Source organism: Pallidibacillus pasinlerensis, assembly GCF_009996845.1.
GTDB classification, from domain to species: domain Bacteria; phylum Bacillota; class Bacilli; order Bacillales; family Caldibacillaceae; genus Pallidibacillus; species Pallidibacillus pasinlerensis.
Genome location: NZ_JAACYS010000014.1, coordinates 1 through 51408, shown reverse-complemented (window position 1 = coordinate 51408; position 51408 = coordinate 1). Strand labels below are relative to the sequence as shown.

The window sequence follows — 51408 nt, the reverse complement described above, 5'->3', positions numbered from 1 at the left end:
TTTATTACTTTATAAAAATTTAAAAGTCGCTTTTCCGGATGTTTTATATATAGAAGTTGAGCACTTTATTAATTCTATGAGAAAAAGAAAATATAGTGCTGGTTGATTATATAGAAATGGCGTGCAAATAATTACATGCTTTTTCTATTTTAAGTATTAATCACTCAATAAAAGAATTAAGATATTGAAAAAGAATTTTATGCTCAAGAAAAGTAAAATCAATTCTCGTATTATTCTAATAAATTTATGTTTGGTAATATATAAGAGTGTAAAAAAATTATACACACAAATTCAAAAAATAAGGAACTATGTTTAAATTTTTTGACATTTTTTAAAACAATAGGCAACCAAATATTGATATGCTCCCCTTAAAGTAGACAGATAAAAAAATAAAAATCTGCTTACCTTAGGGGGAGTTTTTTGTGTCCAATAAATTTTATTCAACTGAATTTAAATATGAAGTAATTATGGCTTATAAAAGAGGAGAATAGTGCCATTCTGGATTTATATGATGGTTCCATTATTAGCTTTGTTTTAGGACGATCCAATAATAATAAACTTGTATTTGAGACACTTGATCAAGCTATCAATTTATTAAATAGTGATCAACCACTTATTCAAAGTGACCGTGGGTATCAATATACCTCACATGGTTTTAAACGAAGAATAGATGAAGCAGGCATGACGCACAGTATGTCAAGAGTTGGAAAGTGTATTGATAACAGACCGATGGAATCGTTTTGGGGAGCACTCAAATGTGAGAAGTATTATTTACATAAATATGAAACATTTGAAGAACTCTTAAAAGCGATTGAAGAATACATTTACTTCTACAACAATGAAAGATATCAAGAAAGATTAAACGGCCTTAGCCCTCTTGAATACAAGACTAAAGCCGCTTAAATCATTTTTTATTATTTCCAATGTCTACTTGACAGGGGGCAGTTCATATCTAGGTTGCCTATTGTTTATTATTAAACTACATATCTAAGTTGTCATTTTTTGTTTGTTCTTGTGTTTTAAGATATGTGTGTTTGTCTGAACTTATATCATTTTTAGCTTTTTCCACCCAGAAATCTGCGTTTTTAATTCCAGCACGAATAGGATCAAATACGGGATTTTTTCCAGCCTTCATCTGTAAATCAAAATCTTTTAAGGCTTTTAATGCAGGTTTAGTTAAAAGTAATATAGCAAACATGTTTAACCAAGCCATACTACCAAAACCGATATCTCCAAGTGCCCACATCAGTGAAGCGGACCTGACTGTTCCAAAGAATACCATACCTAAGAAAACAAACTTGAATGCAGTTAACAACCATGGATACTTTTGATTTCTATTTAGGAACACGATTGTTGTTTCAGCAATATAGTAATATGCCATTAACGTAGTGAATGCGAAAAAGAAAATAGCAATTGCAAGGAATAATGAACCAAATCCAGGGAACACTGTGTCAATGGCCGCTTGTGTATAGATAGGGCCTGGTTCCACTCCTTCCATAGTGTTTACTATAGGATTTTGCCCTTCTGGAGTTACACTATACATACCAGAGATTAGTATCATAAATGCTGTTGCTGTACATACAAAGATAGTATCAATGTAAATAGAGAAAGCTTGAACTAACCCCTGTTTCGCAGGATGAGTAACTTCAGCGGCTGCAGATGAATAAGTTGCTTCCCCAACTCCAGGAACAGCAGAGAAGATTGCTCTTCTAACTCCCCATGCAACTGCTGCACCAACTATACCACCGAAGGCTTCATTAAATCCAAATGCACTAGAGATAATAAGTTTAAACATAGCAGGGATTTGATCAATATATGCGATTAATATGATTAACATTAAAACAATATAGCCTAAAGCCATAAAAGGAACCACTTTATCTGCAACACTAGCAATTCTTTTAACGCCACCAAAAATAATTAAACCGAGTATTGCAACGATTATTACACCGGTTATAGCCGGATTTAATCCCATCGCATTTTCAAAACTTGCTGCTATCGTGTTGGACTGAATCCCAGGTACAAAAATACCATAGGAGATGGTCACAACTATCGCCATAAAAATAGCGAACTTTTTCCATCCTAGTCCTTTTTCTATAAAATATGGTGTACCACCGCGATATTCGTTACCAATTTTAGTTTTGTAAACTTGTGCAAGAGTTGATTCAATGAAAGCGCTTGCTCCACCAAGTAAAGCTGTCACCCACATCCAGAAAACAGCCCCTGGACCACCAAACGCAATGGCTGTGGCTACCCCAGCAATATTACCAATGCCTATCCGTCCTGCAAGTGCTAAACAGAAGGCTTGGAAAGAAGATATTCCTGAATCTGATTTTTGCCTTTCAAACATTAATTTTATAGATTGTATAAAATAACGAAACTGTACAAACCGAGTTGCTACTGTAAAGAATAAGCCCCCAGCAAGAACAAAAATAACTAAGGCCATACTCCATACTTGATCAACTAACCAAAATACTATTTCTTCCATTTTTCTCCTCCCCTTTGCAATCTATTTTGATAAGGTTAATGTGGATAAAAGTAACAGTTTTATTAGAAACGTTACTTTAGATCATATATCCATCTTTTCCATTTACCTTCTATGACTTATCCCCCTTTCAAATTGTTTCTACTATTTTACATGCAAGATTAATGCCAAAATTAATTTTGAAAAAGTAACGAAAAACTAAAAGACTCAGCTCAATGTAATAAAAAATTTAATCAAGAACTATCGGATTTAGTTTTTTAACTATCTGTAGTGGAAATCATTAATAATTTATAAATTGATGATACGGAGGGACGGGTCCACTGTACCATTTAGGATCGTTCGAGAAGTTGCCAATTGTATCAATCCCAAATTTTAGCGGTTAGGTTCATAGTATGTGCGTGAATGAAACACCGAACCCGTCCCCCTGTTTCACACAAGTCTGTTCGAAAAATCATTGCAATCTTGCGCGTAGCAAGGTAAAATTTTTTTGTATGCTTAAAAATAGAGGAACGGAACTGATGTGATATTAATAAGATGATTGAATCGAGTTGTATTCGTTCATGTATTTCCACAGTTAGAAAGGAAAATTAGGATGAGTAATTTTATAGATGAAGTGAAATCTCGTCGTACTTTTGGGATTATTTCCCACCCGGACGCAGGGAAAACGACGTTAACAGAAAAGCTACTATTTTTTGGTGGTGCCATTCGATCAGCTGGTACAGTTAAAGGGAAAAAGACTGGTAAGTTTGCAAAAAGTGACTGGATGGAAATTGAAAAACAACGGGGAATTTCCGTTACTTCCAGTGTTATGCAATTTGATTATGATGGTTTTCGTGTAAATATTTTGGATACCCCTGGACACGAAGACTTCAGTGAAGATACGTACCGGACGTTAACAGCCGTTGATAGTGCTGTCATGGTTATTGACTCAGGTAAAGGGATTGAGCCACAAACAATTAAATTGTTTAAAGTTTGTCGTATGCGCGGAATTCCGATTTTTACTTTTATCAATAAATTAGACCGTGTTGGTAAGGCGCCTCTAGAATTGATAGCTGAATTAGAAGAAGTGCTTGGTATTGAAGCGTATCCAATGAACTGGCCAATTGGTATGGGGAAAGAATTCCTAGGAATTTATGACCGTTACTATAACCGAATTGAACAATTCCGTGTGGAAGAAGACGATCGTTTTATTCCGTTAAATGAAGATGGCGAAATTGACGGCGACCATCCAATTAAACAGTCAAGTTTATATGACCAAGTTTTAGAAGAAGTTGAGTTGTTAAATGAAGCGGGGAATGAGTTTTCTCGTGAACGTATTGCTGAAGGTACGTTAACACCTGTATTTTTCGGTAGTGCCTTAACAACTTTTGGTGTGCAAACATTTTTAGAAACTTATTTAAAATTTGCTCCAGAACCACAACCACGTCATTCAGACCAAGGTTATATTGATCCATTAAATGAACAATTTACTGGATTTGTTTTTAAAATTCAAGCAAACATGAACCCAGCTCACCGCGATCGTATCGCCTTTGTCCGCGTATGTTCGGGCAAATTTGAACGAGGCATGAACGTGATTCTTTCTCGTACTGGGAAACAGATGAAGTTGTCACAGTCGACACAGTTTTTAGCGGAATCCCGAGAAACGGTAAACGAAGCGGTTAGTGGTGATATTATCGGGCTATATGATACTGGTACGTATCAAATCGGTGATACGATTGTAGGTGGAAAACCGATTATTCATTATGATCCACTACCACAATTTACGCCTGAATTGTTCGTTCGTGTTCGTGCGAAAAACGTGATGAAGCAAAAACAATTCCATAAAGGGATTAACCAACTTGTTCAAGAAGGAGCTATCCAATTATATAAAACAAAATTTGAAGAATATATTATTGGTGCCGTTGGGCAGCTTCAGTTCGAAGTTTTTGAGCATCGAATGAAAAATGAATATAATTCAGATGTCGTCATGGAACATTTAGGTTCAAAAATTGTTCGTTGGGTTGAAGGCGATAAAGTAGATGAGAACTTGAATACTCAACGGAGTATGCTTGTAAAAGATCGTTTTGATAAAAATGTATTTTTATTTGAAAACGACTTTGCTTTACGCTGGTTCCAAGATAAACATCCAGATGTAAAACTATATAATCCGATGGATGAGTATACAAATAGATAAGAGTGTATGAAGAAGTGCGATTTGCTTTTAGGCATGCACTTCTTTTTATATAGGAAGAAAAGGTGTTAAAATCGTGATAATGTAAACAGAAATTGTGGTAAAAAATGAAAAGAAGTGCTTATAGGCGGCTTCAATGAACAGAAACTGTGATAAAAATCGCGAAGAAGTATAAATACAAAGCTTCTATAAACAGAAATTACGGTAAAAAATGAAAAGAAGTGTTTATACCGGGCTTCAATGAACAGAAACTGTGAAAAAAATCGCGAAGAAGTATAAATATAAAGCTTCTATAAACAGAAATTATGGTAAAAAATGAAAAGAAGTGTTTATACCGGGCTTCAATGAACAGAATCTATGATAGAATTTGTAAAGAAGTGTTTATATCCGTCTTTTATAAGCATAAACTCAGGTAGAAAACGTGAAGAAGTGTTAATATCAGGCTTCTGTAAACAGAACCTATGGTAGAAAGCGCAAAGAAGTGTTTACATGACGCTTATGAACACAGAAACTCCGGTAGAAAGCGCAAAGAAGTGTTTATATCCGTCTTTTATAAGCATAAACTCAGGTAGAAAATGTGAAGAAGTGTTAATATCAGGCTTCTGTAAACAGAACCTATGGTAGAAAACGTGAAGAAGTGTTAATATCAGGCTTCTGTAAACAGAACCTGTGGTAGAAAGCGCAAAGAAGTGTTTATATCCGTCTTTTATAAGCATAAACTCAGGTAGAAAACGTGAAGAAGTGTTAATATCAGGCTTCTGTAAACAGAACCTATGGTAGAAAGCGCAAAGAAGTGTTTACATGACGCTTATGAACACAGAAAAAACGCATAGAAGTGTTTACATGAAGCTTATGAACACAGAAACTCCGGTAAAAAAATGCAAAGAAGTGTTTACATTACACTTATGAAAAAAGAAAATCCAGAAGCAATTGCGCAGAAATGTTTACATCAAATATTTGAAAACAGAAAACTCCCTCACAAACATAAAAAACTGTTATCACCAATCCAAAATAATCCGGATTCACGCCACCTCATCCAAATCCCACCCCCCCATTCAAAAAAAATATTGCCACAATCCTAAAAAGTATGTATAATAATAACATAAATCAAATCTGCACATTAATTCACAATTAAATAGATCTATTTTCCTGTAAAGGGGAGTAGCATGAAGAAGAGGACTTCTCTTTTTTAAACAAAGTCGTCATTTCGTAAGGCTTTTGTCTTTCCGGCTTTGTTGGCATGTTTATGTGCTATGCAAGACCTTTGCTTAACGTCACTGTTAGCAAAGGTCTATTTTATTGCTCGAAATTAATTGCAGAACATTATGAATAAACAAACTTTAGGAGGACATTTATGGATTTATCGATTTTATTAGAATACGGTTGGGTTTTACTCGTATTAATAGGTTTAGAAGGAATTTTAGCTGCAGATAATGCGGTTGTAATTGCCGTTATGGCAAAACATTTACCTGAGGAGCAACAAAAACGTGCATTATTCTACGGTTTAGTCGGGGCGTTTGTTTTCCGATTTGCTACTTTATTTTTAATTTCGCTTTTAGCAAATGTATGGCAAGTTCAAGCAATCGGGGCGATATATTTACTATATATTATGATTAATCATTTCGTTAAACTTCGGAAAGCATCAGCAGAAAACAGCGAAAGTCAAGAGAAGCCAAAGAAACAAAGTGGGTTCTGGATGACAGTGTTGAAAATTGAGATTGCTGATATTGCTTTTGCGATTGATTCAATGCTTGCTGCGGTAGCGTTAGCGATAACATTACCGCCGATTGGAGAAATGATGATCGGTGGCATTAACGCAGCCCAATTTTCTGTAATGTTTATCGGTGGATTAATCGGTTTAATTATTATTCGTTTTACAGCCACTTGGTTCGTGAAACTTTTAGCTCAATACCCGGTATTAGAACATGGTGCCTTTTTAATCGTAGGTTGGGTTGGTGTTAAACTTGTTGTAAGTACGTTATCCCATGCAGGTGTCGGCTTATTACCAGTTGATTTCCCACATTCAACAATATGGAAACTGATTTTCTGGGGCGTACTTCTTTTAATTGTGGTTGTTTCAGTTTTCGTAGCGAAAAAACACGGTAAAGTAGAGGAAGAAACTCAAACAGAACAATTTGGGGCATAATAAAAAGAGGCGAGTCGATTGACTTGCCTCTTCCATTTGTCCAGATATATTTAATTTAATGATTATGATTTTGATTCGCAAATTGTGCTTGAGCTTGTCTTACTAAACGTTTCGTAATTTCACCGCCAACTGAACCATTGGCCCGTGATGCAGTATTCCCACTCAAAGTTACACCAAATTCTTCGGCAATTTCATATTTTACTTGATCTAAAAACTGTTGTACACCAGGTACTAATAATTTATTTGAAGAACGTGCCATGTTCTCACCACCTTTTCCTAGGTTATTTTTATTATGGAAAAAATCGAAGGAAATCATAAGTGGGAAGTTTTAACTTTATTACATTGCGAACTTATGCGACTTTGTATTAAGATAAGTTGGACGAACATGTAAAAATATGTAAGTATTGAGTTAGAGAGGAACAAACTACATGTGGGAAAAAACGAAAAAATACTTTTACAATTTAAGCCCCGCAAGAATTATCGTTTGGTATTATTTACTAGCCGTAAGTTTTGCAACAATATTATTAAGTTTACCTGTTGCAAGACATGAAGGTGCTCCGTGGTCATTTATTGATGCGGTTTTTACAGCCGTTAGTGCGGTTAGTGTGACCGGTTTATCCACCGTAAGTATTGCCGATACTTTTACCACAACCGGGATTTTTATTCTCATCTTCGTTTTACAAATCGGTGGTATTGGAATTATGGCTTTAGGTACATTTTTTTGGTTATTATTTCGGAAAAAAATCGGTCTAAAAGAACGCCAACTTATTATGACAGATCAAAACCAAATGAAGTTTGCTGGTGTTGTTAATTTAGTAAAAAACATATTAGTGATTTTTTTCCTGATTGAAATTATTGGGACGATAATTTTAGGGTTGTGTTATTTACGATATTTTCCAAATTGGCAAGAGGCCTTTTATCATGGGCTTTTCTCATCGGTCAGTGCGACAACGAATGCTGGTTTCGATATTACAGGTACATCGGCACAACCGTATGCTCATGATTATTTTGTACAATTTGTACATATGATATTAATAATTTTAGGTGCCATCGGATTTCCGGTTTTAATAGAAGTGAAAAATTACTTTCAAAGAAAAAAGGCAATATTTCATTTTAGTTTAACTGCGAAAATTACAACGGTTACTTATTTTTCCTTAGTAATTTTTGGGACAATTGTATTTTTCGTCTTTGAATTCGGTGGGTTTTTAGTAGGTAAATCATGGCTTGAAGGACTATTTTATTCATTATTCCAATCTGTTTCAACTCGAAGTGCAGGTTTAGTAACCCTGGATCTATCTGAATTATCAACGGCAACGTTATTATTATTTTCAATTTTAATGTTTATTGGTGCATCTCCTAGTTCCGTTGGTGGGGGAATTCGGACGACAACGTTTGCGTTAAACCTGTTATTTTTTATACATTTTGCAAAAGGGCATCGTGTTGTTAAAGTGTTTAAAAGAGAAATCCACAATGAAGATTTATTGAAATCCTTTGGCGTAACGGCTTTTGCAGTGTTACTCGTTGTTACATCCGTTGTACTATTATCTTTTACTGAGGACTTTTCATTAATTGCGATTATTTTTGAAGTTTGTTCCGCCTTTGGAACTTGTGGTATGTCTTTAGGTATTACCGAAGATTTGTCTATTTTTGGAAAAATCCTGATTATATTACTAATGTTTATTGGACGTGTCGGGATGATCTCCTTCATGTTCATGCTCGGTGGAAAAGAGAAAAAAGAACACTATCATTACCCGAAAGAAAGAGTAACAATCGGCTAGAAATAGAAAGGTCTGATCCTCATATGTTGAGTGATCAGACCTTTTTTCTTATGAAAACATTCTACGATTAAATGACTTTAAAACGATTCGCCAGTTGACTGCTTTTAATTCGATAATAGGTTGCATCAACGTGCGGACAATTTTACTAGATAATATATACGTTAGTAATAGCGATATAATTAAAAACAGGATAATCGATTGATGGTTGTCCACAAACCATTTAGGTATATCCAATTGCCGGACAAATTGAATGATAAACCCATGTAATAAATATATATAAAGGGTATAGCGACCAATATTTGTATAAAGATGATTTTTTGTCGGAACAAGCGCCCAAAAACTAAAGACAGTAAGTAGACTAATTCCATAAATATAAAGTCGTTTCAACCAAGCTAAGGCCATCGCCGTATCTAATTCGCTATATGGTTTTGAACCAAATAACCATTCATAATCCCATGTTGGAAATTTAAAAAATAGGATAAACGTAACTAGTAACACGAAACTTGAAGATATCATTATGCTCTTTCTTTTTAATTGAAAGAAATGTTCCCGTTGTAAAAAGTATCCGATCAAAAAGAATGGGAAAAATACAATTGTTCGAGATAAACTTAAGGTTCCGTCAATAAAGTCGAAATATCCAACCAATATACCTATCGTAATCGTAAAAAGGATTGCCAACCACGGTTTCCGGTTTTTAAATAATGGAAGTAGCATATGCCAACAAATAAACTAATTAAAAACCAGAGTGACCATTGTGGATTGATAATATCAAAGGTAAATGTGCTGTAATCAAATAAATAGTAATAATACACCGTATAAATAAACTGGAAAATGATATACGGGACGAGTAATTTTTTTACTAAATTTAAAATATAGCCTTTTTCAAAATAACCTTTCGCAAAATGACCAGAAATGAGTATGAAGGCTGGCATATGGAAAGCGTAAATTGTTTTATAGATTGCAAGGATTAGTTCGTTTTCCGAAATAAATTGTCGGATAAAATGTCCGAACACGACAAAGAAGATTAGAAAGAACTTTCCGTTATCAAAATAGCAATCTCGTTGTTGTGTCATTGAAAGTCCTCCAATTCAAATATTGTAGTATAAAGTGTAAGGGACAAAGCACCAGTAAGCAAATTAATATTATATTACTTTTTTTACAAATTTAAAAGAGTATGATATTCACCTTACTAAGATGACAGCTGTCAAGACAACCGTCATTATTGAGAAATAAATGAATTATGGCGAAAAGTTAACAAAGTAATTTTAAAGTTAACTTAAGGTTGGTTGTAAAAAAACAGGAAAATAGATTAATTTAAATATTAATAGAATTTGGTAAAATAAAGATTGAGAATATTATGCATTTTAATAGAGGAAAATTGTCTATTTGTAGCGTATTTCCTAAATAGGAGGGAAGATTTGTGAATGAATGGAATCAAAAATCCTATTATTTTGATTTAAAAGATCGTATTGCGGCGTTAGAAGGAGAGAAGAAAATTTTAGAAGAATCGTTGGAAACGATACAAAATGTGTATGAAAAAGTGGAAAGACCGATGATTTTACTAGATAAAAAGAAAAGATTAATTGACGCCAATCCAGCAGCATGTCAATTTTTCCAAATGTCCCGCAGACAATTGTTAGGGAAAACGTTACATGAGTTTTTATATTTAGCTCCAAAAGAAATGATTGATATCCAAGATCAAATCCTTCGCAAAAAAGGTACATTACGTGATGAATTTATTATCGAGTTGCAAGACGGAACGATTAAAACGGTCGTATTTCATGCTTTTGCCAACATTAAAGATGATGCAGATCTTTACATATTAACTGAAATCGATACTCCGCAAAGGAAGCTTGAATGGGAAAAATCGATGTATTTACAAATGTTTAGTAATATTTTTTCCCAAGTCATTGATGGTCTCGTTATGTTTAATAACGAAGGGGAAATTATTCATGTGAATCCAGCCTTCTGCCGAGTTGTTGGTCGAGATAAGGAAAAATTACTCGGTAAAGATATTCAAGATTATTTTATCGAAACAGGTAAGAAGTCGTATAAAAGATGGTTTGAAAAGCTTCAGGAAGAAGGTTCATTTTTTGGAGAAATAAAGATTTGTGTAGAAGAAGAGGATATTAAACACTTTGAAGTATCTGTAAGTTCGAATGTATTTGCTGGATTATACATGGCCATTATTCGCGATATTACTGAAAAGCTTGAAATGGAAAGAAAAGTAGTTGAAAGTGAAAATAAGTTTCGGAAAATATTTGACAACGCTTTAAATGGCATGATGATATGGAAAGATGGTGTTGAAGAAAATTCACCAATAATAATCCATAAAATAAATAAAACCGCAAAAAATATTTTCCATATTCAAAATAAAAGGGACCTTCAAAAGGAAATTGAAAGAATTAAGTTAAGTGAACACAATAATATAACGTTGTTACAAGCAATTAAGTTAATTGCCCATCAAAAGGAAAAACATTTTGAAGTTGAATTAGGTAATGGTGAGCGGAAAGCGATTGAAATGTATTCAAAACGTGACATATTACCAGGATTCCATTTGACCGTTTTTAATGATATAACTCAGCGTATTCAAATGGAAGAACAATTAAGAAAGTCCGATACTCTTAATGTTGTCGGTGAACTTGCAGCAGGAATTGCCCATGAGATTCGTAATCCGTTAACATCATTAAAAGGCTTTATTCAACTATTGAAAGGGAATATCGATGGGTATGATACGTATTTTAATATTATTATGTCGGAGCTTGAACGGATTGAGTCGATTGTCCATGAGTTTCTTGTTTTAGCAAAACCGCAAGTTGTAAACTATAAAGTTTTCAACGTCATTAAAATTATGCAAGAGACTTTGGAGTTATTGTCACCGCAAGCATTAATGGATAATGTAGAATTCCGTACCTTTTATGAGAAGGATGAACTGAATACGTATTGTGAACCGAATCATATTAAACAAGTGTTCATCAATATTATTAAAAACGCAATTGAGGCAACGGTAGAAAATAATACTGCTGAAAAAATTGTTTCGGTCTCCATTTCAAGACCGAATAATCGGTGGGTAAAAATCGTAATTGAAGATCGCGGAAAAGGGATTTCAGAAGAAAAACTAAAATGTATTGGTGAACCATTTTATACAACGAAGGAAAAGGGAACAGGGCTCGGTTTAATGATTAGTTACAAAATTATAAAAGAACATGACGGGAAGATTGAAGTAGCAAGTGAAATGAATAAAGGGACAACCTTTTCAATCTTTCTCCCATTGAAAAAAAAGAAGAAAAATGCTGACTAATAACCGTTTTTTTTGTCGAAAGTTTTTTGTTAGCGAACTTTGTCTACTTTTGCCGATTCTATTTACTTTCGATTTTAAATTTGATTAAATGTGTAAAGAGTTCTATTGAGGTAGAAGTAGGAGGATTAAAAGTGAATACACAAAAAAACAAACAAGATCTTGAGGAACAGATTAAGGAAAAGAGAGAGAAAATGATCGCCGCTGCCGAAAAATATGGGTTTACAGATGAAGAAACTTTAAAATCTAGTCAGGAGTTGGACAGGCTGTTAAACAAATACATGCGTTTTTTTCGTAAACCTAGAATGAACGACTATCCTCAAATTGAAAGAAATTCGGTTTTAATTTAATTTAATTTAATTAATCGGTTAGTTTTAATATATATTTTTTAACGGTTTTTAGAACGACGGCTACTTGAAAAATTTGATAGGAATTTAGTAGAGGATTTTCCAATTCTTTTTTACATGAAGAAGGAAATTTGCAGGTGTGAAAAAATGAAAGAATTGGAAAATCTTTTTGTTTTTAAAGTAGGGACTGGTAGAGAGCGTCATTTTAGCAAAAGCTCAATCTATCAGTCCCTTATTTTTTCAAGTCTTAGTTTCCAGATACGACTATTTCTGAATCAACTACATCTGCTTTTAATTGTGTGACATTTGGTTCGTCAATAATGTAATCGGCAATTTTATCTTCTAAATATTCTTGAATAGTACGACGTAATGGTCTTGCGCCAAATTGTGGGTTATAACCTAATTCGACAAGTTTTTCTTTTACTTCATCCGTAATCGTAAGTTGCTTTTCTTCTTCTTGAAGTTGCTCACTTACTTCTTCAAGCATTAAATCGACAATTTGTAATAGATGCTCTTTTTCTAGTGGCTTAAATTCAACAATCGCATCGAAGCGGTTTAGGAATTCTGGTTTAAAGTAATCGCGTAATTTTTCAATAACTTCCCCTTTATCATCTGAATCAGAACCACCGAAACCTACTTGCACGCTTTTTATCATTTGACCGGCATTACTTGTCATAATGATGACTGTGTCTTTAAAACTTACAGTCCTACCTTGGCTATCGGTTAATCTACCGTCTTCTAAAATTTGTAAAAACATGTGCATGACATCTGGATGGGCTTTTTCAACTTCGTCTAGTAATACTAAGCTATAAGGATTACGACGGACTTTTTCAGTCAATTGTCCTGCTTCTTCATGACCAACATAGCCTGGAGGTGAACCGATTAATTTTGACACACTATGTTTTTCCATATATTCACTCATATCAAGACGAATCATCGCATCTTTCGTACCGAATAATTCTTCCGCTAACGTTTTTGCTAATTCTGTTTTACCAACACCCGTTGGTCCGACAAAGAGGAAGGAGCCAATTGGTCTGTTTTTCGCTTTCAAGCCAGCACGACTTCTACGGATTGCTTTTGCCACTTTTTCAACTGCTTCCTTTTGTCCAATTACTTTTGCAGCAAGTTGTTGTTCTAGATTTTTCAGTTTTTCTTGTTCATCTTCTTGCAGTTTTCCGAGTGGAATGCCTGTTTTTTCAGCAATAATTTGTTGGATGATGGAAATATCAACAATTGGTTCACCAGCTTCTTTTGCATTTACACGTTGATGTTCTAACTCTTTTTCTTCATCCCGTAGTTTAGCTGCAAGTTCATAATTTTCCGAGCTTAGTGCTTGTTCTTTTTCAAGCTTTATCTGTTGTAAACGTGCATCAATTTGTTCTGGTGTTAATGTAGATGATGTTAAATTCACTTTAGAGCCGGCAATATCCATTAAGTCAATTGCTTTATCTGGTAAAAAGCGGTCTTGAATATAGCGACTTGATAATTGGACACAAGCATTGATCGCATCTTCTGTGTATTTCACATTATGATAAGTTTCGTATCGGCCTTGTAACCCTTTTAAAATTTGAATTGTATTTTCAATTGTTGGTTCGTGTACTTGAACCGGTTGGAAACGACGTTCTAAAGCGGCATCTTTTTCAATTTGTCGATATTCTTTTAATGTCGTTGCCCCAATTAACTGCATTTCACCACGGGCAAGGGCTGGTTTTAAAATATTTCCGGCATCCATCGAACCTTCTGCAGAACCTGCTCCGACAATTAAATGAATCTCATCGATGAATAAGATGATATCATTGCGTTCTTGCAATTCCGTAATTAGTTGTTGCATACGTGCTTCAAATTGTCCTCGAATCCCCGTATTTGCAACAAGGGAAGAGACGTCTAATAAGTATACTTCTTTGTTACGTAATTTAAATGGAACATCGCCATTTACTATTCTTAGGGCTAGTCCTTCCACAACAGCTGTTTTACCAACACCTGGTTCTCCGATCAGAACAGGGTTATTTTTGTTTCTCCGGTTTAAAATTTCAATAACTTGCTCGATTTCTTTGTCACGGCCGATAACCGGATCTAACTTACCTTCTCGTGCTTCGTCCGTTAAGTTTTTACCGAATTGATCAAGAAATCCTCCGCCACCTCGAGAATGTTGCATTGTTTTTGTTTTAACTCCCTTTTGACCATTTGTTTCTTGACCACCGAAGGCGTCGGCAAAACCACCGAACATATTACTAAAAGGCTCATTAAACATGTTTTTAACTGATGAATCAAAATTCGCTCTTTCTTGTTTATAGCAATCATTGCATAAAGTATATTCAACTTGTTGACCATTTAGATTTAATGTTAGATGGATATTCGCATTGTTTTTATGACATTTTTGACAAAGCATTTAATCTAACCTCCTCTTTTTATCTTGTTTTGACCTTGACTATCTTTGACTTTCTTTCACCTATATTATAATTTGACCTAATTTGACTTTCAAGTGTTATGCAAAAAAATCTTTAAAAGCGTGAGAAGTTCTTTATTATTTAGGTCTTGCATATGATGGAAGCAGAAGCCATTTTGGACAAGTTTGTAGATTGGGAGAAAATATATGTTCCGTCACGTAAAAGTAGGCAAAGGAGGCGAAGGGATTGAAATGGAAAAAATCTTTCCAATTAGCCTCAGTTTATGTCGGAACGATCGTAGGTGCTGGGTTTGCTACAGGGAGGGAAATAGTTGAGTTTTTCTCGCAATATGGTTTATATGGGTTAATCGGAATTATTATTGCTGGATTATGTTTTATTTGGTTTGGTGTCAAAATTATGCTGCTTGCGATTCGATTAGAGGCGAAAAGTTTCCATCAATTAAATTTGTATATGTTTGGTCCTTACATTACACCAATCATTAATGTCATCATGTTTATTATGTTGCTGGGTGTTTCCGCCGTCATGTTATCTGGTTCCGGGAGTGTATTTGAAGAACAATTACTTTTACCAAAACAACTTGGTGTATTCGTGACGATTTTTCTAACTTTAATCGTTTTAACAATTGGGACGAGCGGTCTCGTTCTCGTTAATTCATTTGTCGTTCCTGTTTTAATTACTTTTTGTTTAATGTTAGCCTATCTTTCTTTTCAACTACCAGAATTTTGGCCAAACGTTATGTTTGCAGAGCGGTTTACCTTTGGAGTCATAAGTAGTGGTTTTGCCTATGCAGCATTTAATATTAGCCTTGCCACGGCTGTACTCGTACCAGCTGCAAATGAAATTGGTGATGAAAAAGTTGTGAAATGGGGAGGTATCCTCGGCGGTGCTGCCTTAACAATTATATTAATCGCAAGTCACGTAACCCTTGTTCAACTGCCAGGAGTAACTAACTATCATATTCCTATGGCCGTTATGATGGAAACATTGGCACCTATAGTTTATTTAATCTATATTTTTATTATTTATGGGGAAATTTTTACTTCGGTTATTGGGAATGTGTATGGATTGGAGCGGTTTATCCGAAAGGGGACAAGTGGCGGTTCGCTTGTTATTGCTACATGTATTCTGGCAGTAGCTTATTGCATAAGTATTGTTGATTATAGTACTTTACTTAGTACGCTGTATCCATTGTTCGGATATATTAGTTTAGCATTTTTACTTATTCTTGTTATTAAATAAAAAAGGCTGCTAAAAGGTTCAGTTCACATTTTTTCGTGAGTAGATCTTTTGGCAGCCTTTGTTTTATACAATTGGGAAAAAGACGAGCAGTAACAAGTTGAACGTTAAATGGGATATAATCACAAGGGGCAAACTTCTTTTCCAAGCGTAAAGCGTTCCCCAAACAAATCCACAAATTAAAGCAGCAATGCCTAGTAATATGTATCCAGAATATAAGCTAACGATACTATAAAAAACAGTAGATACGATGACACTTGTCCAAACACCGGTTGAAGCTAATAAACGTTTTTGAATAAATCCGCGCCAGAAAAATTCTTCACCTGGTACAATAATTAAAATTAAGGCGATATAATGCCAAATCGCGTCCGGTGAAAATTTATTGTATAGTTTTGTTACTTGATTTGACAATGATGTGAAATTTAACAAGTTAAGTAACAGGTCACCGAGCCAAAAGACACCGTATAGTGCAGCACCGGATAATAGTCCATAAAACAAATATTGACCTAGGGAAATGCGGTCATCTACATCTTCATTTAATATCGCATATGAGATTAAAAATAACATTGAACCAGTTTGTATATACCAAAATACTTTACCTTGATTATAAGCAAAGTATATAAGTGCATTTGCTAAAACTAGTCCTAAAAGAAATTTCCAATCGGTGAAGGCTTTTTTCATAAATTAACTTTCTCCTTTCAAACTCAGATAACATTTTAACATAAACGGTCTGATTGAAAAAGATAGGAAAGTAAAACGCTTTATATTTTAGTTTTATTCGAAAATTATGATTCATTCGTAAAAAATAAAGGAACGTAAACGGTAAAACGGTTACATTCCTTCGGATAAATTTATTATATTTCAAGTGAAAAGAGGTACTAATTACGATGCAAAGGTAACGCTTACATTGAATCAGCAATAACTTTATAATTTTTATGATTAACGACAGTGCGTTCATTTAAATCAAGTTCATGGAAATTTTCCATATATGTTAAATTAACGATTACAGAATTCTCGTTAACTTTTTCAACAACTCCGCGCAAACCATTTTTGAATTCGATTACATTTCCAACAGTAGCTTTCTTTTTCAATTTACTTCTCTCCTTACTTTATTTATAATTAAATACTAGTTTGCTATATTATTAGAAAAATGTAAAGGGAATATTTCAGTGAATTTCAAATGTTTTTTGATAATTCATTTAAATACAGGAGGGACAGAGCATGGATGAGCAAAAGGCACAGGAAATATTGGATCAATTAGCAGCGAAACAGTTGCCTGAATACACCGTTGCAAAAGAGGATTTTGAAGTTTTCCGGAATGTATTAGTTAGACGCCCTGACTTTAAACATTTTCGTGGAGTTGCGAAACGCGGTGGAAATGTCCTTTATAGGTATTTAGATGAACCGAGAAGTTAAAATGTAATTTTCATTGGAAAAATAATGGTTGCATTTCCAAGTTTCAACTATTGCATTGTTGCTAGATTCGTTGTTAGGCTAATTATGTGCTTTAAAAAACTTGGAGGTGCAATATGTTTAAAAAACTTAAAAAAGGTGTTATTGCAACATTAGCGTTAGGTACGATGATTTCTATTTTACCTATTAATCATACAGAAGCAGCAACGAATTATACAGTTAAAACGGGCGATTCATTATATAAAATTGCCCAAACTTATGGCGTTCCTGTACTTCAACTTCAATCTAGGAATCAATTAAACTCTTCATTAATTTATCCAGGTCAACAATTAACGATTCCTGAACAAATTTCTCAACAAGAATTAGATTTATTAGCTCGATTAGTTAATGCGGAAGCAAAAGGTGAACCGTATGAAGGAAAAGTGGCGGTGGCGACGGTCGTATTAAACCGTGTCGATCACCCTGATTTTCCGAATACAATTTCTGAAGTAATTTACGCAATAGATCATGGCTATTACGCATTTACACCGGTAGCTAATGGTCAAATTAACTTACCAGCAGATTTAGAATCGGTTAAAGCGGTGAAGGAAGCTTTAGCATTTCGCGGTCAAGGAAATGGTTCCATCTTTTTCTACAATCCGAAAACATCAACTAGTGATTACGTGGCGACAAGAGAAGTAACAATTACAATTGGTAATCACGTATTTGCAAAATAGTTTTAAAAACTGACTCAATTTGAGTCAGTTTTTATTTTTAAGAAAATGTGAACGCAATAAATATGGACGATAAAGGGAAAAATAACGTATCGAATAGGAAAGTGAGGGTAAACTTGAAATAAAATTTCAAATTTGTTACATATTGAATTTTTTTACAAAAAGATAACTTAATTAAGGTGAAAGCGGATAAGATATGTTATAATACTAAATTAGAGTTATGTATTAATTCAAAAAATTTACTTTAAGATTGATTTCATTTTAGGAGGAGTGAGAAAAAATGATTGAAAAAACATATACAGTAATTTCACAAACAGGGATTCATGCTCGTCCAGCAACTTTATTAGTTCAAGCAGCGGGTAAATTTGAATCAGAAATTTCTTTAACGTATAAAGATAGAACCGTTAATTTAAAATCAATCATGGGTGTAATGTCTTTAGGTATCCCAGGTGGTTCTGAAATTAAAATTTCAATTGACGGTACTGACGAAGAATTAGCAATGGCATCTTTAGAAAAATTATTAAAAGATGAGGAACTTGCTGAATAATGTCAACTTGGATTAAAGGTATTCCAACTTCCGAAAAAATTGTAATAGGCAAGGCTTATTGTGTTAAAAAGAGAAGGGTTGACTATACTAAGCGAATCGTCACTGATACGGATGAACAAGTGAAGCGATTGTTCGTAAGTATAAATGAGGCTATACAGTTCGTGAAAAATGTTCAGGAATATATCCAGACGTTTTTCGACGAAGAAAAGCCGATTTATGAAGACTTGCTTTTACTTTTTCAAAATCGTGAATTGATAGATTCTATAAAACAGGTGATTGAAGTAGATCATGTAAATGCGGAATTTGCGATACAGGAAGTTATGGAAACCTTTAGTCATTTAAAAGACGAAGTTGATGTTACATTTTTACAAGAAGCCGAAAATATTTTGCTTGCTTGTTTAGAAAATAAACCCATTCTAAATCATAGTTTAATTATGGAAGAAGTCATTCTTGTTACAGAAGACTTTTCTCCGATTGTTGCTAGCCAGTTTAACCGAAAATATTGTATCGGTATTGTTACTGACTATGACTTTCAATTTTCGAATGTAAGTTTGTTTTCACAGTCTTTACATATACCGGCCATTATCGGAACAAATTGTGCGACTACCGAAATTTTAAACGGGGATTTACTTATTTTAGATGGGGAAACGGGACAAGTACATATTAATCCAACTGAAGAATTGTTAAATCAGTATAAAAGCAAATAAGTAGAGGGGTCCTTGAAATGGATGCCTCTTTTTCGTAATGGAAAAAGTGATATGGTAAAATATAAATAAATTGAGAATTGGGGGAGGATGGAAAATGACAGTTGCAGACAAACCATCAATCGGGTTTATCGGCCTTGGTGTAATGGGAAAAAGTATGGCAGGGCATATTCTAAAAGCAGGTTATCCGTTATATGTATACAATCGAACAAAAGCAAAAGCAGATGAATTAGTAGAAAAAGGCGCAATTTGGGCAGATTCACCGAAAGAGGTGGCGGAACAAGCTAAAATTGTTTTTACGATTGTCGGCTTTCCGCAAGATGTGGAGGAGACATATTTAGGAGAAAACGGATTAATTACGCATGGTAAAGAGGGTACATATTTTGTCGATATGACAACTTCCTCTCCATCATTAGCGAAGAAGTTGTATGAAGAAGGAAAGAAAAAGGGCATTTTTGTTTTAGATGCGCCAGTTTCAGGTGGTGACATCGGAGCTCGGGAAGCACGTCTGGCAATTATGGTCGGCGGTGATAAAGATGCCTTTGATTATGTTTTACCGTTATTTGAAGTGATGGGGAAAAACATTACATATTTAGGTGAAGCTGGTGCAGGACAACATACGAAAATGGCAAACCAAGTCGCAATTGCTTCTGGAATGATCGGGGTTTGTGAAGCGTTAGTTTATGCGAAAAAGGCAGGACTTGATGTACAAAAGGTCGTTGATACAATTTCAACCGGTGCAGCTGCAAGTTTTTCACTGTCGAGCTATGCACCAAGAATATTGAAAGAAGATTACACACCCGGCTTTTTCATTAAACATTTTATTAAAGATATGACCATTGCACTAAATGAAGCTGAAAAAATGGGTATAGATTTACCGGGTCTTGCCCTTGCAAAAGAAATGTATGAAAAACTCGCTGCCCAAGGTGAAGAAAACAGCGGAACACAAGCTTTATATAAATATTGGGATGTTTAATTTGTTTATATTGTATGGTTTTGACCAACCGCAGGAGGATGTGGTTGGTTTTTTTTTGAGAAGATGAAAAAATGAGTATATTTATTCGTTAAATATTAATGCTGGGGCGAAAATACAGAGATATTTAATATGTTCTTTAAAAAAGCTTTTCTGTTTTTTGTAATTTTAACCATTTAAAGGGTCTTTCTCACTTTCTATGAGCGAAAACTTAAGTTTTAAGAGCGACTTGGTCAATTTAAAGAGCGATTTGCACATTTCAATGAGCGACTTTTTCAATCTAAGAGCGAATCGGATTTTTATGAGCGAATGTGTACCTTCTATGAGCGACTTTTTTTAATCAATGAGCGAATACGACTAATAAAATGTAAAAATCTGTTTCTATGAGCGAATGTGTACCTTCTATGAGCGACTTTTTTTAATCAATGAGCGAATACGACTAATAAAATGTAAAAATCTGTTTCTATGAGCGAAAATCTACTTTCAATGAGCAATTATTATTGACGGTTTCATTTGCTTTTATAACAACAAAATAGAAAACACCGAGGATAATGGTTTTATCAAGATCAAACGGTCCCAAAATTAAAGTTATAAGAAGGTATGCTCCGAATGTTGATGCTATTAACATCTTAAAAAGATTGCTTTTTAATTTAAACATTGCCTCTATGGCAAAATAGAAAAATAACAAGAAGTTAGCTAATGAACTACTAGTTGCAGTGTGGAAATAAAATAGAAGTGTCAAGCTGTGAAGTAAACAATAATGAATGGAAGGGAATTTTGTAACTGGTAAGAAAAAGTACAAAATAATGATAAAACACGTTATAAGTAATTTAGTGGTCGTAACATTGGATTCTTCAAAAAAGTAAAACAGAACCCAAATACTAATAAAGAACGAGAACCTTATAAGAAATTGTTTCATTTTACTACTCCGTTAAACCTTAATTTTAAAATAATCCTACCACAAATTCATCACGGAAATTGGAAAATTTTGCAACTAATAAATAGTAAATTAAAAATGGGTCACAGGATGTGAGCCCATTTTCTTATGAAAATAATTATGTATGACAAAGAAGGGATGGATTATTCACCTAACCGTTTAAAGACTGGCTTTTGATAGCGCGGTTTCCTATGCGAATGACGCGTTTGTTTTGGCGGTTTTAATCCAGTATAAATTTGCAAAACACGCTTCGCTTCCTTTAAAGGAAACACTGTCTTCGGGTTACGAACATTATCATCTAACTTACCGAGATTCGTTAAATTTTGGATATCTTCTTTTGTTGGAGGGATGTGAAAATAGTAGTTGCCACAAGAGACAAGGACAACCAATTGCTGCTGGCTAAAACGTGGATTTCTTGAAAAATGGAGGCCAACTTTCTTTGCTTTACCTTCTTCTAACATTATCTTTATTGCGGCATGCTTCAATGAATATAAAAATTTTGAATCAAGAGCCGTTTTTGCATGGCGGTTTACGATAAAGAGTGCTTTTGCTAACGTATCAACAGGGAAATCAGTAGAAGTTTTCTGGGCAGATCCCATTTGCCTACCTCCTTTAATTTTTATTATGAAGGGTAAAAAGTGTTATTTCAGGACGGGACAAAAAGCGATAGGGTAGCCTCGTTGTACCAAGTCCACGATTGACATATAATGAAAAATTGTCCGTTATTTCATAAAATCCATCTGTATATTTTTGCCCCTTTGGCGGTGTGATAATCGGTCCAACAAAGGGCATTTGGACTTGTCCACCGTGGGTATGCCCACTTATTTGCAAATGAACGGGATAATTTTTCACTTCATCTGCTAAATCAGGCGCATGGGAAATTAAAATTGTAAATTGTTCGGTAGGATTATTTTTTACAGCTTTTTCAATGTCGGGTTTACCTAAAATTGGTTCATCAATTCCCGTTAAAGTAATCTGCTCATCACTACCATTCACAATAGAAACAGATTCATTTCGTAATAAGGTAAAACCTGATGTTCTCATTATGTCTGCATATTTTTCCGTACCCCAACCGCCGTGATCATGATTACCATATACTGCAAATTTTCCGAAGGGAGCTTGTAATTGACTTAATAAAAGAATGACATGCTCAAATTCGAAAAAGGATAATAAATTATCTACTAGGTCACCAGAAAAAATAATACAGTCTGCAAATTGATTAGAAATTGTTTGAATGATTTTTTCAAATTGGTCAAAGTCCAAATGAAAACCTAGATGAGTATCACTAAATTGAATGATTCTAAAATTATTAAAGCTCGGTGGAATTAGTGGGTGATGAATCGGATGATGTGTAATTTCAATCCATTTTGGTTCGATATGTTTTATGTAACAATGTCCTATGATTCCTGTTACGATCGAAGCGATAGATACTTTGCCCACTTGTTTCAAAAAGCTTCTTCTTGAAATTTTTCTACCCATCGTATCAACTCTTAACTTTATATTATCAAAATATTTTTCTGTTTGCATTAGTTCGTTTTCTATAAAATAGATTAATAAAAAATAAATTACTTTACGTATTTGTATTGAAGTATTTATAATGTAATAGGTAGTTGATTTAAAAATAATAATGCAGGAGTATAAAATGAAAAAATTTGAAATCATGCTTGTTCCAACACCAATTGGTTTGTGCAAAATATATATATATGGTTTTTACCATGCAGGCTCTCGAGGAAAAGTGTTTGCGACTTTGAATGATTATACCGTATCAAGTACGGGTTATCAACGAGATCGAACAATTAGAAAAGCAGTGGAGGATCTGTATCAAACAATAAAAAGCAAATAGTTGTCTTGTGATCCTCCTTTATTTTGAACAAGAAAAGAATTTTAATTTGATTTAATTGTATAGACTTCTTTTTGTGTGGAAAATTATGATTGGAAAAGATTTTCTTAAGAGTTTTTTCCGAAAAGTTCTTGCTCTATTTCATTTAATTTGAACCCGGAAAACACTTTTTCACCGATAACGACTGTCGGTGTTGAGTATGATTTGTATTTTTTAACTAATTCGTTGTATGCTTGTTTATCTTGTCTTACATTTTTTTCAATGTATTCAATTCTTTGATCTTGGAAATATCTTTTCGTAATTTCACATGGTGGACAATCTGGTTGTGTATATATAACTATTCGTTCCATTTTATCACTCCTTAGCTGTTTATATGACTGATTGTACTAAAATTGCTACAGTTTGAAAAGAATGTAAATTTGTTGATTTTTAATTTGGGAGGAAATGACATGTCATTATTAGAAGGAATTTTATCTCGTTTAAAAAATATGCAAGAAGCGGAAGAAGATACAGAACGTTATTTTGAACAAAACGGTGTTAGAAAATGTAAAGTGAATTATTATACAAAAACAAACTCCTTTGAGCTAAAGGTTTATAATAAAGATGGAAAAACCGATACCTTCCAATTCGATGATATCGATATGACGGCGATTGAGATTTATGAGTTGCTACAACCGGAAGCTTAATTGTGGATAAATGGCGAAATTTGTAATAAATTGTAGACAGTATTAACTCCCTTCTTAAAGGCAAGAAATACCAATCTATGTTAAAATATATTTGCTAAGGAAAAATCAAGATGGGAGACTTGCCTATGATTGATTTACAAACTGGCGATTTTCTTGATCGAAGTATAGACAATTTGTTGATTCCTTCTGAAAGAGTTGCCCATGTACAAATCGGAAATAACTTAGAACATACATTGCTCGTATTAACTAAAACTGGCTATACAGGTATTCCTGTATTAGATCCTCAATATAAACTCCATGGCTTAATTTCTACCCCGTTAATACTCGATGCAATTATGGGGATGGAACGGATTGAATTTGAAAAGTTAGATAAGATTGCAGTAGAAGATGTCATGAACAAAGATATTCCGATTTTAAATACAAATGATTCGGTTAGAAAAGGATTAAGACTTCTAATAAATTTACCATTTGTATGTGCGGTTAATGATGAAGGCTATTTTGAAGGTTTATTAACAAGAAGCGCGGTATTGAAACAGTTAAACAGTTTTATTTATAAGAAAAATTAGTACTTGTTTCGTGGTCTCTAGATTAGAGACTATTTTTATTTATGAGTGGAATGTTCATATTTTACCCATGATGGAAAAATGATGATAAAATAAGCTTGTTGTATTAAAAAAATAAATTAGGTGTTGAAAATGAACTTAAATGAATTAGAGTTGTTATCTGTTTTAGCAAAAGAAATGAATATGAGAAAAGCGGCAGAACGACTGTTTGTCACTCAACCCGCCTTATCGCAACGTTTGCAGTCGATTGAAAAGGATTGGGGAACAAAAATTTTTATACGTTCTCATAAAGGGTTAACGTTAACTCCTGAAGGGGAGAAGATTGTTTACTTTGCCAACGAAGTATTGGCGAAGGAAGAGTTAGTTAGAGAAGAAATTCAAGCGTTGGAATCGGAAGTACACGGAACGTTAAAAATTGCTTGTGCTTCCATTGTTGGTCAAAATTGGTTACCAAAGGTTTTGAAGCGGTTTGTGGAAAAATATCCTCATGCGAAAATTTCCTTAATTACTGGATGGAGTAGTGAAATTTTAAAGGCCGTTTATGATGATCAAGTGCATATCGGTATTATTCGGGGAACAGCGGATTGGAAAGGTGAAAAACGGTTTTTATTCCGTGACCATTTATTTTTAGTTGATAAAGAAATTAAAAATATTGATGATGTCATTAAAACGGATCGTCCGTTTATTCAATTTAAAAGTGATTCCAATTATTATCAAGAAATTCAAGATTGGTGGCATCGTCGTTTTCAAACGAATCCGAAGCGTGTCATCGTCGTTGATCAAATTGAAACATGTAAACAGATGGCGTTAAACGGGATAGGTTATGCGATTTTACCGGAAATTACGCTGCACGGTATTGAAGGAAATTTACACAAAATCCCGTTAAAAAACGAAAACGATGAACCAATTGGTCGTGATACATGGTTATTAGGTTATAATAAAGCGTTTCAATTAAGACATGTAAGTGCCTTTATTGATGTAATTCGTGATTATTTAAAGGAACAAGTTTAATATGTCTTTCGTATTTTTGATTAAGATAGGCTGTCTTGCAGGTGCGAGGCAGTCTCTTTTTTTGTGATAACTCCTATTTTTTATTTTTAAGAAAAATAAAAAAAACAAACAAATAGGTAGAAAATTATTTCGAAAACCGTTATATTTTTAATTATATGTTAATTATAGGGTTCAACAGGGGAGGAATTTACATTTGGACACATTTAAAAAGTTAAAAGAGTTTTATTGGACGCATAAGAGGTATTTTTTCATCTCGATTGTATTCTTAATAATCACAACATCAATAACTCTTATTTATCCAATCGTATTACAAAAAACAATTGATGAAGTGATTATTGCTGGTAGCTATAATTTAATTCCATATTTAGTTATATTTTATTTTTTATTAATGGTAATTAAAGGAGTTACGACTTATATTCAGCAATATAATGGGGATATGTTTGGCATTATTGCGATGTATAAACTACGTAAACGGCTTTATGAAAAATTGCAATATCTGCCATTTCGCTATTATGACAATGCAAAAACAGGGGATATAATGTCACGACTTACAGCTGATGTTCAAGGTTTTCGTCACTTTCTATCCTTCGGTTTTACAGAGGCGATTCGATTTGTTTTATTTGTCGGCATTAGCATGATCGTCATGTTTTCTTACTCTGTAAAGCTCACGATTGTCACATTATTAGCTTTACCGTTTTTAATTGTCGTCGTAAAAAAATTTGATAAGCTAGTTCATCCAGCCTTCCGAGAAGTACGAAGATCTTTTGGTCGATTAAACACGAAGGTACAAGAGAATGTGAGCGGAATTAAAACTGTAAAATCGTTGTCTAAAGAAGAATTCGAGATTAATCGCTTCCACGATTTTAACTTAGATTTTCGTGATAAAAATATTTTCAACTCAAATATTTGGGCAAAGTATTTTCCGTTAATGGAGTTTATCGGCAATGTTTGTATCGTTCTTTTGCTTTCCTATGGTGGCTATTTAGTAATAAATAACGAACTTAATCCTGGAGAGCTTGTTGCTTTTTACAGCTTAACTGGGTACATTATCATGCCAATTATGAACTTAGGTTTTATTATTAATATGTTTTCCCAAGCGAAAGCTTCAGGCGAACGTTTAGTCGAAATATTAGAAGAGCCGAATGAAATTAAAGAGCACAATAACCCGATAAAGGATGTTGAAATTCAAGGTGAAGTTACTTTTAACAACGTAACATTGAAATATCGGGGAGATGACAAAGCGGCACTGGAAAATATCTCATTCCATGTTCCGAAGGGAAGCGTCGTCGGTCTAATTGGTGCAACAGGTTCCGGAAAAACAAGTGTTACCCAATTAATCACTCGATTTTACGACGTAACAGAAGGGGAAGTAATAATCGATGGTCGTAATGTAAAAGAATATGATTTATATACGTTACGTTCGCAAATTGGTTTTGTATTACAAGAACCATTTTTATTTTCATCAACAATAAAGGCAAATATTGCCTACGGAAATCCGGATGCTTCGATGGAAGAAATTATTGATGCGGCAAAACGAGCGGATGCACACGATTTTATAATGGAATTACCAGACGGTTATGACACGCTACTTGGTGAGCGAGGGATGGGGCTATCTGGAGGACAAAGACAGAGAATTTCCATTGCCCGGGCTATTTGTATGAATCCGAAAATTTTAATTCTTGATGATGCGACAAGCGCGGTCGATATGGAAACGGAATTTTCTATTCAAAAGGCGATGCAAGAAGTAATGAAAGACCGAACAACATTTATTATCGCTCATAGAATTTCTTCCATAAAACATGCGGATCAAATTTTTGTGTTTGATGAAGGAGAAATTGTTGAGCGTGGTATACACGAAGAGCTAATTCATAATGGTGGACCGTATGAGCGGATTTACAATATTCAATATAAAGATCAAATTAAGATACTACAACAGGCGGTGAATAAATAATGAGTAAACAGGGGAATCACCGTAATAACATAAATCCAAATGTGATGAACCGTTTTCGTTATTCCCAAGAGACGGCAATTGAAAAGCCGTTTAACTGGAAACAGTTAGTACGACTTTTACAATATTTAAAACCGTATTCAAAAAACTTACTACCAAAATCAATCATAGTCGTATTAATCAATACTGTTATTCGACTTGCTATACCACTTATAATTGGTTACTTAATTTTAGAAAAGGCGATTTACAATAAAGATGCGGATTTACTTGTGCAATTAATTGTTCTAGTTGGTGCCCTTTACTTAATTGCATATATCGCCAATTATTATCGCATTCGCTGGACCCATCAACTTGGGCAAAATGTAATTTACGATATACGTAAACATTTATTTACCCATGTTCAAGGTCTTTCGAACAACTTTTTCGATAATCGTTCAGCAGGATCGATTCTAGTACGAATTATGAATGATACAGGTTCACTACAAGATTTATTTACGAGCGGGATCATAAATTTATTAATGGATATGATTATGCTTGTAGGAATTATTGTCATACTGTTTTCACTTAGTCCAATGTTGACGATTGCAGTCATGATTATTTTACCGCTCATGTTTTTCATTACAACGAAACTGAGAAGAAATATTCGTCGTTCATGGCAGGATGTTCTTATCGTTCAATCTAAGCTCAATTCACATTTAAATGAGTCTTTACAAGGAATTCGTGTTACACAGTCATTTACACAAGAACGAGAAAACATGGCCTTTTTTGACGGAATCAACACAGATACGTTGGAGAGATTCCGTTATGCGATTAAGAAAAATTCGATGTTTCGTCCTTTAGTTGAACTGACAAATGCTATTGGGACGATTGTACTTATTTGGTTTGGAGTGAAATTAATTCAATCTGGAGATATAGGTATTGGGATTTTTGTCTCCTTTGCCTTTTATTTAGGCATGTTTTGGGAGCCAATTTCCCGACTCGGCCAATTATATAATCAGCTTTTAATGGCGATGGCTTCTTCTGAACGGATTTTTGAGTATTTAGATGAAAGACCAATTGTGGCAGAAATAAAAAATCCAGTCGAATTAAAAAATGTCGAGGGACATATCCAATTCAAAGATGTTAATTTTTCATATGATAATAAGCGAACTGCTTTAAAAGGAATAAATTTGGAAATTAAACCTGGGCAAACTATAGCGTTAGTTGGTCATACAGGATCTGGTAAAACAACGATAGCGAATTTAATTAGTCGCTTTTATGATGTTACAAGTGGGACTGTATTGATTGATGGCCACGACGTTCGTGATGTTTCATTAAAAAGCTTGCGAAGTTCAATCTCAATTGTGTTACAAGAAACGTTTATTTTTTCCGGTACAATTATGGAAAATATTCGCTTTGGTAGACCGGATGCAACGGATGATGAAGTAATTGCGGCGGCAAAAGCAATTGGTGCAGATTCCTTTATTGAAAAATTACCCCATGGTTATGAAACAGAAGTAGAGGAGCGGGGAAATATTTTATCCGTAGGTGAAAGACAGTTGATTTCCTTTGCGAGGGCCCTTTTAGCAGATCCGAAAATATTAATACTTGATGAAGCAACGGCAAGTATTGATACGGAGTCTGAAGTGAAAATTCAAAATGCCTTAAGGAAATTATTGAAGGGGAGAACATCAATTATTATTGCCCACCGCTTATCGACGATTCGTGATTCAGATTGCATTTATGTTTTAGATCACGGGAAAATCATTGAGCAAGGAAACCATGATGAGTTAATGGAGCAAAGAGGGGAGTATTATAAACTAACAACAGCCCAGTTTAAAATGTTGGATGTTGTTTAAGTATGTTAGGGGGATGTTCAAAATACATCCTTTTAAGCTGTTTATTAATTTTTGAAGGACGTTTTCCACAAACTAATTTATAGATAATTGTTATTAGGTAAATTATGGAACATGCTATATAATAAAGGTATTTCATCAATTGTTGGAGGCAATATTATGAGACGCAAAGAGTTTGTTGTAATTGGTTTAGGAAGATTTGGCGGCAGTATTTGTCGTGAACTTTCCAATTTAGGAATGAGTGTGCTAGCCATTGATAAAAATGAAGAACTTGTCGATAATTATGCAGATTTTGTAACGGAGGCAGTTGTTGCAGATACGACAGATGAATCCGTTTTAAAAAACTTAGGTATCCGAAACTTTGACCATGTTATCGTGGCAATCGGTGATGATATTCAATCTAGCATTTTAACGACATTAATTTTAAAAGAAATGGGCGTTAAAAAAGTAACAGCAAAAGCGTTGAATGAATACCATGAAAAAGTGTTGAAAAAAATCGGTGCTGATCAAATTGTCCATCCGGAACGGGACATGGGAAGACGCCTTGCCCATAATCTTGTTTCTTCGAATGTCCTTGACTATTTAGAGTTGTCCGATAAACATAGTCTTGTTGAAATTGTAGCAAATCCAGCGATTGCCGGAAGAACGATTATTGATTTAAATGTTCGTGCACGGTACGGCTTAAATATTGTCGCAATTAAAAGAAATGATGATATGATCGTATCACCACCAGCGTCGGAGATGATTTTAGAAGAGGATATTTTAATTGTAATAGGTTCAAATACTGATATTACTAAATTTGAAAAGCAAATGTTGCAAAATGTAAATTAAATGAAAAGGTGCTCAACAGCTGAACTACCTGCAGCGTTGTTGAGCACCTTTTTGAATATGGATCTGTAAAGAATTAATTTTAAACTTCCATAATAATTGGTAAAATCATTGGTTTCCGTTTCGTTTTTTCATATAAGAATGGTCCTAATGTATCAGAGATTTCGTTTTTAATTTCTGACCATTGGCTAGTTTTTCGTTCCATAATTTTTTCTAAATGTTTGGCGATTAAACTTTGTGCTTCGTTAATTAAATCTCCAGATTCTCGCATATAAACGAATCCTCTAGAAATAATGTCAGGTCCGGCTGCAATTTTGAAATCTGTCATATTAATACTTACAACGACGATTACAAGTCCTTCTTCCGATAAAATTCTTCGGTCGCGAAGAACTATATTACCAATATCACCGATACCGCTACCGTCAATGTAAATCGAACCAGAAGGAACCTTTCCTGTTACTTCAGCCGTTTCGCTTGTTAGGGCTAGTACATCACCATTATCCATAATAAAACAGTTTTCTTCAGGAACACCACAGTCCATCGCTAATTTCGCATGGGTGATTTGCATTCGGTATTCACCATGGATTGGTACAAAGAATTTAGGATTAATTAATCGAATCATTAATTTTTGTTCTTCTTGACCACCGTGTCCTGAAGTATGAACATCATTTAATTGGCTTGTAATTACATTTGCACCAGCACGATACAATTGGTTAATTGTTCGGTTAATGCTAGTTGTATTCCCTGGAATAGGGGAAGATGACATTACCACAGTATCCCCAGGAATAATGGAAATTTGTCTATGTGTTCCGTTGGCAATTCGTGATAAAGCAGCCATTGGTTCACCTTGAGTACCTGTACATAAAATGACTACTTGATTTGCTGGTAGACGATTAATTTGTTGACTATCTACAAACAAATCTTTCGGAGCATTAATATAACCTAACTCTTGTCCGATTTCGATGGCTGCTTCCATACTACGACCGAAAACAGCAATCTTTTTACCGTGTTCGATAGCTGCTTGAGCAACTTGTTCTAAACGATAAATATTTGAAGCGAATGTAGCAAAAATAATGCGACCGTCAGCTTTTCTAAAAATATCGTTTATTGTTTCGCCAACTTTTCTTTCTGACATTGTGAATTCAGGCATTTCACTATTCGTACTATCAGATAGTAAACATAGAACTCCTTCTTTACCAATTTCAGCCATTTTTATTAAGTTTGCTGGTTCACCGACTGGAGTAAAGTCAAACTTAAAGTCACCAGTATGGACGATATTTCCTGGTGGTGTTTTTACAACGATCCCATATGAATCTGGGATACTATGTGTCGTTCTAAAGAAACTAACGGAAGTTTTTCTAAACTTAATTACATCGTCTTCGTTAATTTCGAAAAATTTTGTTGTACGTAATAAACCATGTTCCTCTAATTTGTTTTTAATTAAGCCAATCGCTAATTTACCAGCATAAATCGGAACATTGATTTCTTTTAATAAGTATGGAATTCCACCGATATGGTCTTCATGACCGTGGGTAATAAATAATCCTTTAATTTTTTCTTGATTTTTCACTAAATATGAATAATCAGGAATGACATAATCAATACCTAATAATTCATCTTCTGGGAACTTCACACCAGCATCGATAATAATAATTTCATCTTGATATTGAACAGCGTACGTGTTTTTGCCGATTTCGCCTAAACCCCCAAGGGCAAAAACGGCGGTTTGATCGTTTTTTACAATTGTTTTCATGTTTTAAATCTCCGTTATTTTAAAATTTCCGCTTTGTTTTTCAAATTCTAAATCAACCCCATTAAGCGGTTGAATATGTTCAATTAAATATGGGGTTTCAAATAATTTTTCATAAATTTCATTTTCAGATTCAGCTTCGATATACATCGCTTTTGTACGTTCTCGAACTGGCACTTGTTCCTTGTCTTCTTGGTAGTATACTTTAAAAATCATTTCCTTTCACTCTCTCCTTACACAATTTCAACATAACTTTTTATATTTACGAATCTTTACCGAATGCACTTCACCAAATATATATTTAGAAAGTGTTTTTCTTTACCGGACCCATATACTTATATACAGATTATCATAAAATCGGAAAGAGAAGAAACCTTTTTATAAACATTTTCAAAAATCATCGGATTTCTTGTGGTAAAAAAATAAAAAATCAAAAAAATACGAACATAAAAGATAAGAAACTTGCCTCTATAAAAAGGAGGCAAGTACTATTATAAAATAAGAAAATTAAGCAATCATTTTTTTACGAAGTAGTTCTTTCCAACGATCAACAAGCTTTTTTCTAAGCTTTTTTAACATCGTGGTTCACTCCTTCCGAAATCTTTCCAGAAACGTCTATTGTAACGTTTTGTTAAAAATCGAGATACTATTCTATCTACTTATATTATATGTGAAATTTGAGTTATATTTCATGGGCTATTTTGGAACGGTTCGTGGAATTAGCGAAGTGTGAATTTTGAGTATGGGAAAAAGAGAATGCACATTTAGCATTCCCTCTAAATTTAGAAAATATTTATTTAATCGGTATCGCATTTTCGATTGGTTTAAATGGTTGTTCTTGATCAATATGATCGTAAAACAAAATTCCATTTAAATGATCGATTTCATGTTGAAAACAAATAGAAGGTAAACCTTTGGCACGAATTTTTACTTCCTTACCGTCAATGTCAAATCCTTTTACGGTAACTCGGGCATACCGGGGTACGAATCCTGGATGAGGTTCGTCAATGGATAGACAACCTTCACCCTTTACTAAATATGCCTTTTCGACAGAATGACTAACAATTTTTGGGTTGAAGAGGGCATAGCTGTATAATTTTCCGTTTTCATCAGTAACATGAACGGCAATCATTCTTTTTGATACATTGATTTGTGGTGCGGCTAGCCCAATCCCTGGTCGAAGCCCGTATTTTTTTACCATTTCTTCATCTTGGCTATTTTTTACATATTCCATTAACAATTGTAAAGTTTTCTTATCTTCATCGGATGGTGGCATTGGTACTTCTTTGGCAACTTTTCTTAAAGTAGGATGTCCATCACGAATAATATCTTTCATTGTAAGCACATGACTCACTCCAAGAAGCTTCTTTTTAAAATCAGTTTAACAAAAATTCCGTAAAATGTGAATTGGTTAAAAATGTGTTTATTAATGGCAACAAGTTATTATCAAAAAGAATAAAATTCTAGTGATAGTCATTTTCTACCACGAATATAATATAACAAAATGGTAGTTTAGAGATTTTTCATAGCATATTTCATTGCAAGAATTGTAATAGATACATTATATTTAGTTTATGAGGAAATGGAGGTTTGATGGGTGAATAAAAAGAAATTATTAGGGATCGCAATTTTATTATTTATTTCTATTGTATTATTAGTGGGATGTAGCCAGTCAAAAGAAGAAGAGATTTTTAAAATATTAGAATCGGTTGTTGAATTAGAAAAAGGCTTTGAAGAACAACAAGAACCGCTTGTTCAATTAGAAGAAGAAGAAAAGGCTTTATATGAAGAGATTTTGAACTTAGGACTTAAAGAAACAGAACAAATTAACAAACTAAGTGATGAAGCAATCGCTTTATCTGAACAAAGAAAAGAACTTTTAAATCTTGAAAGAGAAAGTATTGAAAAAGCTGAAAAGGAATTTACAAAAATTAAAGAACAAATCGAGCAAGTTGAAGATGAAGCGTTAAAAAAGCTTGCCAATGATTTATATACTATCATGAATCACCGTTACGAATCCCATAGTAAATTATATGAACAATATCAGTTAGGGATTCAATATGATCAAGAGTTATATAATATGTTAAAAGATGAAAGTGTTTCATTAGAACAATTACGAGATAAAGTAGATGAAATTAATAGCGTATATGAAGAAGTTTATAGTTTGAATGAGACTTTCAACCAGCTTACACAACAATATAATGAAGCAAAAATTGAGTTTTATAATAAAGCAGAGTTAAATTATAAACTGAATGAATAAATTTTTAGGCTGTCCTCGAGGGAGGTCTTTTTTTGTGTAGTCGAAATTTATAAGTAAAAAACGTGAGAAATGTAACGCTTTTCTGAAATAATTTTTTCATAAAAAGGTAAAATTGAATAAAAAGTATATCGCGATTAATACAGTTGTGCAAAATGGTATAGAACAGTTGTAAATATTAACTTTGAACTTTTTATAAAATAATATTTAATAAGCTTTTCAATCTTATAATAAAAAGTGTTTGACGAATTGGATATATATGGTGTACACTGTATTTTGGATGTTGAAGGTTGTATTAATCCAATCTTAATTTTTTATTAATACAGGGTTTTTATACAATAACGATAACTTCCATTTATTTTGTCGATATTTTAGTGAATAAATGGGAAACATTTTATAGAGGAACACACTTCTATATGTTACCCGGTATTATAAAAATTGTTATAGAAAGGAAGAGACAAATGGCATCAAAAGCAAAAAATGCACAGCTTGATGTTAACAAACAATTAGAAACAATTGATCAACAGTTTCAAACACTTCAAATTTTAAATGAAGAGGGCGAAGTCGTTAACGCTGATGCAATGCCTGATTTAACAGATGAGCAACTACAAGAAATAATGCGTCGTATGGTATACACTCGTATCTTAGACCAACGAAGCACAGCACTTAACCGTCAAGGACGTTTAGGTTTCTACGCACCAACTGCAGGTCAAGAAGCTTCACAAATTGCTTCTCACTTTGCATTAGAAAAAGAAGACTGGATTTTACCGGGATATCGTGATATTCCACAAATCGTTTGGCACGGATTACCACTATATCAAGCGTTCTTATGGTCTCGTGGCCACTATCAAGGTATGAATATACCAGACGGACTAAATATTTATCCACCACAAATTATTATCGGTGCTCAATATGTCCAAACTGCTGGTGTGGCTTTGGGAATTAAGAAAAATGGTGGTAACACGGTTGCTATTACATACACAGGTGATGGTGGTACTTCTCAAGGTGACTTCTACGAAGGTATTAACTTTGCTGGAGCTTACAAAGTACCAGCAATCTTTATCGTTCAAAACAACCGTTACGCAATTTCAACTCCAGTTGACGTTCAAACAGCAGCTCGCACACTTGCTCAAAAAGCAGTTGCAGCAGGAATTCCTGGAATCCAAGTTGATGGTATGGATCCACTAGCAGTTTATGCAGCAGTTAAACAAGCTCGTGAACGTGCAGTAGCAGGCGAAGGTCCAACATTAATTGAAGCTTTAACATACCGTTACGGACCACATACATTAAGTGGTGATGATCCAACTCGTTACCGCACAAAAGAAGAAGACACTGAATGGGAAAGAAAAGACCCATTAGTTCGTTTCCGTAAATATCTAGAAGGCAAAGGCCTATGGAACCAAGAAATGGAAGAACAAGTAATCGAACAAGCTAAAGAAGAAATTAAAGAAGCAATCAAACAAGCAGACGCTGCTCCAAAACAAAAAGTATCTGATCTCATCTCCATTATGAGTAAAAATCTAGATGCGAATTTACAAGAACAGCTAGAAATCTATAAAGAAAAGGAGTCGAAGTAAGCTATGGCTCAAATGACCATGATTCAAGCAATAACTGATGCAATGCGCGTTGAACTTAAACGCGATGAGAAAGTTTTAATCTTCGGGGAAGACGTTGGTAAAAACGGCGGTGTATTCCGTGCGACAGAAGGTCTTCAAGCAGAATTCGGTGAAGACCGTGTGTTTGACACTCCACTTGCAGAATCTGGTATCGGTGGTCTTGCAATAGGTTTAGCGACTCAAGGATTCCGTCCAATTCCAGAAATTCAATTCTTTGGTTTCGTATATGAAGTAATGGATTCCATTGCTGGTCAAATGGCTCGTTATCATTTCCGTACTGGTGGAAAATTTGATATGCCAATTGTTGTCCGCTCACCATTCGGTGGTGGTGTTGCTACACCAGAAATGCACGCGGACAGTTTAGAAGGATTGATGGCTCAAACACCAGGTCTTAAAGTTGTTATTCCATCTACACCATATGATGCAAAAGGATTATTAATTTCCGCGATCCGTGATAATGATCCAGTCATTTTCTTAGAGCACATGAAACTTTACCGTTCATTCCGTCAAGAAGTACCAGAAGGTGAATACACAATTGAACTTGGAAAAGCTGACGTGAAACGTGAAGGTAAAGATATATCGATCATTACTTATGGTGCTATGGTACATGAATCATTAAAAGCTGCAGAAGAATTAGAAAAAGAAGGTTACTCTGCAGAAGTTATCGACTTAAGAACTGTGCATCCATTAGATATTGAAACAATTGTTAAATCTGTTGAGAAAACAAACCGTGCAATTGTTGTTCAAGAAGCACAACGTCAAGCAGGTATTGCAGCGAACGTTATAGCAGAAATTAACGAACGCGCAATTCTAAGTTTGGAAGCTCCTGTTTTACGTGTAACAGCACCTGATACAGTTTATCCATTTGCACAAGCAGAACCAGTATGGCTTCCAAATTACAAAGACGTTATTGATACTGCGAAAAAAGTTTTAACTTTCTAATTTAAAATATAATGATGGACGAAATTGATCGAATCTATTTCGTCCCATCTTTTTTTGCATAAAAATAAGTTCAACATGAAAACTACCACTAGGAGGGATATTCGTGGCATTCGAATTTAAATTACACGATATCGGTGAAGGAATCACTGAAGGCGAAATCGTAAAATGGTTCGTAAAACCAGGCGACGAAGTAAAAGAAGACGATGTTCTTGTAGAAATCCAAAATGATAAATCAGTAGTTGAATTACCTTCTCCAGTAGCAGGAAAAGTATTAGAAATTAAAGTACAAGAAGGACAAGTGGCAGTTGTAGGTGACACTTTAATTACTATTGATACACCTGGATATGAAAAAGCAACAGCAGACGCTCCTTCTGAAGCACCAGCTGAAGAAGGAGCACCACAAGCAGCTCCAGCAACTGGCGGTGTTTCCTTATTCGAATTCAAACTTCATGATATCGGCGAAGGAATCAATGAAGGTGAAGTCGTAAAATGGTTCGTAAAACCAGGCGACGAAGTAAAAGAAGACGATGTTCTTGTAGAAATTCAAAATGATAAATCAGTAGTAGAATTATCTTCTCCAGTAGCAGGAAAAGTATTAGAAATTAAAGTACAAGAAGGACAAGTAGCAGTTGTAGGTGATACTTTAATCACATTTGATGCTCCAGGATACGGAACAGCAACTGCGGCACCAGCTGAAGCAGCAACTCCTGCAGCACCTGCTCAAGCAGAGGCTCCAAAAGCAGCAGCACCTGCACCGCAAGCTGGTAACGTTGATCCGAACCGTAAAGTTATTGCAATGCCAAGTGTTCGTAAATATGCACGTGAAAAAGGTGTAGATATTCGTTTAGTAGCAGGTTCTGGTAAAAACGGTCGTGTTGTTAAAGCGGATATTGATGCATACTTAACTGGTGGACAAGCTCCAGTTGCAGCTGAAACTCAAGCAGCAGCACCAGTTCAAGCAGCGCAAGAAGCAAAAGCTGAAACTGCAGCTCCTAAAGCTCCAGTTGTACCAGCGGCTGAATACCCAGAAACACGCGAGAAAATGTCTGGTATTCGTCGTGCGATTGCTAAGAAAATGGTTCAATCTAAAACTACTGCTCCACACGTAACGTTAATGGATGAAGTTGATGTTACAAAACTTTGGGAGCACCGTAAGAAATACAAACAAGCTGCCCTTGATAAAGGTGTTAAACTTTCATTCTTACCATATGTTGTTAAAGCGTTAGTAAGTGCTCTACGTGAGTACCCTGCTTTAAACCAATCATTAGATGAAGAAACACAAGAAATTATTCAAAAACATTATTACAATATCGGTATTGCAGCAGATACTGATAAAGGTTTAATGGTTCCTGTTATTAAAAATGCAGACAGTAAATCTATGTTCACAATTGCTGGTGAAATTAACGAATTAGCTGATAAAGCACGTAACGGTAAACTTTCTGCTGATGAAATGAGAGGCGGTTCTGCTACAATCTCTAACATCGGTTCTGTTGGTGGACAATGGTTCACACCAGTATTAAACTACCCTGAAGTTGCAATTTTAGGTGTAGGACGTATTGCTGAAAAACCAATTGTTAGAGATGGCGAAATTGTTGCTGCACCAATGTTAGCATTATCATTAAGCTTCGATCACCGTTTAATCGATGGTGCTACAGGACAAAGTGCATTAAATCATATTAAACGTTTATTAAGCGATCCTGAACTTCTATTATTAGAAGTTTAATCTGATACGTTTATATATATGACAGAAGTTGCGCAATTTCGAACATTTAATTTGTTTGTTTATTCAATCATAAACTCGTGCGTAAATTTCCATATATTGTTATACTATTTATGGGGCGTATGAGTTTGAAACAAAATACGAATGGAGAAATTTTTGCAACTTCTGTCTTACTTTTAAATGTAAAGTAAAAGACAGAGTTACAACTCTACATACATTGTGGAGGAAGTGCGACCCAGAATTTAACTTTATGGAGGCGTTACAAAAATGGTAGTAGGAGATTTCCCAATCGAAACAGATACAATCGTTATTGGGGCTGGTCCAGGGGGATATGTAGCCGCTATACGTGCAGCACAATTAGGTCAAAAAGTAACGATTGTAGAAAAAAATGAAGTTGGTGGAGTTTGCTTAAACGTTGGTTGTATTCCATCAAAAGCTCTTATTAACGTAGGTCATAAATATTTAGATGCTAAAGAATCCGAAGCAATCGGTGTTACAGCTGAACAAGTGAAAGTTGACTGGTCAAAAGTTCAAGCTTTCAAAGAGAGTGTTGTTAAAAAATTAACTGGCGGAGTTGCTGGTTTATTAAAAGGTAATAAAGTTGAAGTCGTTAAAGGTGAAGCTTTCTTCATAGATAGCAATTCACTACGTGTAATTGGCGAAAACTCTGCACAAACATATAAATTTAAAAATGCGATTGTTGCAACTGGTTCTCGTCCAATTGAAATCCCAACATTCAAATTCTCAAAACGTGTACTTGACTCAACAGGTGCTTTAAACTTACAAGAGCTTCCAAAAGAAATTGTTATTATCGGTGGAGGCGTTATCGGTTTAGAACTAGGCGGCGTTTATGCTAACTTTGGTACAAAAGTTACAATTTTAGAAGGTACATCTGACATTCTAGGTGGAAACTATCCAAAACAAATGACACAACTTGTGAAGAAAAACTTCAAAGCTAAAGGTGCTGAAATTATTACGAACGCCATGGCTAAAGGCGTTGAAGAAAGCGACACAGGCGTTGAAGTAACATACGAAGTTGGTGGAAAAGAAGAAAAAGTTTCTGCAGAATACGTATTCGTTATGGTTGGTCGTCGTCCAAACACTGATGAGCTTGGTCTTGAGCAAGCAGGTGTTAAACTAACTGATCGTGGATTAGTTGAAATTGACAAACAATGCCGTACAAATGTACCAAACATTTATGCAATCGGTGATATTGTTGCAGGTCCACAACTTGCTCATAAAGCTTCTTATGAAGGTAAAATTGCAGCTGAAGCAATCGCTGGACAACCATCTGAAATTGATTACTTAGGAATTCCAGCAGTTGTATTCACTGACCCTGAACTTGCTACAGTTGGTTACACTCCTGAGCAAGCAAAAGAAGAAGGAATTGAAGTTACAGTTGCTAAATTCCCATTTGCAGCTTCAGGTCGTTCACTAGCATTAAACAACACAGATGGTTTCTACCAATTAGTTGTTCGTAAAGAAGACGGTGTTGTTATCGGTGGACAAATTGCAGGTCCAAATGCGTCTGATTTAATTGCTGAAGTAGGTCTAGCTGTTGAAGCTGGTATGACTGCAGAAGATATCGCATTAACAATCCATGCTCACCCAACTTTCGGTGAAAATGCAATGGAAGCTGCTGAAGTAGCTTTAGGTACACCAATTCATATTATTAAATAATATTCAACTATGAAAGCTATCTCTAAGTATTTAGGGATAGCTTTTTTTAATATATAAAATATGTAATTCTATTTTTTGCCTGTTATCCATATATACATTTGTAGGTGATCATATTGAAAAAACGAGACAGTAAGTTTAGATGGGTTGTATTTGCAACGGTATTATTTACTTATTTAATTATGTCGAATTAGTTTAGTTACAGAAAAAGAAATGGTGAGGGAAAGGAATACATAATTTAAGTAAAATAAAATACATTGAAATTACGAATCTATTATTCAGTCAATCATTCAACTTTACAATAGTTCTTTATTTTTGTATCATTTTGGTGATAATATTATGAATATTAAATCTATTTATCAAGGTGAGATAAGAGATGGAAGAAAAACTTCTAAATTATATTTATCGTAAAAGGAAAAGGTTGTTTATTATTTTGATTTTCGCTTTATTATTTTATTTTTTCCTACCTTTATCTCTTATTTTTATCCCTGAAATCATGAACAAACCGAGTTTTTTATTCAATCTCCCTTGGGCTTGGGTATATGCAATTTTACAATTTCCGATGACTTGGTTATTTTGTAGCATCTATCATCGAAAGGCTAAAAAAGATGAACAAGAGTTGGATGCGATAAAAGGGGAAGATGTAAATTGAATCCTACCTATTTTTTATTGTTAATTTATATTATCGTTTGTACATTAATTATTACATATTGGGCGGCAAAGCATAGTGGGACAACGAAACAATATTATATTGCTAGCGGCACTTTGACCGGTTATCAAAATGGTATGGCAATCTCCGGCGATTTTATTAGTGCTGCATCGTTTCTCGGAGTTGTCGGAATGATTGCTCTCCGTGGTTATGACGGTTTTTTATATTCGATTGGCTTTTTAGTTTCTTACAACGTTGTGTTATTTCTCGTAAGTGAGCCAGTTCATCGATTAGGAAAATTTTCTTTAGGCGATGTAGTGTGTTCAAGGTTTCCAGGACAAAAGATGCGTCTAATTATGGCGATATGTACATTTATCATTTCCTTACTTTATATGATTCCTCAACTTGTTGCTTCCGGCTTTTTACTTCGATTGTTATTAGATCTTAATTATTCAGTTTCGGTTTTGCTTATAGGGACGATAATGACGATTTATGTTGTTGTCGGTGGGATGATTGCGACTTCATGGGTGCAAATTATTAAAACGGTTCTCCTTATGTCAGGTACTTTTTTATTGACGCTAATAGTTTTATCTAACTTTAATTGGGATTTGACGCTTTTTTTAAATAAAGTAGAAGAAGGTACCCCTTTAGGAGAGCAATTTTTCTTACCAGGACATTTATTTAATATACCGATTGAATTTCTTTCTTTACAACTGTCTTTAGTTTTAGGAACGGCAGGACTCCCGCACATATTAATGCGTTTATTTACAGTTCGTAATACATATGAAGTTCGTAAATCTCTTATTAGTGCAACATGGATTATCGGACTCTTTTATTTTATGACATTAATACTTGGCTTTGGAACTGTAGCACTGTTAGGTTATGAGGCATTAATTGCAAAAGATCCAACAGGTAATTTAGCAGCACCATTACTTGCAAAAGTGGTAGGGGGAGATTTTTTACTAGCTTTTGTCTCAGCAGTGGCGTTTACCACGATTGTTGCGGTCGTATCAGGTCTTGCGATTTCGGCGACAATTGCATTTTCTCATGATATTTTTTTCCATATATTAAAAAAGGGAAAAACAACAGAAAGAGAGCAAGTGCGATCAGCTCGTATTACGGCATTCATTATTGGTTTACTTTCTACTTTATTTGCACTGCGTTTAGAATCAATAAATGTTACATCCCTCGTTTCCATGACATTTACAGTTGCAGCATCAAGTGTGTTTCCAGTATTAGTTTTAACAATCTATTGGAAACGTTTTACTAGTGTTGGCGCAATTACAGCGATTGTGAGCGGAATACTTGCTTCCTTTATTTTTGTCGTTCTTGGACCATATGTAATGAATCCGAGTGATGGATTGTTTAAAACAGAAGCCATTTTCTCCTTATATAATCCTGGGATTGTGACGATCCCAATTGGTTTTCTAGGTGGGATATTAGGGAGCCTACTTTCAAAACGAATAAAACAAAAAGAAACAGATTTTAACTCATTTTATATTAAAGCCCAATCCGGTTATTCATCAAGGGGAGAGAGCTAATGTTGAATTTAACGATTACACTATTCGAGCGTCTCGGTATTCTCCTCATCATTGCCTTTGTTATGACGAGAACACCTGGCTTTAAATCGTTATTATATCGTAAATATAGTTTAAGCATGTCGCTCGTACATACTTTAGTGTTCGGTATATTTGGTATCGCTAGTACTATGGTCGGGATCGTCATTCAAGAAAATGTGAAAATTAGCCACTCTCTTATTTTATTTCCTGTGGGAGATGACTATTTAGTTGTTAGTATGAGCCTTGTTGCCATTGTTATTGCAGGGTTATTGGGAGGACCGTTACTCGGTTTCGGTGCTGGCGTTATAGCAGGTGTTCATTTGTTGTTTTTAGGTGGGATAGGGGCGGAAGCAAATGCACTCATTAATCCGTTAACTGGTCTACTTGCCGGACTTACAGCACGATTTTTTTCCAATGAACGGGTAATATCCCCTTTTAAAGCGTTATTTATCGGTGTTTTTCCGCCTATTTTACATATGCAATTTTTGCTCATTTTTTATTTAGATCATATTAGTATGATTGAAATTGTAAATACTATTGGTTTACCGTTAATTTTAACGAACAGTACAGCGATTGCTATTTTTACAGCGATGATTGGTATCGTATTACGTGAACAGGAAAATGAGGCAGCGTTAGCATCTAGACAAGCTTTAACAATTGCAAAAGAGGCCATACCGTTTTTAAAAAATGATTCAGAACTTGATGTGGCAAAAGGGCTAGCAAACTTATTATTTGATCGATTAAAGCTAGCAGCTGTTTCTGTTGCTAACCAACGAACGGTTTTAGTGCATAAAGGTATCGGTGAAGACCATCATCAAAATGGGGATAAAATTAATTCAATTGGTGCAATAAGAGCGTTTGAAACAAAAAATTTACAAATTTCCTATGAAAAATCAGAATTAAAATGTATAGAAAAGAACTGTCTGTTAGAAGCGGCCATTTTCATTCCAATTATCGAGGATAACCAAGTAACATATCTTATTACATTTTATTTTCGTAAAGCTGAACATATTTCCCAAGTTGAGTTGACAATGGCACAAGGAATCGGTCAATTTTTGTCGGATCAATTAAATATGGTAAGTACGGAAAAATTGAAGGCGAATATACGCGATGCTGAATTACGTAATTTACAAGCACAAATTAATCCCCATTTTTTATTTAATACGCTACAATTAATAGCTGGATTGTTCCGAGAAAACCCGACGAATGCTCGACATATTACATTACAATTAGCGAGTTTTATGCGATTTAACTTACGTTTAGTTTCAAAGTCAGTTGTTGAACTAGAAAAGGAGTGTGAACATGTCGAGGCTTATAGGGATATTATTCGAGAGCGATTTAAAGGAAGATTACAAATATATTTTAGTAAGCCAGAAGATTTATCTAATATTTATATACCTCCAGCTACAATCCAACCTTTAGTCGAAAATTCAATTAATCACGGCTTAAAACAGAAAATTAAAGATGCTAAAATTGAAATAGTAATAAAGAGGGAGAAAGATAGATTAATAATTTCAGTACGTGATAATGGTATAGGATTTCCGGAAGAACTATTGGCGATAGTTGGTAATAAGCCCCTTGGTTCAGATCAAAATGGCGGTACAGGCCTTTACAATGTCAATCAACGTTTAATTCGTTTGTTAGGTGAATCGTCGAATCTTCACTTTCGGAATTTAAATAAAGGCGGCAGTGAAGTGTGTTTTTCCATTCCAATTTCCAATCAAACAGAAGGGGTGATGGGATGAAAATTCGTGTGATGATTGCAGAAGATGAATCAATGGCACGAAAAGAATTGCTTTATTTATTAGAAGAGGAAAAAGATATTATTGTAACTCCCCATGCAGAAACTGGTGAACAATTGATTGAATTATATTTTGAACATAAGCCGGACGGGATCTTTCTCGATGTTGAAATGCCAGGATTAACCGGATTGGAAGCGGCAAGATATATTAAAAACCACGCGAAAGAAAATCCACCTTTATTTGTGTTTACGACTGCCTATGATGAATATGCGATGGATGCCTTTGATATTGAAGCTGTTGACTATTTGTTGAAACCCTTTGAAGAAAAAAGGTTCAGACGGATGATGGAACGAGTGCGGAAAAGTATAGTGAATGTAAGAAACTCGAAAAAAATAGAGGAGGAAACGGTAAAACTAAAGGTGGCAAAATTATTAATTGATGATGGGGAGCGGATGGTTTTAGTTTCACCGGATTCGATTTATTATGCTGTTCCGAATAACCGTTTACTTGAAATTCATACAGAGGATAAAGTGATTTTCAGCCGTATGACATTACAAGAACTTGAAAAAAAACTAGAAGGGCAATCGTTTTTTCGTCCACATCGTAGCTATTTAGTAAATCTTAATCATGTTTTAGAAATTACACCATGGTTTAATGGTACAAGTAACTTAACTTTAAAAGATAAAAATCGTACGAAAATCCCGGTCAGCCGAACAGCAAGTAAAATGATTTTGCAAATATTCAAGAAATAAAGGATAATGTTTTAAAAATGTTGACCTCCATTGTACTACCATTCATCTGCAGTAAGTAACCATTCAACCTAAATTTTCAACGGTTTGCCATTTTTTTACCCCTTAAATATTCAGAATAAATATAATTATCTGCAAACAAATGAAGGGGGGATTAGTTCAAATGGCACAAGAACAATTACAAAAAGAAAAGAGAGTTATTGATTATGAAAAGGTGCAAAGTAGTCCACAGTTTAAGCAGTTTTTACAAAGGAAAAGGAAATTTATTATTCCAATGGTTATTTTCTTTATGATATTTTACTTTTTATTACCAATTTTCACATCGTATACGACCTTTTTAAACACATCAGCGATTGGTGATATTTCGTGGACATGGATTTTCGCCTTTGCACAATTTATTATGGTTTGGACTTTAAGTAGTATTTACGTAAGAAAGGCAGCATCTTTTGATAAGGAAGCGGACGAAATTATTCGCGACCAGTTGAAATAAAGGAGGTCATAGGCAATGGATCCAATAGTTGTCTCGCTATTTTTAGCAATCGTTGTACTAACGTTATATGTCACATATGTGGCGGCAAAACGAACAAAATCAACCGGTGACTTTTACACAGCCGGTGGAAGTTTAACCGGATTTCAAAACGGATTAGCGATTGCAGGAGATTATTTGTCAGCAGCATCTTTTTTAGGAATTGCTGGGATGATTGCATTACAAGGTTTTGACGGTTTTTTTTTACAGTATCGGATTTTTAATCGCCTATTTAGTCGTATTATTCCTTGTAGCTGAACCATTACGGAATCTTGGTAAATATACGTTAGCAGATATGATTAATGCCCGTTTTGATGCAAGAAAAGTTCGCGGAGCAGCTGCCCTTAGTACGATTACGATTGTCTTGTTTTATATGATTGCTCAGCTCGTCGGCGCGGGAGCTTTAATCCAACTGTTATTTGATATCCCGTATTGGGTTGCGGTTTTAATCGTCGGTGTGATGATGACGATTTATGTACTCTTTGGCGGGATGTTTGCTACAAGTTGGGTTCAAATTATAAAAGCAGTTCTATTGATGGCCGGGATGATTATTATGGCGTTCATGGTGTTGTGGCAATTCAATTTCAATATCGGTGCGATGTTCACTGAGGTAAAAACAGCAACTAGCCACGGTGCTAATTATTTAAATCCTGGACTTAAATATACAGAGCCATTAGGTACACTTTCACTCATGTTAGCTTTAGTACTAGGTACATCAGGACTACCACATATTTTAATGCGATTCTTTACGGTTAAAGATGCACAAACAGCGAGAAAATCAGTCATTACTGCGACATGGACAATTGGGATATTCTATATTTTAACCCTATTTCTCGGATTTGGAGCTGCGATTTATGTAGGTGAGAGTGAAATTTTAGCAGCGAACCCAGGTGGAAATATGGCAGCGCCACTACTTGCTGAAGCCATTGGTGGAAATATTCTATTTGCCTTAATTTGCGCTGTTGCCTTTGCAACAATTTTAGCTGTTGTTGCTGGACTCGTTCTATCTGGTGCATCAGCCTTCGCTCATGATTTATATGGTCAAATTATTAAAAAGGGGAGAATCTCAGAAAGACAACAAATGTTGGCAGCTCGATTTGCTGCATTAGGCGTATCTGTAGTATCCATTATTTTATCATTAGGTGCTCAATACTTAAATGTAGCATTCTTAGTATCTTTAGCATTTTGTATTGCAGCGAGTGCAAATCTACCGGTTATTCTATACACCGTTTATTGGAAGCGCTTTAACACAACGGGTGCTGTCAGTGCGCTTTTAGCTGGATTATTCTCAGCGTTAATTTTAGTTTCGATTAGTCCGAGTGTCTTTTCACCTGTAGAAGGAGCAGCTTTGTTTGTTGGAGAACCAATCTTTCCGTTAGATAACCCGGCTATTGTGAGTGTACCAGTCGGATTTCTAGCTGGTTATTTAGGTACGATTTTATCAAAAGAATACGATCCAAAACGCTTTGCCGAAGTATCAGTTCGTGCCCATACAGGTTTTAGAGAACATAAATAATACGAAATGTTCAAAAAATAAAAGCAAATTATTTTGAATCTTAAAATAAGTTTGATAAAATTCAATTAAAATAATATTCCCAAAAAGCATGCACTTAAAATTGTTTTAAAGGGGTCAAAACGAAGGGGTGTGTCATATTTTTTGGGAATATCTCTTTTTCATTTTTAATTCATACAGATACAAATAGTTTTAGGGGATGAGGTGAAGATGATGAAAAATCAAGCAGTAAAAGTTGAGGAAACAAAAACTAAATATCCTCAACAACCGCATGGGGGAAAATTAGTAGATCGAGTATTAACAGGAAAGGAAAGAGAAGAAGCGTTAGAGCGCGCAAAACAATTGCCGAAAATAATGGTCGACTTAGAAGCAGTCATTACGTTAGAAATGATTGCTACGGGTGTTTTATCTCCAAATGAAGGGTTTATGAACGAAGCTGATTATAAATCGGTGTTAGAAACAGGGAGATTATCAAATGGACTAGTTTGGCCAGTCCCATTAAGTTTTGCGCCGATTGGTGATAGGAATAAAGAAGTTATTCAAACGTTATCTATTGGGGATGAAGTAGCATTAATTGATGAGTCTATGACACCAATTGCACTATTAAAATTAGAAGATATTTTTGAATATGATCGGGATTATCGTGCGCAACATTTGTTTGGTACAACTGACCGCAACCACCCAGGTGTTGATGCTATTTATCGTAGAATGGGAGACACAGCTTTAGCTGGACCAGTTAAACTATTAAATCGTGTAAACTGGGGACCTTTTGAATCGTTACGCTTGGAACCAAAGGAAACTTGGAAATTGTTTTACGAGGAGAAAAAATTTAAAACAGTTGCTGGTTTCATTACCGGGGCAAACCCATTACACCGTGGCCATGAGTATATCCACCGCAACGCTTTAGAAGAAATGGATGGATTATTCGTTCAGCCACTCGTAGAAATGGCAAAACGGGAATATACGAGACATGAGTTCCGGATGTTATCATATCGAGCTGTACTTAATACTTACTATCCTAAAGAGAGAACGGTTTTAGCGCCTTTACGTGTTACTTATATTTTCGCTGGACCTCGTGAAGCAGTTCTTCATGCATTAATTATGAAAAACTATGGTTGTACCCATGCTTTAATTGGACGTGACCACGCAGGTGTAGGCGAGTATTACGATAAATATGCAAGCCATACTGTATTTGATACGTTTACAAGTGAAGAATTAGGTATTGATATTCGCTTATTCCATGAAGTGTTTTATTGTACCCGTTGCGATAGCCCTGCAACAGAACAGACTTGTCCACACGATAATCGTTATCGTATCAATATTTCGGGTACAGGTATTCGTGAATTATTACGTTATGGTGTGTTACCACCAAAAGAAATCGTTCGTCCGGAGTCAGCACGAATTGCAATGCAAGGAATTCAACCTAAAGGTGTGGACGAAAACGGTGAAGCGATTAATCCAGTTGGCAAAACGATTAAATCGATTTTCCCATATTATTTACATTCGAAAGGAATTGGTGGACCTAAACGTGAACGTCCGCTTGAAGTTAGTGAGTTAACAATTGAAGATTTAGAACAAGCTATAAAAGATGTCCGTGAAAATGCGGATCGTATTTATAAAGATATTTTTGAAGAATTTAGTTATGTAACTGATACACGGAGATCAGTACAACCAGAGTGGATAGCCGAAGCTCGTGAAGCGATAAAACAACAACAAGAAATGGTAGTTGAAAACTTAACAGAAAAGGTAGAAAATGCACCAGAAAAAGCATCCGATGAATTTTTATATCAAGATAAATCGGAAGCCCAACGTGAACTTGATGTTGCGAAGAAAATCTTAGAAGATATTCCATCAGCATTACGAAAAGAAGACCTTGTATATCGTACTTGGAACCCATTACCATATAAACGTTATCGAGGTGCAGACGAAGAATAAACGTTATTCCTCCCCTAATCAATAGTAATAAATATTTGCTAAACTCCCAAAAAGTCACCTGTATCTCTATAGTGGAGTATACAGGTGTTTTTTTGTTCGAAGTATAGAAAAAAACTAGGCTAATATCTAAAATGAGTACCGTTGAACATCAATAGTATGACACATTTATTGTTTTTTTTAAAAAATGATGTAAAATATGTTGACAAAGCCTTTAAAGTGATATATTATTAAGACACAAATTAAATAGTATGTCACATTAAATCGTTGTGACCTTATAAAAATTTAGGGGGAATTGGTAATGGGTCAAATCGTATGCTCTACTTGCAATTCAACTGTAGAATTTTTCGAGGATGAAAAAGTAACAATTCTTTATAGTGTTTGCCCACATTGTGGAAAAGATCATAATCACGAAGATAACGAAAATTAATTAAACATAGGGGTTTCGTATAAGACAGATAGCATTTCGCTATCTGTTTTTTGTAGTGAAAAATATGAACTTTTTAGGTACTTTATTTATAAAAAGTATATTAATCCAGCAATTATTCCTATTTTTGTTCAAAAGTCTCGATGCTCCTCTGTTTCTGAATGAAAATTCGCTCTTTGCTGTTGTCCATCCGTCCAAACCCCAATAAAAATACCAGGAATAATAATGCTTATGATTCCAACGATAATAAACAAGTTAAACATCTGAATACCCCCTTCCTATCAATTATTCCACCTGAAATTTGGATATAGATATGTTTTGCGAAACCTTTTTTAGAACATTTAACTAATTATCAATAATAATGCTAATGAATGATGTATTAGTGGCAACACGATTAAAGAATGTTGTATTTTGTTTAAATAATATATTATGATTTTGGAGCCAGATATGTGTCACGCTCAACTTACTTTGATATACTAAACTGTATACAAAGGTGTAATTTTGGGGGGATTATATGAAAAACTGGGAAACGAGAGTTACGACATTACTTAATATTAAATATCCAATCATCCAGGGTGGATTAGCTCATTTAGCCTATAGTGAATTAGCAGCAGCGGTAAGTAATGCGGGTGGTCTTGGACAAATTACTGCAATGAGTTTGCCAAATCCAGACCGTTTACGTGAGGAAATACGTAAAGTGAGATCGTTAACAGATAAGCCTTTTGGCGTTAACTTTGCCATTGGCCAACATGGTCGTTTCTTTACAGACTTTTTACAGGTTGCAGTGGAAGAAGAAGTTCCTGTCGTTTCTGTCACTGGTGGTAACCCGGCTCCGTTTTTTGATGAATTAAAAGGAGTAAATGTGAAAAAACTTGTATTAGTATCAGCTAGAAGACAAGCGGTAAAAGCGGAACAACTTGGTGCCGATGCTGTGATGGTTGTTGGTCAAGAAGGTGGTGGCCATTTAGGTAGGGATGACGTTTCAACTCTTGTTTTAGTTCCACAAGTTGTTGATAGTGTATCAATTCCAGTCATTGCATCAGGTGGAATCGGTGACGGTCGAGGTCTCATGGCTGCTTTAAGTTTAGGTGCTGAAGGTATTGAGATGGGAACTCGTTTCATTGCGACTCAAGAATGTGTTCATGCCCATGAAAGCTACAAACAAGCTTTAATTGAAGGGGATGAAAGAAGTACCGTTGTAATTAAACGATCCCTAGGTGCACCAGCAAGAGCCATTCGTAATGAATGGACAGAAAAGATTTTGGAACTGGAAGAAAAAGGGGCAACCTATGAAGATTTAAAAGATTACATATCAGGTAATGCAAATAAGAAATGGATTCATGATGGAAAAGAAAAGGAAGGATTCGGTTGGGCAGGTCAAGTAATGGGTCTTATTAAAGATGTCCCTACTGTAGAAGAATTGTTTAATCGAATGATTAAAGAGGCAGAAGAAATTCGCCAAAGATGGCAATGATAGGAGTGTAATTAGTGAATTATTCATATCCAATTTCGATAGATTGGTCAACGGAAGAAATCGTAAAGGTTGTCCAATTTTTCGAAGCAATAGAAAAAGTTTATCATCAAGGTGTAAAGCGTAATGAATTAATGGATAAATATCGAAAATTTAAGGATGTTGTTCCTAGTATTGGTGAAGAGAAAAGAATCTTTCGCGAATTTGAAGATGTAAGCGGCTTTTCATCGTATAAAGTAGTGAAAATGATGAAAGAAAATAGTGGGGATATCTTGATTAAACTATAAAAAGGGGGATTGCACCCCTTTTTAATTTAATTCACCTGAATAAGACATTTTATAAAGAGGAATTAATGTTTTAAATGTTTCAATTGTATAGTCAAGGAATTTTTCTCCATCTAAAAGAAGTGGATCTCCCTTTGCAATATTTTTTCCAATTAACAATTCCGCTTTTTTCACATTTTTAAAACGAGTTAAAGCATCTTCCAAATTTAGCTCAGAAATAGGTGTGGCATTTTTTTGCATATGATCCATAGAAATGACGAAATCTTCAGGTACAATGTTTTTTACTTCCTCTAAATTGTTTAGGAAATTTTGAGCAATTTGCACTTTATTAGGCAGTTCATAAATGTATGCAAGCCAAATGAACACGTGATCATCAAATAATCCGACTTGAAAATGCGGATATTTTTTATACCCTCGTTTGTTTGGACCGATTGCTAACCACGTATCCTTCGGTGGATTGACCGTCCGTCTTGCATGTTTTGCGATATGTAAATGCATTTCACTTCCAATTTGCGCCGATAATTCCATCGTTAACAGTTCCCCAATTTGACGAAACTTAGGTTGAATTTGTTCCCGTATTGCACTCATTCTTTCATCTAAACCATCTATTGTAAAAACATTAAAGTCTTTATCTGTAAAACGAGTAAAACACATATTTTAACCTCTCCACAAATTTTTTATAAATATTTTAACATAATCTGGATTAAGATACCAAAATAGTATCTTTTCAT

45 protein-coding genes and 3 pseudogenes are annotated in these 51408 nt (G+C 34.7%); 34 read left to right on the top strand and 14 right to left on the bottom strand.

Annotated elements, in window-relative coordinates; genetic code table 11:
* Positions 1 to 489 precede the first annotated feature (489 nt).
* Positions 490 to 903 (top strand): annotated as a pseudogene (locus GW534_RS04950) (transposase); the annotation flags it as partial.
* Between the two features lie 76 nt (positions 904 to 979).
* Here GW534_RS04950 and GW534_RS04945 read toward each other — a convergent pair.
* A complete protein-coding gene (locus GW534_RS04945; RefSeq protein ID WP_161919949.1) occupies positions 980 to 2485 on the bottom strand; it encodes an alanine/glycine:cation symporter family protein in 1506 nt (501 codons plus the stop codon).
* Between the two features lie 589 nt (positions 2486 to 3074).
* Here GW534_RS04945 and GW534_RS04940 point away from each other — a divergent pair.
* Together GW534_RS04940 and GW534_RS04935 are read left to right on the top strand one after the other, a co-directional pair.
* The gene (locus GW534_RS04940; protein ID WP_161919948.1) at positions 3075 to 4655 is read left to right on the top strand and encodes a peptide chain release factor 3; all 1581 of its coding nucleotides are present in this window, start codon (positions 3075 to 3077) and stop codon (positions 4653 to 4655) included.
* A gap of 1351 nt (positions 4656 to 6006) precedes the next feature.
* On the top strand, positions 6007 to 6798 hold the full coding sequence (locus GW534_RS04935) for a TerC family protein (protein ID WP_161919947.1): 792 nt from the start codon (positions 6007 to 6009) through the stop codon (positions 6796 to 6798).
* A gap of 55 nt (positions 6799 to 6853) precedes the next feature.
* Here the strand turns inward: GW534_RS04935 and GW534_RS04930 are convergent, their stop codons facing one another.
* Positions 6854 to 7057 carry an alpha/beta-type small acid-soluble spore protein gene (locus tag GW534_RS04930; RefSeq protein WP_161919946.1) on the bottom strand — a complete coding sequence of 68 codons (204 nt, stop codon included), beginning with the start codon at positions 7055 to 7057 and terminating at the stop codon, positions 6854 to 6856.
* A 169-nt stretch (positions 7058 to 7226) separates the two neighbouring features.
* Between GW534_RS04930 and GW534_RS04925 the strand changes: the two genes are divergently transcribed.
* Positions 7227 to 8576, top strand: coding sequence for a TrkH family potassium uptake protein (locus GW534_RS04925; protein WP_161919945.1), 1350 nt, complete (start codon positions 7227 to 7229; stop codon positions 8574 to 8576).
* 48 nt (positions 8577 to 8624) lie between these two features.
* On the opposite strand, the pseudogene GW534_RS04920 reads toward GW534_RS04925, so the two are convergent.
* A pseudogene (locus tag GW534_RS04920) lies at positions 8625 to 9649 on the bottom strand (acyltransferase family protein).
* A 347-nt stretch (positions 9650 to 9996) separates the two neighbouring features.
* On the opposite strand from GW534_RS04920, the gene GW534_RS04915 reads away from it, so the two are divergent.
* Both GW534_RS04915 and GW534_RS16645 read left to right on the top strand, forming a co-directional pair.
* Positions 9997 to 11877 carry a PAS domain-containing protein gene (locus GW534_RS04915; protein WP_161919944.1) on the top strand — a complete coding sequence of 627 codons (1881 nt, stop codon included), beginning with the start codon at positions 9997 to 9999 and terminating at the stop codon, positions 11875 to 11877.
* Positions 11878 to 12008: 131 nt separating this feature from the next.
* Positions 12009 to 12224: an aspartyl-phosphate phosphatase Spo0E family protein gene (locus GW534_RS16645; protein WP_312854629.1), complete on the top strand. Its 216-nt coding sequence runs from the start codon at positions 12009 to 12011 to the stop codon at positions 12222 to 12224.
* Between the two features lie 244 nt (positions 12225 to 12468).
* On the opposite strand, the gene GW534_RS04905 is transcribed toward GW534_RS16645, so the two are convergent.
* Positions 12469 to 14610: an ATP-dependent Clp protease ATP-binding subunit gene (locus tag GW534_RS04905; RefSeq protein WP_161919943.1), complete on the bottom strand. Its 2142-nt coding sequence runs from the start codon at positions 14608 to 14610 to the stop codon at positions 12469 to 12471.
* A gap of 244 nt (positions 14611 to 14854) precedes the next feature.
* On the opposite strand from GW534_RS04905, the gene GW534_RS04900 reads away from it, so the two are divergent.
* Positions 14855 to 15868 (top strand): YkvI family membrane protein, encoded by a 1014-nt coding sequence (locus tag GW534_RS04900; protein ID WP_161919942.1) that lies wholly within the window; start codon positions 14855 to 14857, stop codon positions 15866 to 15868.
* A gap of 63 nt (positions 15869 to 15931) precedes the next feature.
* On the opposite strand, the gene GW534_RS04895 is transcribed toward GW534_RS04900, so the two are convergent.
* Positions 15932 to 16546 carry a CPBP family intramembrane glutamic endopeptidase gene (locus tag GW534_RS04895; protein ID WP_161919941.1) on the bottom strand — a complete coding sequence of 205 codons (615 nt, stop codon included), beginning with the start codon at positions 16544 to 16546 and terminating at the stop codon, positions 15932 to 15934.
* Positions 16547 to 16767: 221 nt separating this feature from the next.
* On the bottom strand, positions 16768 to 16956 hold the full coding sequence (locus GW534_RS04890) for a YkvS family protein (protein ID WP_161919940.1): 189 nt from the start codon (positions 16954 to 16956) through the stop codon (positions 16768 to 16770).
* A gap of 130 nt (positions 16957 to 17086) precedes the next feature.
* Between GW534_RS04890 and GW534_RS04885 the strand changes: the two genes are divergently transcribed.
* The 5 genes from GW534_RS04885 (at position 17087) to GW534_RS04865 (ending at position 20218) form a co-directional block, all read left to right on the top strand.
* Positions 17087 to 17281 (top strand): hypothetical protein, encoded by a 195-nt coding sequence (locus GW534_RS04885; RefSeq protein ID WP_161919939.1) that lies wholly within the window; start codon positions 17087 to 17089, stop codon positions 17279 to 17281.
* 164 nt (positions 17282 to 17445) lie between these two features.
* A complete protein-coding gene (locus GW534_RS04880) occupies positions 17446 to 17994 on the top strand; it encodes a cell wall hydrolase (protein ID WP_161919953.1) in 549 nt (182 codons plus the stop codon).
* Between the two features lie 277 nt (positions 17995 to 18271).
* A complete protein-coding gene (locus tag GW534_RS04875) occupies positions 18272 to 18538 on the top strand; it encodes a phosphocarrier protein HPr (RefSeq protein ID WP_202630830.1) in 267 nt (88 codons plus the stop codon).
* A complete protein-coding gene (locus GW534_RS04870) occupies positions 18538 to 19245 on the top strand; it encodes a phosphoenolpyruvate-utilizing N-terminal domain-containing protein (RefSeq protein WP_161919938.1) in 708 nt (235 codons plus the stop codon). Before GW534_RS04875 ends, GW534_RS04870 begins: the two co-directional genes overlap by 1 nt.
* Before the next feature lie 94 nt (positions 19246 to 19339).
* Complete coding sequence (locus GW534_RS04865; protein ID WP_161919937.1) at positions 19340 to 20218, top strand: NAD(P)-dependent oxidoreductase; 879 nt, start codon at positions 19340 to 19342, stop codon at positions 20216 to 20218.
* A 1077-nt stretch (positions 20219 to 21295) separates the two neighbouring features.
* Here GW534_RS04865 and GW534_RS04860 read toward each other — a convergent pair.
* Together GW534_RS04860 and GW534_RS04855 are read right to left on the bottom strand one after the other, a co-directional pair.
* The gene (locus GW534_RS04860; protein ID WP_161919936.1) at positions 21296 to 21751 is read right to left on the bottom strand and encodes a YkyB family protein; all 456 of its coding nucleotides are present in this window, start codon (positions 21749 to 21751) and stop codon (positions 21296 to 21298) included.
* 13 nt (positions 21752 to 21764) lie between these two features.
* Complete coding sequence (locus GW534_RS04855) at positions 21765 to 22631, bottom strand: metallophosphoesterase (protein ID WP_161919951.1); 867 nt, start codon at positions 22629 to 22631, stop codon at positions 21765 to 21767.
* A gap of 163 nt (positions 22632 to 22794) precedes the next feature.
* Between GW534_RS04855 and GW534_RS04850 the strand changes: the two genes are divergently transcribed.
* Positions 22795 to 22995, top strand: coding sequence for a hypothetical protein (locus GW534_RS04850; protein ID WP_161919935.1), 201 nt, complete (start codon positions 22795 to 22797; stop codon positions 22993 to 22995).
* 104 nt (positions 22996 to 23099) lie between these two features.
* Here the strand turns inward: GW534_RS04850 and GW534_RS04845 are convergent, their stop codons facing one another.
* Entirely contained in the window at positions 23100 to 23342 is a 243-nt protein-coding gene (locus tag GW534_RS04845) for a glutaredoxin domain-containing protein (RefSeq protein WP_161919934.1), read from the bottom strand.
* A 99-nt stretch (positions 23343 to 23441) separates the two neighbouring features.
* Here GW534_RS04845 and GW534_RS04840 point away from each other — a divergent pair, with 99 nt between their 5' ends.
* The 6 genes from GW534_RS04840 to GW534_RS04815 all read left to right on the top strand — a co-directional run bounded on the left by GW534_RS04840 (position 23442) and on the right by GW534_RS04815 (position 29866).
* Positions 23442 to 23678, top strand: coding sequence for a DUF1797 family protein (locus GW534_RS04840; protein WP_161919933.1), 237 nt, complete (start codon positions 23442 to 23444; stop codon positions 23676 to 23678).
* Between the two features lie 125 nt (positions 23679 to 23803).
* On the top strand, positions 23804 to 24244 hold the full coding sequence (cbpB, locus tag GW534_RS04835; protein WP_161919932.1) for a cyclic-di-AMP-binding protein CbpB: 441 nt from the start codon (positions 23804 to 23806) through the stop codon (positions 24242 to 24244).
* Positions 24245 to 24373: 129 nt separating this feature from the next.
* On the top strand, positions 24374 to 25252 hold the full coding sequence (locus tag GW534_RS04830) for a LysR family transcriptional regulator (protein ID WP_161919931.1): 879 nt from the start codon (positions 24374 to 24376) through the stop codon (positions 25250 to 25252).
* A gap of 193 nt (positions 25253 to 25445) precedes the next feature.
* Positions 25446 to 27203 (top strand): ABC transporter ATP-binding protein, encoded by a 1758-nt coding sequence (locus tag GW534_RS04825; RefSeq protein WP_161919930.1) that lies wholly within the window; start codon positions 25446 to 25448, stop codon positions 27201 to 27203.
* Entirely contained in the window at positions 27203 to 29038 is a 1836-nt protein-coding gene (locus GW534_RS04820; protein ID WP_161919929.1) for an ABC transporter ATP-binding protein, read from the top strand. Before GW534_RS04825 ends, GW534_RS04820 begins: the two co-directional genes overlap by 1 nt.
* A 156-nt stretch (positions 29039 to 29194) precedes the next feature.
* On the top strand, positions 29195 to 29866 hold the full coding sequence (locus GW534_RS04815; RefSeq protein WP_161919928.1) for a potassium channel family protein: 672 nt from the start codon (positions 29195 to 29197) through the stop codon (positions 29864 to 29866).
* Positions 29867 to 29945: 79 nt separating this feature from the next.
* Here the strand turns inward: GW534_RS04815 and rnjA are convergent, their stop codons facing one another.
* From rnjA to def, 3 genes are all read right to left on the bottom strand, one after another.
* Positions 29946 to 31616 (bottom strand): ribonuclease J1, encoded by a 1671-nt coding sequence (gene rnjA / locus GW534_RS04810; RefSeq protein ID WP_161919927.1) that lies wholly within the window; start codon positions 31614 to 31616, stop codon positions 29946 to 29948.
* A 3-nt stretch (positions 31617 to 31619) separates the two neighbouring features.
* Positions 31620 to 31829, bottom strand: coding sequence for a DNA-dependent RNA polymerase subunit epsilon (locus tag GW534_RS04805; RefSeq protein WP_161919926.1), 210 nt, complete (start codon positions 31827 to 31829; stop codon positions 31620 to 31622).
* A 577-nt stretch (positions 31830 to 32406) separates the two neighbouring features.
* Positions 32407 to 32958 carry a peptide deformylase gene (def, locus tag GW534_RS04800; RefSeq protein ID WP_161919925.1) on the bottom strand — a complete coding sequence of 184 codons (552 nt, stop codon included), beginning with the start codon at positions 32956 to 32958 and terminating at the stop codon, positions 32407 to 32409.
* A 252-nt stretch (positions 32959 to 33210) separates the two neighbouring features.
* On the opposite strand from def, the gene GW534_RS04795 reads away from it, so the two are divergent.
* The 13 genes and pseudogenes from GW534_RS04795 to GW534_RS04735 all read left to right on the top strand — a co-directional run bounded on the left by GW534_RS04795 (position 33211) and on the right by GW534_RS04735 (position 48925).
* The gene (locus tag GW534_RS04795; protein ID WP_161919924.1) at positions 33211 to 33873 is read left to right on the top strand and encodes a YkyA family protein; all 663 of its coding nucleotides are present in this window, start codon (positions 33211 to 33213) and stop codon (positions 33871 to 33873) included.
* Positions 33874 to 34331: 458 nt separating this feature from the next.
* A complete protein-coding gene (gene pdhA, locus GW534_RS04790; RefSeq protein WP_161919923.1) occupies positions 34332 to 35447 on the top strand; it encodes a pyruvate dehydrogenase (acetyl-transferring) E1 component subunit alpha in 1116 nt (371 codons plus the stop codon).
* Between the two features lie 3 nt (positions 35448 to 35450).
* Entirely contained in the window at positions 35451 to 36428 is a 978-nt protein-coding gene (locus tag GW534_RS04785) for an alpha-ketoacid dehydrogenase subunit beta (RefSeq protein WP_161919922.1), read from the top strand.
* A 103-nt stretch (positions 36429 to 36531) separates the two neighbouring features.
* Entirely contained in the window at positions 36532 to 38151 is a 1620-nt protein-coding gene (locus GW534_RS04780) for a dihydrolipoyllysine-residue acetyltransferase (protein WP_161919921.1), read from the top strand.
* Between the two features lie 264 nt (positions 38152 to 38415).
* Entirely contained in the window at positions 38416 to 39828 is a 1413-nt protein-coding gene (gene lpdA / locus GW534_RS04775) for a dihydrolipoyl dehydrogenase (protein WP_161919920.1), read from the top strand.
* Between the two features lie 373 nt (positions 39829 to 40201).
* The gene (locus GW534_RS04770) at positions 40202 to 40477 is read left to right on the top strand and encodes a DUF485 domain-containing protein (protein WP_161919919.1); all 276 of its coding nucleotides are present in this window, start codon (positions 40202 to 40204) and stop codon (positions 40475 to 40477) included.
* On the top strand, positions 40474 to 42015 hold the full coding sequence (locus tag GW534_RS04765; RefSeq protein WP_161919918.1) for a solute symporter family protein: 1542 nt from the start codon (positions 40474 to 40476) through the stop codon (positions 42013 to 42015). Before GW534_RS04770 ends, GW534_RS04765 begins: the two co-directional genes overlap by 4 nt.
* Positions 42015 to 43778 carry a LytS/YhcK type 5TM receptor domain-containing protein gene (locus GW534_RS04760; RefSeq protein WP_161919917.1) on the top strand — a complete coding sequence of 588 codons (1764 nt, stop codon included), beginning with the start codon at positions 42015 to 42017 and terminating at the stop codon, positions 43776 to 43778. Before GW534_RS04765 ends, GW534_RS04760 begins: the two co-directional genes overlap by 1 nt.
* Positions 43775 to 44527: a LytR/AlgR family response regulator transcription factor gene (locus GW534_RS04755; RefSeq protein WP_161919916.1), complete on the top strand. Its 753-nt coding sequence runs from the start codon at positions 43775 to 43777 to the stop codon at positions 44525 to 44527. The genes GW534_RS04760 and GW534_RS04755 overlap by 4 nt, the downstream gene beginning before the upstream one ends.
* A gap of 160 nt (positions 44528 to 44687) precedes the next feature.
* Entirely contained in the window at positions 44688 to 45014 is a 327-nt protein-coding gene (locus GW534_RS04750; protein ID WP_161919915.1) for a DUF485 domain-containing protein, read from the top strand.
* A gap of 15 nt (positions 45015 to 45029) precedes the next feature.
* Positions 45030 to 46566: pseudogene (locus GW534_RS04745) on the top strand (solute symporter family protein).
* Positions 46567 to 46773: 207 nt separating this feature from the next.
* Positions 46774 to 48498, top strand: a complete 1725-nt coding sequence (locus GW534_RS04740) for a sulfate adenylyltransferase (protein WP_202630829.1) — start codon at positions 46774 to 46776, stop codon at positions 48496 to 48498.
* Positions 48499 to 48796: 298 nt separating this feature from the next.
* Entirely contained in the window at positions 48797 to 48925 is a 129-nt protein-coding gene (locus GW534_RS04735) for a GapA-binding peptide SR1P (RefSeq protein ID WP_161919914.1), read from the top strand.
* A gap of 128 nt (positions 48926 to 49053) precedes the next feature.
* On the opposite strand, the gene GW534_RS04730 is transcribed toward GW534_RS04735, so the two are convergent.
* The gene (locus GW534_RS04730; RefSeq protein ID WP_161919913.1) at positions 49054 to 49185 is read right to left on the bottom strand and encodes a DUF5316 family protein; all 132 of its coding nucleotides are present in this window, start codon (positions 49183 to 49185) and stop codon (positions 49054 to 49056) included.
* 251 nt (positions 49186 to 49436) lie between these two features.
* On the opposite strand from GW534_RS04730, the gene GW534_RS04725 reads away from it, so the two are divergent.
* Both GW534_RS04725 and GW534_RS04720 read left to right on the top strand, forming a co-directional pair.
* Complete coding sequence (locus GW534_RS04725) at positions 49437 to 50396, top strand: NAD(P)H-dependent flavin oxidoreductase (protein WP_161919912.1); 960 nt, start codon at positions 49437 to 49439, stop codon at positions 50394 to 50396.
* Positions 50397 to 50410: 14 nt separating this feature from the next.
* A complete protein-coding gene (locus GW534_RS04720; RefSeq protein ID WP_161919911.1) occupies positions 50411 to 50680 on the top strand; it encodes a UPF0223 family protein in 270 nt (89 codons plus the stop codon).
* Between the two features lie 21 nt (positions 50681 to 50701).
* Here the strand turns inward: GW534_RS04720 and GW534_RS04715 are convergent, their stop codons facing one another.
* Positions 50702 to 51331 (bottom strand): YktB family protein, encoded by a 630-nt coding sequence (locus tag GW534_RS04715; protein WP_161919910.1) that lies wholly within the window; start codon positions 51329 to 51331, stop codon positions 50702 to 50704.
* Between the last annotated feature and the right edge of the window lie 77 nt (positions 51332 to 51408).

Excerpts from the sequence above, each read along its gene's own strand:
- GW534_RS04945 (WP_161919949.1), bottom strand. The coding sequence starts at position 2,485 with ATGGAAGAAATAGTATTTTGGTTAGTTGATCAAGTATGGAGTATGGCC.
- GW534_RS04940 (WP_161919948.1), top strand. The coding sequence starts at position 3,075 with ATGAGTAATTTTATAGATGAAGTGAAATCTCGTCGTACTTTTGGGATT.
- GW534_RS04935 (WP_161919947.1), top strand. The coding sequence starts at position 6,007 with ATGGATTTATCGATTTTATTAGAATACGGTTGGGTTTTACTCGTATTA.
- GW534_RS04930 (WP_161919946.1), bottom strand. The coding sequence starts at position 7,057 with ATGGCACGTTCTTCAAATAAATTATTAGTACCTGGTGTACAACAGTTT.
- GW534_RS04925 (WP_161919945.1), top strand. The coding sequence starts at position 7,227 with ATGTGGGAAAAAACGAAAAAATACTTTTACAATTTAAGCCCCGCAAGA.
- GW534_RS04905 (WP_161919943.1), bottom strand. The coding sequence starts at position 14,610 with ATGCTTTGTCAAAAATGTCATAAAAACAATGCGAATATCCATCTAACA.
- GW534_RS04895 (WP_161919941.1), bottom strand. The coding sequence starts at position 16,546 with ATGAAAAAAGCCTTCACCGATTGGAAATTTCTTTTAGGACTAGTTTTA.
- GW534_RS04885 (WP_161919939.1), top strand. The coding sequence starts at position 17,087 with ATGGATGAGCAAAAGGCACAGGAAATATTGGATCAATTAGCAGCGAAA.
- GW534_RS04880 (WP_161919953.1), top strand. The coding sequence starts at position 17,446 with ATGATTTCTATTTTACCTATTAATCATACAGAAGCAGCAACGAATTAT.
- GW534_RS04875 (WP_202630830.1), top strand. The coding sequence starts at position 18,272 with ATGATTGAAAAAACATATACAGTAATTTCACAAACAGGGATTCATGCT.
- GW534_RS04870 (WP_161919938.1), top strand. The coding sequence starts at position 18,538 with ATGTCAACTTGGATTAAAGGTATTCCAACTTCCGAAAAAATTGTAATA.
- GW534_RS04865 (WP_161919937.1), top strand. The coding sequence starts at position 19,340 with ATGACAGTTGCAGACAAACCATCAATCGGGTTTATCGGCCTTGGTGTA.
- GW534_RS04860 (WP_161919936.1), bottom strand. The coding sequence starts at position 21,751 with ATGGGATCTGCCCAGAAAACTTCTACTGATTTCCCTGTTGATACGTTA.
- GW534_RS04855 (WP_161919951.1), bottom strand. The coding sequence starts at position 22,631 with ATGGGTAGAAAAATTTCAAGAAGAAGCTTTTTGAAACAAGTGGGCAAA.
- GW534_RS04850 (WP_161919935.1), top strand. The coding sequence starts at position 22,795 with ATGAAAAAATTTGAAATCATGCTTGTTCCAACACCAATTGGTTTGTGC.
- GW534_RS04845 (WP_161919934.1), bottom strand. The coding sequence starts at position 23,342 with ATGGAACGAATAGTTATATATACACAACCAGATTGTCCACCATGTGAA.
- GW534_RS04840 (WP_161919933.1), top strand. The coding sequence starts at position 23,442 with ATGTCATTATTAGAAGGAATTTTATCTCGTTTAAAAAATATGCAAGAA.
- cbpB (WP_161919932.1), top strand. The coding sequence starts at position 23,804 with ATGATTGATTTACAAACTGGCGATTTTCTTGATCGAAGTATAGACAAT.
- GW534_RS04830 (WP_161919931.1), top strand. The coding sequence starts at position 24,374 with ATGAACTTAAATGAATTAGAGTTGTTATCTGTTTTAGCAAAAGAAATG.
- GW534_RS04820 (WP_161919929.1), top strand. The coding sequence starts at position 27,203 with ATGAGTAAACAGGGGAATCACCGTAATAACATAAATCCAAATGTGATG.
- GW534_RS04815 (WP_161919928.1), top strand. The coding sequence starts at position 29,195 with ATGAGACGCAAAGAGTTTGTTGTAATTGGTTTAGGAAGATTTGGCGGC.
- rnjA (WP_161919927.1), bottom strand. The coding sequence starts at position 31,616 with ATGAAAACAATTGTAAAAAACGATCAAACCGCCGTTTTTGCCCTTGGG.
- GW534_RS04805 (WP_161919926.1), bottom strand. The coding sequence starts at position 31,829 with ATGATTTTTAAAGTATACTACCAAGAAGACAAGGAACAAGTGCCAGTT.
- pdhA (WP_161919923.1), top strand. The coding sequence starts at position 34,332 with ATGGCATCAAAAGCAAAAAATGCACAGCTTGATGTTAACAAACAATTA.
- GW534_RS04785 (WP_161919922.1), top strand. The coding sequence starts at position 35,451 with ATGGCTCAAATGACCATGATTCAAGCAATAACTGATGCAATGCGCGTT.
- lpdA (WP_161919920.1), top strand. The coding sequence starts at position 38,416 with ATGGTAGTAGGAGATTTCCCAATCGAAACAGATACAATCGTTATTGGG.
- GW534_RS04770 (WP_161919919.1), top strand. The coding sequence starts at position 40,202 with ATGGAAGAAAAACTTCTAAATTATATTTATCGTAAAAGGAAAAGGTTG.
- GW534_RS04760 (WP_161919917.1), top strand. The coding sequence starts at position 42,015 with ATGTTGAATTTAACGATTACACTATTCGAGCGTCTCGGTATTCTCCTC.
- GW534_RS04755 (WP_161919916.1), top strand. The coding sequence starts at position 43,775 with ATGAAAATTCGTGTGATGATTGCAGAAGATGAATCAATGGCACGAAAA.
- GW534_RS04750 (WP_161919915.1), top strand. The coding sequence starts at position 44,688 with ATGGCACAAGAACAATTACAAAAAGAAAAGAGAGTTATTGATTATGAA.
- GW534_RS04740 (WP_202630829.1), top strand. The coding sequence starts at position 46,774 with ATGATGAAAAATCAAGCAGTAAAAGTTGAGGAAACAAAAACTAAATAT.
- GW534_RS04735 (WP_161919914.1), top strand. The coding sequence starts at position 48,797 with ATGGGTCAAATCGTATGCTCTACTTGCAATTCAACTGTAGAATTTTTC.
- GW534_RS04730 (WP_161919913.1), bottom strand. The coding sequence starts at position 49,185 with ATGTTTAACTTGTTTATTATCGTTGGAATCATAAGCATTATTATTCCT.
- GW534_RS04725 (WP_161919912.1), top strand. The coding sequence starts at position 49,437 with ATGAAAAACTGGGAAACGAGAGTTACGACATTACTTAATATTAAATAT.
- GW534_RS04715 (WP_161919910.1), bottom strand. The coding sequence starts at position 51,331 with ATGTGTTTTACTCGTTTTACAGATAAAGACTTTAATGTTTTTACAATA.